Source organism: Roseomonas sp. CAU 1739, assembly GCF_039839775.1.
GTDB lineage: Bacteria > Pseudomonadota > Alphaproteobacteria > Acetobacterales > Acetobacteraceae > Neoroseomonas.
The window spans coordinates 162,603-217,617 of sequence record NZ_JBDOQQ010000007.1 but is presented as its reverse complement, the minus strand read 5'-3'; the positions used below and the strand labels follow the sequence as shown (position 1 = coordinate 217,617).

The 55,015-nt window shown below is 70.5% G+C and carries 56 protein-coding genes and 1 pseudogene (1 of these 57 running past the window's edge); 33 read left to right on the top strand and 24 right to left on the bottom strand.

Going from position 1 to position 55,015, the window contains the following annotated elements:
• The 3 genes from AAFN86_RS14050 to AAFN86_RS14040 form a co-directional block, all read right to left on the bottom strand.
• On the bottom strand, positions 1–506 hold the 5' portion of the coding sequence (locus tag AAFN86_RS14050; RefSeq protein ID WP_347543975.1) for an AAA family ATPase. The gene continues 3,583 nt to the left of window position 1, outside the view; the window shows 506 of its 4,089 coding nt (coding positions 1–506); it begins with the start codon at positions 504–506; its stop codon lies off the left edge, out of view.
• A 5-nt stretch (positions 507–511) separates the two neighbouring features.
• Positions 512–1,195, bottom strand: a complete 684-nt coding sequence (locus AAFN86_RS14045; protein ID WP_347543974.1) for a thioredoxin domain-containing protein — start codon at positions 1,193–1,195, stop codon at positions 512–514.
• A 71-nt stretch (positions 1,196–1,266) separates the two neighbouring features.
• Positions 1,267–1,671 carry a DUF721 domain-containing protein gene (locus tag AAFN86_RS14040; RefSeq protein ID WP_347543973.1) on the bottom strand — a complete coding sequence of 135 codons (405 nt, stop codon included), beginning with the start codon at positions 1,669–1,671 and terminating at the stop codon, positions 1,267–1,269.
• 53 nt (positions 1,672–1,724) lie between these two features.
• On the opposite strand from AAFN86_RS14040, the gene AAFN86_RS14035 reads away from it, so the two are divergent.
• The 3 genes and pseudogenes from AAFN86_RS14035 to AAFN86_RS14025 all read left to right on the top strand — a co-directional run bounded on the left by AAFN86_RS14035 (position 1,725) and on the right by AAFN86_RS14025 (position 3,932).
• Positions 1,725–2,774, top strand: a complete 1,050-nt coding sequence (locus tag AAFN86_RS14035) for an A/G-specific adenine glycosylase (protein WP_347543972.1) — start codon at positions 1,725–1,727, stop codon at positions 2,772–2,774.
• Positions 2,774–3,736 (top strand): annotated as a pseudogene (locus AAFN86_RS14030) (glycosyltransferase family 87 protein). Before AAFN86_RS14035 ends, AAFN86_RS14030 begins: the two are co-directional and overlap by 1 nt.
• Entirely contained in the window at positions 3,723–3,932 is a 210-nt protein-coding gene (locus AAFN86_RS14025) for a hypothetical protein (protein ID WP_347543971.1), read from the top strand. The pseudogene AAFN86_RS14030 and the gene AAFN86_RS14025 overlap by 14 nt, the downstream one beginning before the upstream one ends.
• A 255-nt stretch (positions 3,933–4,187) precedes the next feature.
• Here the strand turns inward: AAFN86_RS14025 and AAFN86_RS14020 are convergent, their stop codons facing one another.
• From AAFN86_RS14020 to AAFN86_RS14005, 4 genes are all read right to left on the bottom strand, one after another.
• Complete coding sequence (locus AAFN86_RS14020; RefSeq protein ID WP_347543969.1) at positions 4,188–4,979, bottom strand: class I SAM-dependent methyltransferase; 792 nt, start codon at positions 4,977–4,979, stop codon at positions 4,188–4,190.
• Positions 4,980–5,145: 166 nt separating this feature from the next.
• Entirely contained in the window at positions 5,146–5,721 is a 576-nt protein-coding gene (locus AAFN86_RS14015; RefSeq protein ID WP_347543968.1) for a hypothetical protein, read from the bottom strand.
• 82 nt (positions 5,722–5,803) lie between these two features.
• Positions 5,804–6,892, bottom strand: a complete 1,089-nt coding sequence (locus AAFN86_RS14010) for a site-specific DNA-methyltransferase (RefSeq protein ID WP_347543967.1) — start codon at positions 6,890–6,892, stop codon at positions 5,804–5,806.
• 57 nt (positions 6,893–6,949) lie between these two features.
• Entirely contained in the window at positions 6,950–7,588 is a 639-nt protein-coding gene (locus tag AAFN86_RS14005) for a ribonuclease HII (RefSeq protein ID WP_347543966.1), read from the bottom strand.
• Between the two features lie 49 nt (positions 7,589–7,637).
• On the opposite strand from AAFN86_RS14005, the gene AAFN86_RS14000 reads away from it, so the two are divergent.
• Positions 7,638–8,696, top strand: coding sequence for a nitronate monooxygenase (locus tag AAFN86_RS14000; protein ID WP_347543965.1), 1,059 nt, complete (start codon positions 7,638–7,640; stop codon positions 8,694–8,696).
• 71 nt (positions 8,697–8,767) lie between these two features.
• On the opposite strand, the gene AAFN86_RS13995 is transcribed toward AAFN86_RS14000, so the two are convergent.
• Positions 8,768–9,988: an MFS transporter gene (locus tag AAFN86_RS13995; RefSeq protein ID WP_347543963.1), complete on the bottom strand. Its 1,221-nt coding sequence runs from the start codon at positions 9,986–9,988 to the stop codon at positions 8,768–8,770.
• Positions 9,985–10,698, bottom strand: coding sequence for a helix-turn-helix transcriptional regulator (locus AAFN86_RS13990; RefSeq protein ID WP_347543962.1), 714 nt, complete (start codon positions 10,696–10,698; stop codon positions 9,985–9,987). The genes AAFN86_RS13995 and AAFN86_RS13990 overlap by 4 nt, the downstream gene beginning before the upstream one ends.
• A 254-nt stretch (positions 10,699–10,952) precedes the next feature.
• Here AAFN86_RS13990 and AAFN86_RS13985 point away from each other — a divergent pair, with 254 nt between their 5' ends.
• Genes AAFN86_RS13985 through AAFN86_RS13970 form a run of 4 tightly spaced genes read left to right on the top strand, consistent with a single transcriptional unit; the run spans position 10,953 to position 15,430 of the window.
• The gene (locus AAFN86_RS13985; protein WP_347543961.1) at positions 10,953–11,339 is read left to right on the top strand and encodes a DUF4280 domain-containing protein; all 387 of its coding nucleotides are present in this window, start codon (positions 10,953–10,955) and stop codon (positions 11,337–11,339) included.
• A gap of 18 nt (positions 11,340–11,357) precedes the next feature.
• A complete protein-coding gene (locus AAFN86_RS13980) occupies positions 11,358–14,432 on the top strand; it encodes a contractile injection system protein, VgrG/Pvc8 family (protein WP_347543960.1) in 3,075 nt (1,024 codons plus the stop codon).
• 24 nt (positions 14,433–14,456) lie between these two features.
• A complete protein-coding gene (locus tag AAFN86_RS13975) occupies positions 14,457–15,083 on the top strand; it encodes a hypothetical protein (RefSeq protein ID WP_347543959.1) in 627 nt (208 codons plus the stop codon).
• Positions 15,080–15,430, top strand: a complete 351-nt coding sequence (locus AAFN86_RS13970; RefSeq protein ID WP_347543958.1) for an antibiotic biosynthesis monooxygenase — start codon at positions 15,080–15,082, stop codon at positions 15,428–15,430. The genes AAFN86_RS13975 and AAFN86_RS13970 overlap by 4 nt, the downstream gene beginning before the upstream one ends.
• A 1-nt stretch (position 15,431) precedes the next feature.
• On the opposite strand, the gene AAFN86_RS13965 is transcribed toward AAFN86_RS13970, so the two are convergent.
• Together AAFN86_RS13965 and AAFN86_RS13960 are read right to left on the bottom strand one after the other, a co-directional pair.
• On the bottom strand, positions 15,432–16,595 hold the full coding sequence (locus AAFN86_RS13965; protein WP_347543957.1) for an aminotransferase class I/II-fold pyridoxal phosphate-dependent enzyme: 1,164 nt from the start codon (positions 16,593–16,595) through the stop codon (positions 15,432–15,434).
• Positions 16,592–17,974: a gamma-glutamyltransferase gene (locus tag AAFN86_RS13960; protein ID WP_347543956.1), complete on the bottom strand. Its 1,383-nt coding sequence runs from the start codon at positions 17,972–17,974 to the stop codon at positions 16,592–16,594. Before AAFN86_RS13960 ends, AAFN86_RS13965 begins: the two co-directional genes overlap by 4 nt.
• Before the next feature lie 305 nt (positions 17,975–18,279).
• Between AAFN86_RS13960 and AAFN86_RS13955 the strand changes: the two genes are divergently transcribed.
• The 6 genes from AAFN86_RS13955 to AAFN86_RS13930 all read left to right on the top strand — a co-directional run bounded on the left by AAFN86_RS13955 (position 18,280) and on the right by AAFN86_RS13930 (position 22,149).
• Complete coding sequence (locus tag AAFN86_RS13955; RefSeq protein ID WP_347543955.1) at positions 18,280–19,014, top strand: DsbA family protein; 735 nt, start codon at positions 18,280–18,282, stop codon at positions 19,012–19,014.
• Positions 19,011–19,835 carry an MBL fold metallo-hydrolase gene (locus AAFN86_RS13950; protein ID WP_347543954.1) on the top strand — a complete coding sequence of 275 codons (825 nt, stop codon included), beginning with the start codon at positions 19,011–19,013 and terminating at the stop codon, positions 19,833–19,835. The genes AAFN86_RS13955 and AAFN86_RS13950 overlap by 4 nt, the downstream gene beginning before the upstream one ends.
• Positions 19,836–19,966: 131 nt before the next feature.
• The gene (locus AAFN86_RS13945; RefSeq protein ID WP_347543953.1) at positions 19,967–20,599 is read left to right on the top strand and encodes a Hint domain-containing protein; all 633 of its coding nucleotides are present in this window, start codon (positions 19,967–19,969) and stop codon (positions 20,597–20,599) included.
• Positions 20,600–20,727: 128 nt separating this feature from the next.
• Positions 20,728–21,204, top strand: a complete 477-nt coding sequence (locus AAFN86_RS13940; protein ID WP_347543952.1) for a hypothetical protein — start codon at positions 20,728–20,730, stop codon at positions 21,202–21,204.
• 373 nt (positions 21,205–21,577) lie between these two features.
• Complete coding sequence (locus AAFN86_RS13935; RefSeq protein ID WP_347543951.1) at positions 21,578–21,913, top strand: hypothetical protein; 336 nt, start codon at positions 21,578–21,580, stop codon at positions 21,911–21,913.
• Complete coding sequence (locus AAFN86_RS13930; protein WP_347543950.1) at positions 21,898–22,149, top strand: hypothetical protein; 252 nt, start codon at positions 21,898–21,900, stop codon at positions 22,147–22,149. The genes AAFN86_RS13935 and AAFN86_RS13930 overlap by 16 nt, the downstream gene beginning before the upstream one ends.
• Here the strand turns inward: AAFN86_RS13930 and AAFN86_RS13925 are convergent.
• On the bottom strand, positions 22,136–22,543 hold the full coding sequence (locus AAFN86_RS13925) for a CDGSH iron-sulfur domain-containing protein (protein ID WP_347543949.1): 408 nt from the start codon (positions 22,541–22,543) through the stop codon (positions 22,136–22,138). The two genes, AAFN86_RS13930 and AAFN86_RS13925, sit on opposite strands and share 14 nt — an antisense overlap.
• A 144-nt stretch (positions 22,544–22,687) precedes the next feature.
• On the opposite strand from AAFN86_RS13925, the gene AAFN86_RS13920 reads away from it, so the two are divergent.
• The 3 genes from AAFN86_RS13920 (at position 22,688) to AAFN86_RS13910 (ending at position 25,518) form a co-directional block, all read left to right on the top strand.
• Entirely contained in the window at positions 22,688–23,674 is a 987-nt protein-coding gene (locus AAFN86_RS13920) for a succinylglutamate desuccinylase/aspartoacylase family protein (protein ID WP_347543948.1), read from the top strand.
• A gap of 307 nt (positions 23,675–23,981) precedes the next feature.
• Positions 23,982–24,872 (top strand): fumarylacetoacetate hydrolase family protein, encoded by an 891-nt coding sequence (locus AAFN86_RS13915; RefSeq protein WP_347543947.1) that lies wholly within the window; start codon positions 23,982–23,984, stop codon positions 24,870–24,872.
• Positions 24,865–25,518, top strand: coding sequence for a polysaccharide deacetylase family protein (locus AAFN86_RS13910; RefSeq protein WP_347543946.1), 654 nt, complete (start codon positions 24,865–24,867; stop codon positions 25,516–25,518). Before AAFN86_RS13915 ends, AAFN86_RS13910 begins: the two co-directional genes overlap by 8 nt.
• On the opposite strand, the gene dctP is transcribed toward AAFN86_RS13910, so the two are convergent.
• Entirely contained in the window at positions 25,506–26,471 is a 966-nt protein-coding gene (gene dctP / locus AAFN86_RS13905) for a TRAP transporter substrate-binding protein DctP (protein ID WP_347543945.1), read from the bottom strand. The two genes, AAFN86_RS13910 and dctP, sit on opposite strands and share 13 nt — an antisense overlap.
• A gap of 7 nt (positions 26,472–26,478) precedes the next feature.
• On the bottom strand, positions 26,479–27,120 hold the full coding sequence (locus tag AAFN86_RS13900; RefSeq protein WP_347543944.1) for a NeuD/PglB/VioB family sugar acetyltransferase: 642 nt from the start codon (positions 27,118–27,120) through the stop codon (positions 26,479–26,481).
• A gap of 90 nt (positions 27,121–27,210) precedes the next feature.
• Here AAFN86_RS13900 and AAFN86_RS13895 point away from each other — a divergent pair, with 90 nt between their 5' ends.
• Positions 27,211–27,831, top strand: a complete 621-nt coding sequence (locus AAFN86_RS13895) for a Tat pathway signal protein (protein WP_347543943.1) — start codon at positions 27,211–27,213, stop codon at positions 27,829–27,831.
• Positions 27,832–27,864: 33 nt separating this feature from the next.
• Here AAFN86_RS13895 and AAFN86_RS13890 read toward each other — a convergent pair whose 3' ends face one another.
• Complete coding sequence (locus AAFN86_RS13890; RefSeq protein WP_347543942.1) at positions 27,865–28,473, bottom strand: glutathione S-transferase family protein; 609 nt, start codon at positions 28,471–28,473, stop codon at positions 27,865–27,867.
• Between the two features lie 239 nt (positions 28,474–28,712).
• Between AAFN86_RS13890 and AAFN86_RS13885 the strand changes: the two genes are divergently transcribed.
• Positions 28,713–30,935, top strand: coding sequence for a zinc-dependent metalloprotease family protein (locus tag AAFN86_RS13885; protein WP_347543941.1), 2,223 nt, complete (start codon positions 28,713–28,715; stop codon positions 30,933–30,935).
• 98 nt (positions 30,936–31,033) lie between these two features.
• Here AAFN86_RS13885 and AAFN86_RS13880 read toward each other — a convergent pair whose 3' ends face one another.
• On the bottom strand, positions 31,034–31,204 hold the full coding sequence (locus AAFN86_RS13880; protein ID WP_347543940.1) for a hypothetical protein: 171 nt from the start codon (positions 31,202–31,204) through the stop codon (positions 31,034–31,036).
• A gap of 53 nt (positions 31,205–31,257) precedes the next feature.
• Positions 31,258–32,886, bottom strand: coding sequence for an electron transfer flavoprotein-ubiquinone oxidoreductase (locus AAFN86_RS13875; protein WP_347543939.1), 1,629 nt, complete (start codon positions 32,884–32,886; stop codon positions 31,258–31,260).
• Positions 32,887–33,062: 176 nt separating this feature from the next.
• On the opposite strand from AAFN86_RS13875, the gene AAFN86_RS13870 reads away from it, so the two are divergent.
• Entirely contained in the window at positions 33,063–33,893 is an 831-nt protein-coding gene (locus AAFN86_RS13870; protein WP_347543938.1) for a uracil-DNA glycosylase, read from the top strand.
• A 146-nt stretch (positions 33,894–34,039) separates the two neighbouring features.
• Positions 34,040–35,845 carry a transglycosylase SLT domain-containing protein gene (locus AAFN86_RS13865; RefSeq protein WP_347543937.1) on the top strand — a complete coding sequence of 602 codons (1,806 nt, stop codon included), beginning with the start codon at positions 34,040–34,042 and terminating at the stop codon, positions 35,843–35,845.
• A gap of 313 nt (positions 35,846–36,158) precedes the next feature.
• On the opposite strand, the gene AAFN86_RS13860 is transcribed toward AAFN86_RS13865, so the two are convergent.
• Positions 36,159–37,103 carry a sterol desaturase family protein gene (locus tag AAFN86_RS13860; RefSeq protein ID WP_347543936.1) on the bottom strand — a complete coding sequence of 315 codons (945 nt, stop codon included), beginning with the start codon at positions 37,101–37,103 and terminating at the stop codon, positions 36,159–36,161.
• Between the two features lie 36 nt (positions 37,104–37,139).
• Between AAFN86_RS13860 and AAFN86_RS13855 the strand changes: the two genes are divergently transcribed.
• Positions 37,140–37,952, top strand: coding sequence for a creatininase family protein (locus AAFN86_RS13855; RefSeq protein ID WP_347543935.1), 813 nt, complete (start codon positions 37,140–37,142; stop codon positions 37,950–37,952).
• 60 nt (positions 37,953–38,012) lie between these two features.
• The gene (moaB, locus tag AAFN86_RS13850) at positions 38,013–38,552 is read left to right on the top strand and encodes a molybdenum cofactor biosynthesis protein B (protein WP_347543934.1); all 540 of its coding nucleotides are present in this window, start codon (positions 38,013–38,015) and stop codon (positions 38,550–38,552) included.
• 117 nt (positions 38,553–38,669) lie between these two features.
• Here the strand turns inward: moaB and AAFN86_RS13845 are convergent, their stop codons facing one another.
• On the bottom strand, positions 38,670–39,326 hold the full coding sequence (locus AAFN86_RS13845; RefSeq protein WP_347543933.1) for a putative adhesin: 657 nt from the start codon (positions 39,324–39,326) through the stop codon (positions 38,670–38,672).
• Between the two features lie 130 nt (positions 39,327–39,456).
• Positions 39,457–40,602, bottom strand: coding sequence for a PA0069 family radical SAM protein (locus tag AAFN86_RS13840; RefSeq protein WP_347543932.1), 1,146 nt, complete (start codon positions 40,600–40,602; stop codon positions 39,457–39,459).
• Positions 40,603–40,742: 140 nt separating this feature from the next.
• Between AAFN86_RS13840 and AAFN86_RS13835 the strand changes: the two genes are divergently transcribed.
• Genes AAFN86_RS13835 through AAFN86_RS13825 form a run of 3 tightly spaced genes read left to right on the top strand, consistent with a single transcriptional unit; the run spans position 40,743 to position 42,545 of the window.
• Positions 40,743–41,432 (top strand): glycosyltransferase, encoded by a 690-nt coding sequence (locus tag AAFN86_RS13835; protein WP_347543931.1) that lies wholly within the window; start codon positions 40,743–40,745, stop codon positions 41,430–41,432.
• 19 nt (positions 41,433–41,451) lie between these two features.
• Positions 41,452–42,039: a TIGR04282 family arsenosugar biosynthesis glycosyltransferase gene (locus tag AAFN86_RS13830; protein ID WP_347543930.1), complete on the top strand. Its 588-nt coding sequence runs from the start codon at positions 41,452–41,454 to the stop codon at positions 42,037–42,039.
• Positions 42,036–42,545 carry an HPP family protein gene (locus AAFN86_RS13825; RefSeq protein WP_347543929.1) on the top strand — a complete coding sequence of 170 codons (510 nt, stop codon included), beginning with the start codon at positions 42,036–42,038 and terminating at the stop codon, positions 42,543–42,545. Before AAFN86_RS13830 ends, AAFN86_RS13825 begins: the two co-directional genes overlap by 4 nt.
• A 127-nt stretch (positions 42,546–42,672) precedes the next feature.
• On the opposite strand, the gene AAFN86_RS13820 is transcribed toward AAFN86_RS13825, so the two are convergent.
• The gene (locus tag AAFN86_RS13820) at positions 42,673–43,413 is read right to left on the bottom strand and encodes a metallophosphoesterase family protein (protein WP_347543928.1); all 741 of its coding nucleotides are present in this window, start codon (positions 43,411–43,413) and stop codon (positions 42,673–42,675) included.
• A gap of 80 nt (positions 43,414–43,493) precedes the next feature.
• On the opposite strand from AAFN86_RS13820, the gene AAFN86_RS13815 reads away from it, so the two are divergent.
• On the top strand, positions 43,494–44,180 hold the full coding sequence (locus AAFN86_RS13815; protein WP_347543927.1) for a DJ-1/PfpI family protein: 687 nt from the start codon (positions 43,494–43,496) through the stop codon (positions 44,178–44,180).
• Between the two features lies 1 nt (position 44,181).
• Here AAFN86_RS13815 and AAFN86_RS13810 read toward each other — a convergent pair whose 3' ends face one another.
• Positions 44,182–44,790 carry a pyridoxamine 5'-phosphate oxidase family protein gene (locus tag AAFN86_RS13810; RefSeq protein ID WP_347543926.1) on the bottom strand — a complete coding sequence of 203 codons (609 nt, stop codon included), beginning with the start codon at positions 44,788–44,790 and terminating at the stop codon, positions 44,182–44,184.
• Positions 44,791–44,920: 130 nt separating this feature from the next.
• On the opposite strand from AAFN86_RS13810, the gene AAFN86_RS13805 reads away from it, so the two are divergent.
• Positions 44,921–45,295: a hypothetical protein gene (locus tag AAFN86_RS13805; protein WP_347543925.1), complete on the top strand. Its 375-nt coding sequence runs from the start codon at positions 44,921–44,923 to the stop codon at positions 45,293–45,295.
• Between the two features lie 107 nt (positions 45,296–45,402).
• Positions 45,403–45,975, top strand: a complete 573-nt coding sequence (locus tag AAFN86_RS13800; RefSeq protein ID WP_347543924.1) for a lysozyme inhibitor LprI family protein — start codon at positions 45,403–45,405, stop codon at positions 45,973–45,975.
• Between the two features lie 6 nt (positions 45,976–45,981).
• Here AAFN86_RS13800 and AAFN86_RS13795 read toward each other — a convergent pair whose 3' ends face one another.
• Positions 45,982–46,896: a hypothetical protein gene (locus AAFN86_RS13795; protein ID WP_347543923.1), complete on the bottom strand. Its 915-nt coding sequence runs from the start codon at positions 46,894–46,896 to the stop codon at positions 45,982–45,984.
• 169 nt (positions 46,897–47,065) lie between these two features.
• On the bottom strand, positions 47,066–48,079 hold the full coding sequence (locus tag AAFN86_RS13790) for an aspartate-semialdehyde dehydrogenase (RefSeq protein WP_347543922.1): 1,014 nt from the start codon (positions 48,077–48,079) through the stop codon (positions 47,066–47,068).
• A gap of 442 nt (positions 48,080–48,521) precedes the next feature.
• Between AAFN86_RS13790 and AAFN86_RS13785 the strand changes: the two genes are divergently transcribed.
• From AAFN86_RS13785 to pgmG, 4 genes are all read left to right on the top strand, one after another.
• Positions 48,522–50,147: a lysine--tRNA ligase gene (locus AAFN86_RS13785; protein WP_408906603.1), complete on the top strand. Its 1,626-nt coding sequence runs from the start codon at positions 48,522–48,524 to the stop codon at positions 50,145–50,147.
• Complete coding sequence (locus AAFN86_RS13780; protein ID WP_347543920.1) at positions 50,144–52,102, top strand: phosphatidylglycerol lysyltransferase domain-containing protein; 1,959 nt, start codon at positions 50,144–50,146, stop codon at positions 52,100–52,102. The genes AAFN86_RS13785 and AAFN86_RS13780 overlap by 4 nt, the downstream gene beginning before the upstream one ends.
• Before the next feature lie 66 nt (positions 52,103–52,168).
• Complete coding sequence (locus AAFN86_RS13775; RefSeq protein WP_347543919.1) at positions 52,169–53,473, top strand: UDP-glucose/GDP-mannose dehydrogenase family protein; 1,305 nt, start codon at positions 52,169–52,171, stop codon at positions 53,471–53,473.
• Positions 53,474–53,484: 11 nt separating this feature from the next.
• Positions 53,485–54,897, top strand: coding sequence for a phosphoglucomutase/phosphomannomutase PgmG (gene pgmG, locus AAFN86_RS13770; protein WP_347543918.1), 1,413 nt, complete (start codon positions 53,485–53,487; stop codon positions 54,895–54,897).
• The last annotated feature ends 118 nt before the right edge of the window (positions 54,898–55,015 follow it).

Sequence of the window (55,015 nt, the reverse complement as noted above, 5' to 3'; positions counted from 1 at the left end):
CGCGCGCCGGAGCCGATATCGGCGAACATGGTCTGCACGTCGCGGGCGCGGATCTCCTTGCCGTTCACCCGGAAGGCCGATCCCTCGCCGCGGTTGATGCGGCGCATGATCTCGAGTTCCGGCTGGTCCTGGTTCGGCGGCGGCGCGAGGCCCTCGGCATCCTCCAGGGACAGGGTGACTTCCGCGAGGTTGCGCCCGGCCCGGGTCGCGGTGCCGGCGAAGATGACGTCGTCCATCTCCCCGCCGCGCATCGCCTTGGCCGAGGTCTCCCCCATCGCCCAGCGCAGCGCTTCCACCACGTTGGACTTGCCGCAGCCATTTGGGCCGACGATGCCGGTCAGGCCGGGGCGGACCTCGACGGTGGTGGCCTCGGCGAAGGATTTGAAGCCGGCGATGCGGATGCGGGCAAGCGTCGCGCGCACGGAAGCGAGGCGCTGGGCGTCGCTGCGCGGCGTGCCGTCATCCTCCTCCTCCGGCGCCGGGGGATTCGCCTGCCCGTCATCCATCCCGCTCAGCTCCGCGCCGCTTCCTGCGCGAAACGATCGAAGGGAATGGCACCCGACACCACGCGGGTGCCGAAGACGAAGGTGGGCGTCGCCTGGACGTTGTAAGTGCGTTCGCCCTGCTGGCGCAGCGCGAGGATGCCGCGGGCCGTATCGTCATCCGCCCAGGCGCTGTCGAAGGTCGACTGGGACATGCCGGCCAGCGTCGCGATCTTGCCGATCTCGGTCTTGTGGTCGATGCCGCGTGCGAAGGCCCAGCGGTCCTGCAGGGTGAACAGCGTCTCGATGAAGGGCTCATAGGCCTCGACCGGGAAGTACCGGGCGACAACGGCGGCCCGCAGCGCGATCTGGTCGAGCGGGAAGTCGCGCCACACGAAGCGGACCTTGCCGGTCTGCACCAGCTCCCGCTTCACCTGCGGCCACACCTCGCGCCCGAAGGCGCCGCAATGCGAACAGGTCAGGGAGAAGAATTCCTGCACCACCATCGGCGCCGAGGCCGCGCCCAGCGAACGTTCCGACAGGCGGGCATTCTCGGCCGGCGCGGCCGGGGGCGCCGGCGGCGCGGCATCGGTGGCGGCGGGCGGGGCCGCGCCAGCCGGCGGCGGCGTCTGCGCGACGGCGCGGCCCGGCAGGGCGGGCGCGGAGATCAGGGCGGCGGAACCGGTCAGGAGGACGCGGCGATCGAAGGGCATCGGTGCTTCCCGTCTTGGTGCGGGCCATCCGGCCGGGGCGGGCCCGGGGGGAGGCCTGTTGAGTCGGCAGATCAGCGGGTTCGATAGACGCCGCGGGCCAATCTTGCCAGCGCATCCCGCAATTCGGGGGAGGAGACGCCCTCCAACGCCGATTCGACCCTCCCGGGAAGGGGTTGCGGGGGCGATTCACGGGGTTTGCGCGGCGTGCCACCGGCCGGCGCCTGCTGCACGAATCGGAATCGTTCCACCGCCACCCGGCCCAGCGCGGCATTGATGCGGGACGCCAGTTGCGGGGCGAGGTGCTGCATCTCCATCGCCACCGGCCCCGAACAAGCCAGGGTCAGCGTCCCCTGGGTCAGCCGCAGCGGCTGCGTGACGGCCGCGATCGCCGGTCCGACCAGCGCCGGCCAATCCGCCATGATCTGCGCCCCGGCAGGGCTCTTGCGCTTGAAGGCCGGGCGTGTGAGCGCTGGCACCAGGGCGCCGACCGGCCTTGGTCCGCCCAGGAACCGCTTATCCTCCACATCCCGTGCCATACACGTTGCCCTCCGCCGCCGACCTGCTCGCCTGGTACGACCGGCACCGGCGTATCCTGCCTTGGCGTGCCGGCCCTGGTCAGGCGCGCGATCCTTACCGCATCTGGCTGTCGGAGGTGATGCTGCAGCAGACCACCGTTGCCGCGGTGGGGCCGCGCTATGCCCGCTTCCTTGCCCGATTCCCCAGCGTGCAGGCATTGGCGGCGGCGGATTGGGCCGAGGTCGCGGAGGAATGGGCGGGCCTCGGCTACTATGCCCGCGCGCGCAACCTGCATGCCTGTGCCAAGGCCGTCGCCGCGGCCGGCGACTTCCCCGACGACACCGTTGGGCTTGAGGCGCTGCCGGGCATCGGCCGGTACACCGCCTCGGCGGTCGCCGCCATCGCCTTCGATGCGCCGGTGGTGCCGGTGGACGGCAATGTCGAGCGCGTGGCCGCCCGCCTTGCCGCCATCGAGGACCCGCTGCCGGGCGCCAAGCCGCGCCTGACCGCGCTCGCCGCCGGCTTCATGGCCGACCCGGCGGCGCGCGCGCGGCCCGGGGACTTTGCCCAGGCGCTGTTCGACCTGGGTGCGACCATCTGCACCCCCCGCAACCCGGCCTGCGCGCTCTGCCCCTGGCAGGATCGCTGCACCGCCCGGCGCGCCGGCATCGCCGCCGAGTTGCCGCGCAAGTCGCCGAAGGCGGCCCGCCCGCTGCGCCACGGTGCGCATTTCCTGCTGACCGATGCGCGGGGCCGCATCTTGCTGCGCCGCCGGCCGGACAATGGCCTGCTCGGCGGCATGCTGGAGGTGCCCGGCACACCCTGGCGCACTGGCCCCTGGCCCGAAGCCGAGGCGCTGGCCCATGCGCCCGCCGAGGCCCCGTGGCGCCTGCTGCCGGGCCTCGCCCGCCACGGCTTCACCCATTTCGAACTGGAGATGGTTCTCTATACCGCCGCGCTGCCAGGCCGCGCCGTGCCGGAGGGCGAGTGGCAATCCGCCGATGCCGCCCGCGCCGCCCTGCCATCCGTCATGCGACGCCTGCTGGACCTGGCGGCGGCGTGATGGTGCGGGCGCTGCGCGACGGCAACTGGATGAATGCGGAACGCCTGCGCGCCTATGGGCTCGGCTATGTGCTGGCGGCGGTGGCCGCGATCGCCTCCGCGGCGCCCGGCATCTTCGGCTGGGAGGATACGCCGCCGATCGACATCGATTACCTCAGCTTCCACGCCGCCTCCGCCCTGGCCTGGGGCGGGCAGGCGGTGTCGGTCTGGAACCGCGACCTGCACGCCGCCGCGCAGACGGCGCTGCAAGGCTCGCCCGGGCGCTACTGCGCTTTCTTCTATCCGCCCACCTATCTGCTGGTGCTGCTGCCGCTGGCGCTGCTGCCTCTGCCGCTGGGCGCGCTGGCCTGGGTGTCGGCCACCGGGGCCGCCTGCTGGGCCGCGCTGCGCCGCTGGGGCGGTTTCGACCGGCCGATGGTCGCGCTGCTCGCCGCGCTGTCGCCGGCGGCGGTGCTCAACCTGCTGCATGGGCAGAACGGCTTCCTGACCACTGCGCTGCTCGCCGCCGCCGGTCTGTGGATGGATCGCCGGCCGGCGCTCGCGGGCTTCGCGTTGGCCTCGTTGGCCTTCAAGCCGCAACTCGGGCTGCTGGTGCTGCCGGTGCTGCTGGCGACCCGGCGCTGGGCGGTGTTGGGTTGGGCGACGGTGTCCGGCCTCGCCTGACTTGCGGCGACGGTGCTGGCCTTCGGACCCGGGGTCTGGACCTCATTCGCCGCCCGCCTGGCCGATGCCGGGGAGGCGATGGCCCCGGGCCTGTTGTGGAAGATGCAGAGCGTGCTGGCGATGGCGACGACGCTGGGCCTGCCGCGTGGCTTGGCCGGGCTGCTGCAGGCAGCGGTTGCGGTGGGCGTTGTCGCGGCCGCCGCCTGGGTGCTGCGGCGCCAGCCGGGCGGGCGGGCGGGCGGAAGTCGCGGCCATCGCCGCCGGCGCGCCGCTCGTTACGCCTTTCGTGCTGTCCTATGACCTGGTGATGCTGCTGGTGCCGATGGCCTGGTTGCTCACCGAGGCGAAGCGGGACGGCTTCCGGACCTGGGAGAAATCCGGCATCGCCCTGGCGTGGCTGCTGCCGTTGCTGTCCTTCGTCACCGGCACCGCGGCGCGCGTCAGCATCGCAGCCCTTGCCGCGGCGGTGCTGCTGGCGCTGGTGGCGCAGCGCTGAGCCCTGAAGGCGTTGGCGTCGCCGCTGGCCAGGCGTGTCGCGAGGTTGGCCGCCGCCGGCACCATGTGACGCATCGCTGGATCCGCCGACGGCAGGTGGCTGCCCACCAGGGTATCGCCGTCCCGCAATTCGGGAAGGGTGGCCTCCCGCCACGCGGCGTGGGCCTCCTGCGAACGGATGACCTGGGTCATCCGGCGGCCTGGTGGCGCGTGCATGCGGCGTCGGGACGGTTGAGGGGGATGGTCGTGCCGTTCCCTACGCTGCGGGCGTCGCGACCAGGCAGCGAAAGCGCGCGGCGATGCGGAAGCTGCCGTCAGCCTGGCGGAACGGCGCGAGGGCGGCGCGGTGGGCGGCGATGAAGGCATCCGCGCCCGAATGCTCAATGGCCCGAACGGCAACGCCGGCCGAGCCCAGCCCCCGCAACCCGGTTGCCTCGTCGGGATAGGACCAGTGCGTGTCCACGTCGAACACGGCGCCCGGCATCAGGCCGCCCGCCGCGGCGAAGGCGCGCAGCGCCGTCTCGTCGGACAGCGCGAAGGGGCCGGGCGCTCCGGGCGGCGGCGCCGGCAACAGCGGCTTCATCGCGCCGACGAGGGACGCCGCCTGCATCCCGGCCGGATCGCCCCAGGTCATGACGATGATCATGCCGCCGGGCCTCGTGACCCGCCCCGCTTCGCGCAACGCCTGCGCGGGATCGCCCGCGAACTGGAAGGCGTTGAAGCCGGTGACGAGGTCGAAGGAATTGTCAGCGAAGGGCAGCGCCTCGAGGTCGCCCTGGCGGAAGTCGCCCGCCTGCGTGCGTTCGCGCGCGATATCCAGCAGCGCTTCGGCGGCATCGATTCCGCTGACGGTTGCACCACGCGCCGCCGACAGCGCGGCAGCCATGCCCGCGCCGCAGCCGACATCCAGGTGGCGCGTGCCCGGGCCGGCCTCGGCGTGCGCCAGCACGGCATGATAGGCTGCGGCGCATTGCCCTTCCTGCACCTCGGCCCAGTCGCGCGCCCGTGCGCCCCACAGCCGCCCGTTCGCCTCGGATGTCCTCGTCATGGCTTCGGCTTCCCCCTTGGGGCGAGGCTGCAACGCAACCGAAGCCCGGTGACACATGGTTCACCATAGGCCTGTCGCGCTCACCACTGCGATCGAGGAAGTCCGGTGGGTTGGGTGCCGGTCATGGGTGCCGCGGGCGATGGAGCCTGCGGCGCATCGCCGTGTCCTACCCCCGCGTCCGCGCGAACACGAAGGCGGCGCCCACCAGCGCCACCAACACCCCGCCCCCGGCGACCAGCATCGCCGATTGCTGCAGCATCGCGACGGCCGGCACCGAGGTGCCGAGCACCGCGCCAACCGCGATGATCCGCCAGGATCCGGCATGGATGCCGGCAACCAGGGTGCCGAGGCCGAGCAGCAGCAGCAGGCCGATCTCGCTCGCATTGTCGTTCACCACGCCACGGACGGACGGCAGGAACAGCATCAGCATGGCGATGAGGAAGGCGGCCCAATGCGCCGCCTGGGTCCAGATCAGCCGCACACGCTGGCCTCGGCCGGCGGCCGCGTTCCAGCCGGCGGCGATGCAAAGCAGCCCGAAGACCGGTGCCAAAACCTGCCAGTAGAGCAGCGTGGGCGACCCGGCGCCCCCAGCGAAGGCAACGCCGGCGAAGCCGGCGATCAGCATGAGGAGGTAGGGCGCCTCGGCCAGGATGGCGCGGCCCCAGGACCGGCCGGCAGGCGTGGCGGGTGGGGGCAAGGCCGGCCCCGGGTCGATGGCGGCGGCGGCGATTCTGTCGCTCATGAGGGGGCCTTTTCGGCTAAGCCGCTGGGATGGATCGCGCCATGCGGTGCGGGTCGCATCGCGCGGCGCGGCGCATGGCGGGTCAAGGCGCGCTGCGCGCGATCGCCTCGCGCAGTTCGTCGATCACGCGCAATCGCCCGTCGCGACCTTCGACATGCCAGAACAGCCAGCCATTGCACGACGGCGCTTCCTGGACGGCAGCGCCGACCTTGTGGATCGACCCGGTGGCAAGGCCACAGCGCAGCGTGCCGTCCGCCCCGACCACGGCTTCCCAACGCTTCTGGCGGTCGAACAGCTTCGCACCGGGGGCCACCAGCCCGCGTTCGACCAGCGTGCCGAAGGGAATGCGCGGCTGTTCCTTCTTGGATGGCAGGGCCGCGGCGGCATCCTCGGGCGCCGGTTCGACCGCCGCGATCCGGGCGAGTGCGGCATCGGCGTAGCCCTGCTCGCGCTCGATGCCGATGAAGCGGCGGCCGAGCCGCTTGGCCACCGCCCCCGTGGTGCCCGATCCGAAGAAGGGATCGAGGATGACATCGCCCGGCGCGGTGCAGGACAGGATCACGCGATGCAGCAGCGCCTCGGGCTTCTGCGTCGGGTGCAACTTGGCACCGGCATCGTCGCGCAGGCGCTCGCCGCCGGTGCATAGCGGGATCAGCCAGTCGCTGCGCATCTGAAGGTCGTCGTTGAGCGACTTCATCGCCGCGTAGTTGAAGCGGTAGCGGGACTCCGGCCCGCGCGAGGCCCAGACCAGCGTCTCATGCGCGTTGGTGAAGCGACGGCCTCGGAAATTCGGCATCGGGTTCGACTTGCGCCAGATGACGTCGTTGAGGATCCAATAGCCGAGATCCTGCAGCGCCGAGCCGAGGCGGAAGACGTTGTGGTAGGCGCCCATCACCCAGATGGTGCCGTCCTTGCGCAGCACGCGGCGGCATTCGGTCAGCCATTCGCGCGTGAAGGCGTCATAGGCGCCGAGGTCGTCGAAGCGGTCCCAGGCATCGTCCACGCCATCGACCAGGCTGTCATCGGGCCGCCGCAGCGTGCCCTTCAGCTGAAGGTTGTATGGCGGGTCTGCGAAGATGGCGTGCACCGAGGCCGGCGGCAGATGCCGCAGCCACGCAATGCAGTCCCCGACCAGCACCTGGTCGAGCGGCGTGTCGATCTGCGTACCCACTGCGAAACCCCGTCCCCCGACGCGAAGGCCGCAGAATCGCTTGTGCGACTCGGCAGGTCAAGCAAACCGGAAGGCGGCCTGGTCGACGGGGCGGAAACCGCGACGGTGATGAGGGCTCGGCCCGAGGCTCTCGAGCGCGGCCAGGTGCGCCGCGGTGGGGTATCCGGCATGACGCGCGAAGCCGTAGCCGGGCCAGCGCGGGTCGAGCCGTGTCATTGCGCGGTCACGCACGACTTTCGCCAGGATGGAGGCGGCGGCGATTGACAGCGACAGCGCATCGCCGCCGATGACGCAGCGCACCCGGCAGGGCAGGCGCGGCGGCTGGTTGCCGTCCACCAGCGCGAGGTCGGGCAGCGTGCCCAGCCGCGCGACGGCGCGCGCCATGGCGATATGCGTCGCGCGCAGGATGTTGTGGGTGCCGATCTCGGCGGCGGAGGCGGCGCCGATGCCGAGATCCAGCAGGCCATCCCGCGCCGCTCCGCGAAGCGCAGCGAAGGCGGCGTCGCGGCGCGCCGCGGTCAGCTTCTTCGAATCGTCGATCAGCGAGGCGATCGCGCTGGGCGGGGCGCGCAGGAACACCACGGCCGCGGCCACCACCGGTCCGGCGAGTGGTCCGCGTCCGGCCTCATCCACCCCGGCGACACGGCCGGCGCCGGCTTCGAGGGCGAGGTCGGGACGCGGGGGCGGGGTGCGCATTGCGGGGCGGGGCTTCGTGCGGGAGAATCGCAGGACGGAGGATCAACGCATGACGAGTATCACGGCCAAGGGCCGCGCGGCGGCCTTTTGCGAGCGCTTCGGGCTGCGTCTGCCGATCCTGCTCGCCCCCATGGCGGGTTCGACGCCGGCGGCCTTGGCGAGCGCGGTCGCCAGTGCCGGGGGCATGGGCGCGCTGGGCGCACTCAACACCACGCCCGAGGGGATCGCCGACTGGGCGCGCGCCTTCCGCGCGACGTCGAACGGGTCGTTCCAGATCAATCTGTGGATCCCCGACCCGCCGCCGGTGCGCGACGCGGCGCGGGAGGAGGCGATGGTGGAGTACCTGTCGGGCCACGGCCCGCGCCCGTCGATCCCCGAAGGCCCGCTGCTGCCGGATTTCGCGGCGCAATGCGCGGCGATGCTGGCGGTCGGTCCGACGGTGATCTCCTCCATCATGGGCGTCTTCCCCGAGGATGTGGTCGCCGCGGCGAAGGCGCGCGGCATCGCCTGGTTCGCCACGGCGACGACGCTGGCCGAGGCGCGGGCGGCGGTCGCTGCCGGAGCGGATGCGATCCTCGCGCAGGGGGCCGAGGCGGGTGGGCATCGCGGTGCCTTCGACCATGCGGCGGCAGAGCATCAGCAGACCGGCGGCCTCGCCCTGATCCCGCGCTTCGCCGATGCGCTCGACGTGCCGGTGATCGCCACGGGCGGGATCGCCGATGCACGGGGCATCGCCGCGGCGCTGACGCTGGGCGCGAGTGCGGTGCAGATCGGCACTGGCTTCCTGCGCTGCCCGGAGGCAGCGATCCATCCGGCCTGGGCGGCAGCGATCGCGGCGGTCGAACCGGAAGGGACGACGCTGACGCGGGTGTTCTCCGGGCGGCTGGGGCGCGGCATCGCCAGCGCAGTGACCCGTGCCGCGCCGCCGGCGGCGGCCTACCCGATCCAGCGTGGCCTGTTCGCGCCGATCCGCGCGGCAGCGGAAAAGGCGAACAACCCCGAGGCGATGCAGATGTGGGCCGGCCAGGCAGCGCGGCTGGCATCCGCGGAACCCGCCGGAGACCTGACGACGCGCCTATGGGCGGAAACCCAGGCCCTGCTGCCATAGCGCTGCACGCCCCCGGCTCCAAAAGCCAAGAAACGGAGGGGGATTCGGGGGAGGTGTTCCTCCCCCGACCTTCACTTCGCCGCCCCGCGCGGCAGCAACACCCACCCCGCCATCCCGCCGGCCAGCGCCGTGCCCAGCAGCCCGAACCCGGCGCGATACGCTGCCTCCGGCCGTGCCCCGCCGACGTCCGGAAACAGCCCCACCACCGCCCCCATCGCCATCGGCAGCAATGCCGACCCCAGCACCTGCGCGAGGTTCACCGTCGTGGCTCCGCGCCCCACCAGGTGATCGGGGAACAGCGACCGGCCTTCCGCCACCACCAGCACCGGAAAGGCCGAGAACAACACCAGCAGCACCAGCAGGGCGACGGCGGCATCCAGCGGCGCGCCAGGCCACAGTGCCAGCGCGAACAGCGCCGCCGCGGCCAGCCCCGCCGCGACCGTCACGATGCCCCGCCGGCCGCCGACGCGCCGTTCCAGCGGACCGAGCGCCAGCAGCCCGGCCGGCATCGCGACCCCCATGGCCGCCAGCGCCCAACCGCGCCCGGCCGCGTCCAGACCGTGCACATCCGCCAGGTAAGGCCCTGCCCACAGCCCCAGCACCGTCGCCGCCGCCGCATAGCCGACCAAGTGCATCGACAGCACCCGCGCGAGCCCCGGTAGCCGCCAGATCGAGACTTGGCCGAGCAGCGCTTCCTTCAGTGTTTCAGGCTTGCGGTACACGGGTGGGCGGTCGGGCGGATCGTCCCGCACCAGCCGCCACCACAGCAGCAGGCAGCCGGCCGTCAGCAGCGCCGAGGCGCCGAGCGCCCCGCGCCACCCCAGCAGCCCCGACAGCGCGGCAAGCGGCGCGCCGGCCGCCAGGATGCCCATCTGCGACAGGGCGAAGACGCGCGACAGCGCCAGCGTCAGCGCGGCCCCGCGGTACCAACGCGCGCACAGCACGACCGCGGCCATGAAGGACGCGGCGCTGCCGAGCCCGATCAGGAACCGTGACGCCAGCAGCGTCGTCCCGGTGGTCGCCAGGGCCTGGAAGACGGAACCGGCCACCGCCAGGCCGGACAGCGCGCCCACCGTCCGCCGTGGCCCGGCGCGGTCCAGCGCGATGCCGACCGGCACCTGCGCCAGCAGCAGCGCGCCGAAGAACACGCCGTTGGCCGCGCCCAGCACGGCGGGGCTGAGCGCCAGTGCCGCGGTCAGGTCCGGCGCGATGACCCCCAGTGCCGCGCGATGGAACTGGCTCAGCCCCGTCATCGCCGCGAGTGCGACCAGCAGCCCGGTTGCCCCGGTCATGCGGCGGCGAGGCCGAGGCCCTCGCGCAGGCCGAGCAGGCCCGCTGGCGTGATCGCCACGCGGCGGCGCGCCAGCACGTCGCGGTCCCCGGTGCCGGGCAGCCGCCGCAGCCAGCCGCGGTCGAGCCAGGCGCTGGCGATTTCCCGGCCCAGGCCACCGGCCAGATGCGGGCGGCGTTCGGACCAGTCCATGCAGTCGCAGGCGAAGCGCGACGCCACCATGGCGCGGTCGAGATCGACCCCGGTGGCCGACAGCCTGGCCCGGCCTTCGTCGGAGGCCGCCCAGCCGCCGGAGATGGGCGTCAGCCAGCCGCTGCCGGTCAGCCGTTGATGCAGCGCGACGCCGAGCCGCCCGGCCAGATGGTTCCAGCACAGACGGGCCTCGCGCGCGGCTTCCCCGTGCTTCCACGGGCGCGGCGGGGCGAGGCGGGCGGCCAGGCCACCCAGCGTCTCGATCACCGCGGCGACTTCCTCGGAGGCAAGGCGATGATAGCGGTGGCGACCCTGGGCGTGGACGGCGATCAGGCCGCCTTCGGCGAGACGGGCGAGGTGGCCGCTCGCGGTCGCCGGCACCACGCCGGCAATGCGCGCAAGTTCACCGGCGGTCAGCGCATCGCCGCCCATCAGCGCGGCGAGCATGCGGGCGCGGGCGGGGTCGGCCATCAGGGCGGCGGTGGCGGCGAGCGGGCCGGGGGCGGTGGGGTCGGACATGCGGCGATCCTAGCCGCAATCCCATCGGGATGCTTCGGCCGGCGGCGAAGCAGGAACAACCATTGGTTGCCGATCGCGCGCGCTTGCCGGCCCGAGGCACGCCCGATCGCGCCGCGGCGTCGTGAATACGAGGTAATCCGGTGGCGCAACGGATGGCGGCATGCCTATCGTCCGCATATGGGTGGCGCAGGCCACGGTGTCGGCGCCACCAAGGCGGCCGGCTGCAAGGTCGGCCACACCAGGAGCAGCAGGCAATGCCGCGGCACGTTGTTGACGGCGCCATACTTCAATGCAGTTTCGGCACCACGCCATCGGTGATGGGCGTGCTGCCGCAGATGCGGGGCTGGAGCACCACGCCCGCCGCGACCATCCTCGACAATGTGCCCATGACGAACATTCGCCCGTTCGGCATGTGCATGAGCGTCGCCAACCCGCAGGTCGCGGCTGCCACCTCGGCCGCGCTGGGCGTGCTCACGCCGCAGCCCTGCATTCCCTGCACCGCGACGCCCTGGAAGCCGGGTGTGCCCAGCAATACCCTGGGCGGCACGCCGATCCTCAACGATACCTCGACGCTGCAATGCAACTGGGCGGGCGTGATCACCGTCACCGATGCGGGTCAGCAGACAGCGCAGGTTCCCTGACGGTTCCGGAGACGGCTCATGGCGCTGAAGCAGAAGGACCGTTTCCTGCGGTTCGAGACGGCCCTGACCAATCCCGACGGCGACGACGAGGATGACAACTTCGTCCTGATCCAGGCGCGCGGCGCGGAAGGCCTGTCCTTTCCCTACGCCTTCGACCTCGCGGCCATCGGACCGAAGACCAAGCGCCCCGACCCGGCACAGCTGATCGGCACGCGGGCGCGCTTCGGGATCAAGCACCTGATCAACGAGGGCAACGACGAGGATTTCGAATTCATCTTCCGGCACGGCCTGATCGAGACCTTCGCCGAGACCGGCCCGATGGGCGACTTCCGCTCCTATGCGATCCGCCTGGTGCCTGCCTTCAAGCTGACAGCCTACGAGACGCGCTTCCGTGTCTTCGAGGAGCGCACCCTTGAACAGATCCTGCGCGAGGTGCTGGCGCCCTATCCCGACGTCGAGCTCAACCTCAATCAATTGCGGGAGGAGGCGTCGGAGGTGATCCCGTACTGCGTGCAGTTCGGCGAGAGCACCTTCAACTTCGTCCACCGCCTGCTCGACCGCTTCGGCGCCTTCTACCGCTTCGAGCATGACCTCAATCCGCAGCGGGAAGTGATGGTGGTCGGCGGCCGCGGCGCGGTGCCGCCCACCCAGACCACGGTCGTGGACGTCGCCACCGGCGATCCGGGCGTGGGCGTGGTGACGGGCTTTCACCGCTCCTTCGTGGTCGCGACGCGCGCGGCCAAGGTCGGCAACTTCAATGAGATCAATCCTGCTACCCCCTTTCGGGGCCGGTCGGACATCGCGCCCGCCTACGACCTGATGTCCGACCACCCGATGCATGAGGCGGAGTCCTTCCCGGTGCCCGCTACCGTGTCGCCGGGCCCGCGCAACCATGCCGACCGCCGCATGCGCCAGAACGAAGGCGGCGTCTTCGGCATCGTCGGGCAGTCGCGGAATTCGCGCTTCCGCGCCGGCCACAAATTCATCGTCACGAAGGACGCCACCGCGGTCGAGGGTGCCGCGGACCAGGGTGCGGCCGGCAAGTCCTTCCTGCTCAAGACCTGTTCGATCTTCGCCTTCGACCATTCCGCGCTGGTCAGCACCGGGCAGAAGCTGTTCGACATGCTCAAGGGGCTGCTCGGCCTGGGGTCGGGCGACAAGGACGATGTGGCGACGGCGGCGGCCCAGTCGCTGCTCGACCAGATCAAGAAGGATGTCGACAGCGGCACAGAGATCTTCAACTGGCTGGACAAGCAGCCGGGCGCCAAGAACCCCTCCGGCCTGCCGGAATTCGTCGGCAATGCACTCGGCCTCGGCGGGTCGGCCGCGGCCGGCGCGATCCCGCTGCTGGTCGCCACCGCCAAGGGCGTGAAAGACCTGATCGAGAAATTCCTCACCGTGCCCGAAGGCATGTCGATCGCCTTCGAGGCGCTGCCGCTCGACGCGCCGCATCTGCGCGACGTGCTGCCGACACCGTCATCGACCAGGCCGGTCGCCTATGGGCCGCATCTGGCGATGGTGGTGGGGCCGGACGGCATCGACACGGCGCAGCGCGACATTTTCACCGATGCGCTGGGCCGCGTGCGCATCCGCTTCCCCTGGGACCCCGGGCCCGACAACCCCAACGACCCGATCGGGCAGGATGCAATCCTGACCGGACGCAACACCTGCTTCGTGCGTGTCTCCGACGGCTGGGCCGGGGAACGGCTCGGCCTGCAGTTCCTGCCTCGCATCGGGCAGGAGGTGGTGGTCGGCTTCATCGATGGCGACCCGGAGCGGCCGATGGTGGTCGGGCGCGCCTACAACGCCCGCGGGGGCACCAGCCACCTGCCGTTCCTGCCCGCCACGGCGCAGGGGAAGCAACTGTCGGTGCCGGCGGACCTCAAGGGGACGGAGACCGACCAGGCGACGCGGTCGGGCATCCGCACCAAGTCGACGCCGCGCAAGCCGGAAGGACAGTCGGGCTTCCATATGATGCGGCTGGACGACAAGCAGGGGGAGGAGCAGTTCCTCATCCGATCGGAGCGGAGGATGGACCAGACCGCCTTCGGGTCCCGCTTCGACAGCACGCGTGGCGACCTGCATGTCCTCGTCGGTGGCGCGCGGGAGGAAGGCAAGCCGCCGCCCGGCGGGTCGATCTTCACCACCGCGGGTGGCGAATACGACCTGCATGTCGGCAAGGACCAGTTCGAGAACATCGACAGCGCCATCAACATCACCGTCAAGACCGACAAGCTGCAGGATATCGGCGCCACCTGGGTGACCTATGCGAACACGATCGCCGCGATCAGCGCGGACGAGATCATCCTGCAGGCGAAGAAGAAGATCACGATCAAGGTCGGCGCATCGAGCGTCGTGGTCACCCCGTCCTCGGTCACCTGCGACGCGGCGATCTACAAGGAACAGCAAGGTGGTTCGCCCTCCGATGCGCCGAGTATCGAGCTGACTGACGCTGCCGACGCCGCGATGGCCGATCCGGGTGAGCCGCCGGACTTCCTCGCACGACTGCCCAAGGGCGGCGGCGGGCCGCGCCGCAAGCACAGCAAGGACCCCAAATTCGGCGCCTTCGTCACCCGCGGCTCCGACGGCACGCTGCTGGTTGGCGGCAAGCAGGATGGCGGCGACAGCGGGTTGCGGATCAAGACCGAGGACCCGGACTTCGCCGACCGCGTGATCAATGACCTCGACAAGCTGCACGACACCCCGGAAGGGCAGAAGAAGCTCAACGACGCCATCAACAGCGACAAGCCCACCATCATCAAGCAGCCCGACACGCCGACCGACCCGCCGAGCGCCAGCACCCAGGCGGACAACCCGGTCGATGCCGCGGCGGCCGGCTTCCCCACCGGCCAGAAGGGACCGGATGGCAAGCCGCTGCCCGGCACGGGAAAGGGGTCGGGCACGACCGTCACCTACGATCCGAAGGACTGGCCGCGGGAAGGCGATCCGGGCTCGCCCACCAGCGACGCCCAGCTCAGCGACATGCTCGACGACGCGGCCCGCAACCGCGACGGGCGGGCAGGGACCGTGCCGGGTGACACCTCGCCGAGCCCGCTGCCGCCTCCTCCACCGCCGCCGTTGGGCGGCCCCTGACGGCCGCGGGGTGGAGAACCGGCGATGGACAGCGGCACCATGAGCGGCGCGTTGCACCTCGTCTGCCGGCCGAACAAGGTCGCCGACGCCTTCACCTTCGCCTACCGGGCCGAGAACCAGGGGGCCGTGCCGCTGTATGTCATGGACGCGATGCCGAGCGTCGACCCGAAGACACGCGCCACGCGCGCCAATCCGCAGGCCGCGGTGGTGGTGCTGCGGGATGACGGGATCGCCGTGCTCGGCAAGTTCATCGCGCCCCTGCCGCAGGACCGCGTGCTGGTGGCGCCGGACCTGCCGCTGTGCACGCGCGTCGATCCCGGCCAGGCGATCGAGCGCGAACTGCGCGTACCGCTGCCCTTCGCCGAGGCGAGCCCGTATTTCGCCGACCTCCGGCTGCGCGAATACGAGGTGGCGGAGGTAACGGGCATCGTCTTCGCCATCGGCTTCTTCACCGTCGATACGCCAGGCCTCTATGCCGCGCCTCCTGCCTATGCGCCGCAGTATTACGTGCTTTCGGCGACGGTGGCGCCGGTGATGGCGGACCTCGCCTGGCAGATGCTGCCGGTGAAGAAGCTGGAGATCCTGAAGCGGACCGATGCCTTCCCGCGCGAACTGAAATCCCACCGTATGGCTGCTGAGAGGCCGGAATGATCGCCGTGATCTTCGAGGTCGAACCAGCGGCGGGGCGCGAGGACGATTACCTCGCCATCGCCGCGACGATGCGCGCGGCGCTGGAGCAGCAGCCGGGGTTCATCGCGGTCGAGCGGTTCCGCAGCATCACCAATCCCGGGAAACTGCTGTCGCTGTCGTTCTGGGAGGATGAGGCGGCGGTGCGCAGCTGGCGCTGCCATGCCGGGCATCGCGGCGCGCAGGCGGCGGGGCGCGGCGGTGTCTTCGCCGGGTTTCGGCTGCGCGTGGGTGGCGTGATCCGCGACTACGGGATGAATGAGCGGCGGGACGAGGCGCCGGCTGACAGCAATGCGGCGTGGGGGTTGTAGGTCAGCGCTCCAGCCAGCCCGCCAGCCGGCCCGGCGTTGCCGCCATGTCACTCTCCGCCCCGCAATAGGAGAAGCGCAGGAAGCGTGCCCCGCGGTCGCGATCGAAATCCAGCCCCGTGGTCGCGGCGATACCGGCCTTCTCCAGCATCTCCGCGCAGAAGGCCGCACTGTCATTGGTCAGGTGCCCGACATCGCACCACAGGTAGAAGGCGCCATCGGCCGCCGCGATGCTGGTGAATCCGGCCTTGGGCAGCCCTGCCAGCAACGCCGCACGGCTGCGGGCATAGGCCGCCTTGTTGGCCTCCAGTTCCTCGACGCAGTCCATCGCGGCCTCGGCCGCCACCTGCGCGATGTGCGGGGCGGAGATGAACATGTTCTGCGCCAGGCATTCCACCGGACGGACCAGGTCCTCGGGCAGCAGCAGCCAGCCGATGCGCCAGCCGGTCATGGACCAGTATTTCGAGAAGGAATTCACCACCACCGCGCTGTCGCTGAACGCCGCCGCGGTGCTCTCGGCGACGGTGCCCCAGGTCAGCCCGTGGTAGATCTCGTCGCTGATCAGCCGCACGTCATGGTCATGGCACCAGCGGGCGATGGCCTGCAATTCGGCCGGCGACAGCATGGTGCCCGCAGGGTTGCACGGGCTCGCCACGATCAGACCCTGCGGGCGCGGGTCCATCCTTTCCAGCATCGCGATGGTCGGCTGGAAGCGCGTGGACGCATCACAGGGCAGCAGCACCGGCTGCATGCCGAGTGCGGTCAGGATATTCGCGTAGGGCGGGTAGAAGGGCGCGGCCATGGCCACGCGGTCGCCAGGGTCGAAGGCGGCGAGGAAGGCCAGCGGGAAGGCCCCCGAGGCGCCGACGGTGACGGCGATGCGCGCCTCGCTCACGGTCGCACCGTAGTGATCGCGGTAGTGCCGCGCGATGCGGCTGCGCAGGGATCGCAGGCCGAAGGCCTCCGTGTAGCCCATCGGGCTGCCGGCCTGCAGGGCGCGGATCGCCGCTTCGGCCGCGCCGCGCGGGACGCCGGTGCCGGGCTGGCCGACCTCCATGCGGATGATCCCCGGTGCGCCCGGCGGCAGCGACGCGGCGCGCGCATTGGCCGCCGCGATCACGTCCATCACCAGGAAGGGCGGGGCATCGCCCGCCCGGCCGACCTTCATGGGGCGAAGGACCCGGTGGCGACGCCGCCGCCGCGCGGATCGGCCGCGGCAACGCAACTCGCATTGCCGCCGGGGATATAGGCCGGGCAGGACAGCGCCAGGCCGCGCCCGGGTTCCGGGATCGCGGCGAAGCCGCTTTCGAAGGGCTGGCGGCGCAGCGCGGTAGACAGCATGGTCGCCGCGGCGATGCCGGCCGCCTGCTGGCCGGTGCCCGCCGTGGCCATGCGGAAGCCACGCAATTCGCGGTTCGTCACCAGCGTCACGGCGAGCGGCGCCGGCGGCACCGTTCCCATCCCCGGTGCGGCGGCAAGCAGGATGCCGGTGCCCTCCGCGATGCGCCCCGTGCCGAACAGGTTGTTCATCGAAAAGGCGCAGGCGACCGCATTGCCGGCCGGGTCCATCGTCAGCAGCCCGGCGCTCGCGCCAGACATGCCGCCGCCGCCGAGCGGCGGATTGCCACCCTGGATCGCCTGGAAAGCAGCGGCCGTCCCAGCCGCGCCATCACCCGAGGCCGGCAGGAAGAAGGCGACGTCGTTGCCGACCGGCACGCGCACCGCATCCTGCACCTCGGCCCGGGCCTCACGCAGTTCGGGCGCGGTCAGGCCGCCGCCGGCGGTCACCGAGGCATCCTCGAGCCGTTGCGACAAACCGCCCTGGTACAATTCGCCGACGCCGCCGGAACGCATCTGAGCAAGCGTCGCACCGAGGTCGAGCTGGGTCAGGCGCTCCCCTCCGCGCAGCGGCCCGCCGCCACGCGCGCCGAAGACGCGACGCGCCTGCGGGTCGTTCAGCAGCGGGGCGGCGACGACCGCGAGGTCCTCGGCCAGGGCGGCGGAGACCTCGGTGCCGAAGCGGGCGAGGTCCTCGGCCGGACGGATCAGCTGTTCGAAGCGCAACTGCCCGCCGCGGGTGTGCAGCAGGAACAACCCGCGCGCCATCAAGGGCAGCGCCGCCGGCCGGTCCGTGCCGGGCGGCAACGCGGCGCGCGACCCGGCGGGGAAGGAAACCGCGATGACCTCCCGCAGCCTCACATTGTAGGCGAGGCAGGCACCACCACCGCCGATGCCGGCGCGCGACGGCAGCGTGACGCCCATGGCAAAGGCGCCGGCGATGGCAGCATCGACGGCGGTGCCGCCAGCCGACAGGATTTCGCGCGCGACCAACGCGGCGCGGGGTTCGTCGGCGACCGCCCCGCCCAGGAAGCCGGTGACGTAGCCCGGTGTCCCGATCGGCACGGTGGGCGTCCGGCTCCCGCCGAACCAGGACGAACAGCCCGACAGCAGCGCGGCGGCCGCCAGCAGCCCCGCGGCGCGGCGCACTGGCCGCCTGGCGGTGCGGCCGGCACGGTCGATGGCGCTGCTCGGTATGCTGGTGTTCATGCCCCTGACGCTCACTTCCCCTGCCGAGCGGCCCGCCGGGGCGGCGCCGGACTGAATCGGACGAAACCTTATCGGACGAACGCTTTCAAGCGCCGGGCCATAGACGCCTTCGCCACCAGCGGCAACCGCATGTTCATCCGCACCCGGTTCGATCGGCCGGCGGGCACCGGGCAGCCGGGCGGTTGAGCCGCCGCGCCCGGTCGCGCATTCTGCCCCGTGCGCCGGGCTGGGGCCCGCACTGGCGGGCCGGGCGGCGCGCGCCATATCGGGTGGGACTTGGGCCGCGCCGGCGCCGGGAGAAGAGCATGAGACGGACCTTCCTGCTGGCCGCGGCCGGTACACTCCTGGGCGGCCGCGCCATGGCGCAGGCCTTCTCCGATGCGCAGCGCGGCGAGATCGTCGAGATCCTGCGCGACGCCCTGCGACGCGACCCGTCCATTCTGCGCGAGGCCTTCGGCGCCTTGCAGGCGGCCGAGGAGCGCGACCGCGAGACCGCCCTGCGCGGGGCGATCGTGGAGAATCGCGAGGCCATCTTCGGCGTCGCCGGCGATCCGGTGCGTGGCAATCCGCGCGGCAACGTGACCATCGTCGAATTCTTCGACGCCCGCTGCCCGTACTGCAAGCGCCTGCATGCCGAGATGGGGCCGCTGCTGCGGCGCGATGGCAATATCCGCGTGGTGATGAAGGACCTGCCGATCCTCGGGCCGCAATCCGTGGTGGCGTCACGCGCGCTGCTCGCCGCGCAGCGCCAGGGCAAGTACCCCGAATTGTATGATGCGCTGATGTCGCTGCGCGGCGAACCGACCGATGCGGTGATCCGCAGCGAGGCCGAGCGGATCGGCATCGACTACGCGCGCATGCGGCGCGATATGGAGGATCCATCGATCCAGCAGCGGCTTGACAGCAATGTCGCGTTGGCGCGCACGCTGCGCATCGAGGGCACGCCCGCACTGATCATTGGCGACACGCTGGTGCCCGGCGCCATCCCGGTCGCCCAGATCGAACAGATGATCGCCGCCGAGCGGCAGCGCCGCCGATGACCGGCATGACCGCCTTCATCTGCGCCACCTGTGGGACGCAGCACGCGCCTTCCGCCGCGCCGCCTGCGTCCTGCGCGATCTGCGATGACCCGCGCCAATGGGTGCCCGCCGCCGGCCAGCCATGGACCACGATGGAGGCGCTGTCCCGCCGCCACGCGATCGGCTGGCGGGAGGTCGCGCCGGACCTGCTCGGCTGCGGCATGTTCCCCGATTTCGGCATCGCCCAGCGCGCCCTGCTGATCCGCACCCCGGCAGGGAATGTGCTGTGGGACTGCGTGGCACTGCTCGACCCGGCGACGGTGGCGATCATCAAGGCCATGGGCGGGCTCGCCGCGATCGCGATCAGCCATCCGCACTACTATGCGACCATGGTGGACTGGGCCCGGGCCTTCGACTGCCCGGTGCTGCTGCACGGCGCGGACCGGCGCTGGGTGATGCGGCCCGACCCGGCCATCCGCTTCTGGGAGGGCGATCGCCACGTCGTGCTGCCCGGCGTCACGCTGCACCGGCTCGGCGGGCATTTCGCCGGGGGGACCATCCTGCACTGGGCCGCCGGCCGGGGCGCGATCCTGACCGGCGATATCGCCTCGGTCACGCCGGACCGCCGGCACGTGTCCTTCATGTGGTCCTTTCCCAATTGGGTGCCGCTGCCCGCCGCCGAGGTGACGCGAATGGGCGTGGTGCTTGAGGCGCTCGATTTCGATGCGGTCCTGGGCGCCTGGTGGGACCGCGTGATCCCGACAGGGGGCAAGGCGGCGGTGCGGACCAGTGTCGCCCGCTATGTCGCGGCGGTGACCGGACCGGGGCCGCTCGGCGCCTGAATGCCGCAGTTTCCATCTTGGCGTCGCGCCAGAAACTGCTACGACAGCGCAGCGCCAGTCACATTTCATGAAAAATGAGACGATTCCACGGTGTCTGAAACCCATCGCCAGCGCGACCAGGGAGAACCCGGATGAGCGGCGATGCTTCCGACAACGTGGTGTGCTTCGCCGAGGGCACCCTGATCATGACCCCTGCGGGCGAGGTGCCGGTCGAGCGCCTGCGCGCCGGCGACATGGTTGTGACGCCGGGGGCGTCCGCCCCTTTCGCGCCGCTGCTGTGGGTGGGAAGCCTGCACATCGACCTGGCCCGCCAGTGCGAACCGACACGGGTGGCACCGGTGATGATCAAGGCCGGCGCCCTGGCCGAGGGCGTGCCCTTCCGCAACCTGCATGTCAGCCCCGACCACGGGCTGCTGATCGACGGGGTGCTGGTCCCGGCGCGGTTGCTGCTCAACGGCATCACGGTCGTGCAGCAGAACTGGCTGCGGGAAGTGACCTATCATCATCTGGAACTGGCGCGGCATGAGGTGGTGGTCAGCGAGGGCGCGCTGACCGAAAGCTACCTTGATGACCGCAACCGGCACCTGTTCGGCAATCCTGCCATTGTTGTGCTGGGCCTGGAGCTGGCGACCGGGCGTGCCGCGGGGCGCCAGCCCGATACCTGCGCGCCGGTCGTGGCCGAAGGCGATGCGGCGCTGGCGGCGATCCGGCGGCGCATCGGCGCGCGGGCGGGGTATCTGCAGGTTCGCCGCAATCGCGCGTGACTGGCCGCGCCGGTGCGGGATGGACGCGGTGGCCGGCCGGTGTAGCGTCGGCCGTGACGCGGGCAATGGGGCAAGCCGGTGATGAGGGCCGCTGGACCGGAGCGTGAACCAGGCCCGCAGGGCGCACCGTGACCATCGCGGCCGCGCGCTTTGCCGTCCGCCAGGTCGATGGGCGGCACCTGGCGATGGGCCTGGCGCTGCCCTACCTTGCGGCCCGGCAGCCTTTCGCGGCGTTCCAGGCCGGCGAACTGACGCGCACCGTCGCGGGGCAGATCCTGCGCGGACATTACCTGATGGCGTTCGAGGGCGCGCGGCTGGTCGGCTATCTCGGCTGGGCCTGCTACAGCCCCGCCGACGCGGCCGCCTACGCCGCCAGCCTGGAGGCGCCGCCCGACAGCCGCGCCAACGGCCAGGGTGTCGTCTGGCTGCTGATGGCGGCCGCCACCATGCCCGAGGCGCTGGACACGATGCTGCGCGACGGGCGCCGTCGCTATGCGGGATGGCGGGCGATGGGCGTGCGCCACCGGCGCAACGGCCGTGTCGTGGTATTCGACCAGCCGATCCGCCTGCGCGACGCCAACGCCCAGGTCAGGCCCGAAAACTAGACGAAGCCAACGATATTGGTGTTGTCCGATGTATGCGGATCCGAGCCATCATGAATTGTTTCGCAATCACCTGTCGCCGCGCGGCGCAAGGTCGCGAGACATGTCTGCCGCCGCCGGGCGGTGTCCGGACGCGGATCGATGACTGAGGCCCGGCGGCCGGTCGGGACGCAACCGTGCATCGGGGGCCGCAGATGGCATTGTTCAACGGTGACGACGTCAACAACACGCTGTCCGGTGGCGCCTTGATTCCCTGTTCGGCGGCACAGGGGCCGACACGCTCGACGGCTGCGACAGCGTCGAAGGCGGCGCGGGTGCCGACAGCCTGCTCGGCGGCAGCGAGGACTTTCTCTCCTACGCCTCCGACACCGCGGGAGTGACGATCGACCTCGCTGCCCGCACCACCGCCGGCGGCGACGCGGCGGGCGACACCTACAGCGCGGCCTTCGACAGCGTCATCGGCGGCTCAGGCCGCGATGTCCTGCGCGGCGACGCGGATGCCGACAACCTCATCGGCGGGGATGGCGACGACCTCATCGAGGGCCGCATCAATGCGGTCGGCATCAACGATAACCTGAGCGACTGGGCGGGGCGGGGGCGGACCAGTTCCGTCTGGGCGCCGTGTCGGACAGCACGCCCGGGCAGCGGGATGTGGTGCTGGACTTCACCTTCGATGCGACGAACGGCTTCGACCGCGTGGACCTGCGGCTGATCGACACGGACCCGGTCGCACCGCTGGACCAGGGTTTCACCTATATCGGCGGCGCTGCCTTCGGTGCGACCGGTGTGGCGCAACCTCGTGTGACGGCGATCAAGGCAGGCGTGCAACTGGCCGAGGGCGATGTGAATGGCGACGGCACGACGGACCTCGCGGTCGAGATCCACACAGCAGCCGCACCCGTCGCGGGGTGGTTCCTTATTGTGACGTGGCGGCCTATGGCGCGATGAAGCCCGCGCGGCGGTGGGTGCCGTCGCAATAGGGCTGCTTGGCCGATTTGCCGCAGCGGCAGAGGAAGACCTGCATCGTGCGGTCGGTGACTTCGCCGGCCTCGTTCAGCATGACCAGCGGGCCGGTCACCTTTACCGGCCCGTTCGGCTGGGGTGCCAGGTCGATCGCGGCCGGCGCATCGGGCAGCGCCACGCCGTCGCGGTGCGGCCCATCCCCGGTCAGGCTGCAAGCTGCCGTGTTGTGACTTTCATCACACCACGGCTTGGTCTTCGAATGGCCGCAGCGGCACAGCCAGGCTTCCGCGCCGACTGCCGACCCCGCCAGATGCAGGTCGCCGCGCAGTTCCAGCGGGCCATCCTTGTGCAGGCGCGCTGTCGCGTGTTCCGTCGCCATGGCCCTTCCTCTCCGCCTCGCCACGGATGGACGAGTGTGCTGGCCTGTATACACTGTTGCCGTGCATTCCTTGTCGTTTCGCCGCAGCCACATGCAGCATCGCGTCGTGTTCCTGCAGGCGACCGGTGCAGGTGATCGTGCGCCATGAGCGATGAAGCGACGGTGCAGAACTGGGCCACGACGCCGCCGGTTGTACCAGTGAACATTCCGGCACCGGATCTGCGACCTTGGCTGGCGGGCAATACGGGCATCGCCGGCGCGTGGTCCTTCGTGGCGGAACGCCCTGGCCCGCACCTCGCCTTGACCGCCATCGTCCATGGCAACGAGATCGCCGGGGCCACGGTGCTCGACCGCTGGCTGCGCGAGGGCATCCGCCCGGCGCGAGGCAGGCTGAGCATGGTCTTCGTGAATCTCGCCGCCTTCGGGCGCTTCGACCCGGACGATCCGACCGCGTCGCGCTACCTCGATGAGGATATGAATCGCCTGTGGGACCGCGCGACGCTCGACGGCCCCCGGCGTTCGGCGGAATTGCGCCGCGCGCGCGACCTGCGTCCGCTGATCGACACGGTGGACCTGCTGGGCGACCTGCATTCCATGTTGTGGAAGTCCGACCCGCTGATCCTGACCGGAGAAACGGAGAAGGCCGCGCGGCTTGGCATGGCGATCGGCGTGCCGCCGACGGTGGTGTCCGACAGCGGCCATGCCGGCGGGCGGCGCGTCATCGACTATGATCGCTTCGCCGATCCGGCCACCGAACCGACGGCCGTGCTGATCGAAGCCGGCGAGCATTGGGAACCGGCCACCGTCGCGCGCATGGAACGTGCCGCCGCCCGCCTGCTGCGCCATGCGGGCATGGCGCAGCCCGGCCAGGCGCTGGCCACCGAGACCATGCCGCCCAGGCCCCGCCGCGCGCGGGTGACGCGTACCGTGACGGTGCGCAGCCGCGCCTTCACCTTCCTGCGCGAATTCCGCGGCGGCGAGGTGATCCCTGCCCGCAACACGCTGATCGCGCTGGATGGGGAGGACGAGATCCGCACCCCTCATGATGATTGCCTGCTGGTGATGCCGACGCCGATCGTCCATCGCGGCCATACGGCGGTACGGCTGGCGCAGTTCATCGACGATCGCTGAAAGCGATCGTCGAGAGTGTTTGTTTGATCCCTCAGACGGCGGGCGGCGGGCATCCGCCCGCCTTGCCTTCGCGCCCTTCGCTGACGCGCCCGGAGGGGCAGGCGGTCTGGGCGCGGTCGCGCTTCGCGCTCGCGGATCGAGGCAGGGCCTCGATCCGTTTTGCATGTCCCTCAGACGGCGGGCGCGGCGTGTCGGGGCCTGAATTGCGGGGGCGGGGCTTCGCTCCAGTGCTGCAGAAGGGGGGCTTGTGCGGCGGGCCGGGCCGCGCTTGCTTGGCGCCCAGCCAGATCCTTTGGGGGGAATAGCCATGGCCGGCCCGAAACTGATCACCTTCGCCGATGCCGCGGGCAGCCGCGCGGGGGTCCTGCTCGATGGCGGGCGCGTGCTTGATCTTGCCGCGGCCATGCCGCCGGCGCGCGACATGCTCGGCCTGATCGAAGCCGGTCCGGCGATGCTTGCGGCCGTGCGGGTGCTGGCGGCGAACCCGCCTGCCGCCGCGGTGCTGCCGCTCGACAAGGTCGCGCTGCAGGCGCCGATCCCGCGCCCGCGCCGCAATGTCTTCTGCGTCGGGCGCAACTACATGGACCATGTCGCCGAGGGCGACCGCACCCGCGGCATCACCAATTCCGAGGTGCCGAAATTCCCGCAATTCTTCACCAAGGCGCCGGACACCGTCATCGCGCCCGGCGCGCTGGTGCCAAGCCATACCGGCGTCACCGAATGGCTGGACTACGAGGTCGAACTGGTCGCCGTGATCGGCACGGCCGGGCGCGACATTCCGAAGGACAAGGCGCTCGACCACGTCTTCGGCTGGACCATCGGCAATGACGTGACGGGGCGCGAATTGCAGCGCCGCCATGGGCAGTGGTTCAAGGGCAAGTCGCTCGACCGCTCCTGCCCGATGGGGCCGGTGATCGTGCCGCGCGCGGATCTTGATGCCTCGGACCTCGCCATTGGGCTGAAGCTGAATGGCGAGCAGCGTCAGTCGTCGCGCACCTCGAAGATGATCTTCGACGTGAAGGAGATCATCCATCAGCTGTCGGCCGGCTTCACCCTGCTGCCGGGTGACGTGATCATGACCGGCACGCCCGAAGGCGTGGGCTACGCCATGCAGCCGCCGCAGACGATGAAGACCGGCGACGTGATGGAACTGACCATCGAGGGCATCGGCACGCTGACCAACGCCATCGGTGCCTGAACCGGTGCCGGAGGTCTGCCTGACCTTCGACAACGGACCCGAGCCTGAGGTCACGCCCGGTGTGCTGGCGGTGCTCGCGCGCCGCCGCATCCGGGCGATCTTCTTCCTGGTCGGGCAGAAGCTGCGCGACCCAGTCGCGCGCGCCTGCGCCGAGCGCGCGAAGGCCGAAGGCCACGCCATCGGCAACCATACGCTGACGCATGGCGCGCCGCTCGGCACCCGCAGCGCGGCCGAGGCGGTTGCCGAGATCGCCGAAACCGACGCGCTGCTTGGCGTGCTGCACGGGCCTGACAGGCTGTTCCGCCCGAATGGCGGCGGTGGCCGGCTCGGGCCGCATCTGCTGAACCGGGCGGCGGCGGACCACCTGGTCGCGAATCGCCATACGGTGCTGCTGTGGAATGCCGTGCCGGGGGATTTTCGCGACCCGGATGGCTGGGCGGCCACGGCGCACGGGATGCTGCGCGCGACGGCCGAAACCGTGGTGCTGGTGCTGCACGACCAGGCGAATGGCGCGATGCGCCATCTCGACCGGTTCCTGGGCGAGGCCGTCCAGGCTGGCGCGCGTTTCGGCGCGACGCCGCCGGACACCTGCGTACCGATGCGGCGCGGCGTGCCCGGCGCCGACCTGGCGCGTTACGTCACATAGGCGGTCAGGATCGCCGCGCCCGCTTCCCCGACTGCCGCGCGCCACTGCCCGATCGCCCCGCCCGCCGCGCCGCGCAGGGCTGCGCGCAGCGCTGCATCCGGGTCGTGGATGGCAACCCGATTGTCCCGCATGACGCGGCGATTGGCGTCCAGCCGGCCGACGATGGCCTGCCATTGCCGGGCCTCGGTCTCGGCCCCCGCCTGGGTCACCGCGTCGCGCTGCGCTGGTGTCAATTCGGCCAGACGAGCATTCGACGCGAAGCCCAGCGACAACGGCCAGGCGTAGTTCAACTCGGTGAAATTCGGCAGCCAGCGCCACAACTGCCGGCCCGCGCCGCCATCGCCCGAGGACAGCACCGCATCCAGCGTGCCGGCCTCAAGCCGCGCATTGACCTCGGCGAAGGACAGCACCTCGGCGGTGGCGCCTGCGGCGCGCAGCACCTCGGTGCCGGTCGCGTCATAGGTGCGCACGCGCAGCCCGCGCAGATCCTCGGGGCCGGGCACCTTGTTGCGTGTCCACAGGCCCGATGGCGGCCATGGCGTGGTCCACAGCAGCGTCGCGCCATGTTTCGCCAGGGCCGCGACGTAGTGCGGCCGGGCGAGGTCGCGCAGCCGCGCCGCATCGGCGTGGGACGCGGTCAGGAAGGGCAGGGAGGAGAGCAGGAACAGCGGATCGACGGCATTCATCGACCCCGCGAAGGAATCGACCGCGGCGAAGCGCCCTTCGGCAAGCGCGGTCAGCGCGGCGGCGGACCGATAGCCACCCGGCCCATCGGTGGCCGCCGTGACTGGCACGCCGCGCGCCGTGGCGGCGGCGGCGAAATGGGTCACCCCTTCGCCGGGGATCGAGGTGGCCGGGTATTCGGTCGCGACCGTCCAGCCCGGCGACTGCGCCCGCGCGGTGCCGATGACGAGCGCCGGTGCGGCAAGGATCAGGCGGCGGGCGAGGGGCATGGCAGGGCTACTCCGGATGCAGGGGCCTGGCGGGGATGCCGGCGACCGTGACCCCCGCGGGGACATCGGCCAGCACGGCCGCCCCCGCGCCGATGATGGCCCCCGCGCCGATGATCACGCCAGGGCGGATCACCGCGCCGGCGCCGACCATCGCACCGGCGCCGATGTGCACGCCGCCCGCCAGCACGGCGCCAGGCGCGACATGGGCGGCGTCCTCCAGGATGCAATCGTGTTCGACGATGGCGCCCGTGTTCACCAGGACCAGGCGGCCGATCCGCGCATCCGGCCCGATGACGGCGCGCGCCAGGACCGCCGTGCCTTCGCCAAGCATGGCGCCGTGCCCGAGGATGGCGCCCGGATGCACCAGCGCCGGCAGGGTGAAGCCGGCTGCGCGCAGCCGCTGGGCCGCGGCGCTGCGCTGGGTATTGCTGCCGATCGCCGGGTGGGCGTGGGCGATGCCCGATCGCGCCAGCGACGGCAGCACCGTTTCATCGCCGAGCACGGGGATGCCGAGCAGCGAAGCGACCTTCGGCGCCGCATCGACCACGCCGGCCACCTGCCAGCCGCCATGCGCCAGCACCAGGTCGAGCACCGCCTTGCCGTGCCCGCCCGCCCCCAGCACCAGGATCGCCGGCTTCCCATCACCCATCGCCACACCCTACACGGAAGCCATGCGCGCCATCACCTTGCCGCGCGAAGGACACTAGACTGGGCCGGCTTGCCCGACCGGAGGAGACGGATGCGCATCCTGGCTGTCCTTGTCGCACTCGTGGCGCTGCTGGCGGGCGCTGCGCCGGCCCAGGCGCAGAACCGATTCTGGCTGCAGAACAACACCGGCCAGACGATCGTGGCGGCCAATGTCTCGCCATCGCGCGTGCAGGAATGGGGGCCGAACATCCTGGCGCAGGGGCCGGTGCGGCCGGGGATGCAGGTCTGGGTCGAACCGACCTTCCCCGACTGCTACCTGGACATCAAGGTGCGCTTCGCCGACGGGACCGAGGATGGGCAACTGGGTGTGCATGCCTGCACCCTGTCGCGCATCACCTTCGGTCAGGATGTGCCGTTCGCGCCCACGCCGCCTCCGCCGGTCGAACGCGTGATCAACAATCCGTCCTTCACCTTCGTCAACCGGACGGGGGAGACGATTCGAGAGATCTACGTCTCGCTGACCAGCACGCGGAGTTGGGGCCAGGATCGGCTGGGGCCGCGCCAGATCCTGCCGCCCGGGGCGTCGATGCCGATCAGCCTGCCGCGCGGGGAGGTCTGCACGGCGGATATGCGGGTGGTGTTCATGGACGGGCGCATCATGGAACAGCGCAACGTCGAAACCTGCCGCATCCGCGAATTCGTCTGGCGGTAGGGCGGGAGGGGCCAGGCCCCTCCCGTGTCGGTCTCAGCCCTCGCGCTGCTTGCGCGCGCGCAGCGCCGCCGGGCGCGTCAGGCAGGTGTCGAGCCACGCCTTCACCTTGGGGAAGGGCGCGAGATCATACTTGTTCGCCCAGGGCGCATACAGCACGCAGGCGAGGTTCAGGTCGGCCACCGTGAAATCCTTGCCCAGCAGGAAGGGCCGGTCCGCCAGCACGCTCTCCAGCACGGCCAGGCGCAGGTCCAGCGCCTCCTTCCCCGCCGCCGCTTCGGACGCGACGCGCTCGGCTTCCGGCTTGAGGTAGGTGTTGTAGCCCCAGCGCATGACGTGGGCCTCGACCTCGGTCCCGGTCCACAGCGACCACTGCATGACGCGCGACGCATCGTTGCCCGCGGGCATCAGCGGCGCGCCGGCCTTGGATGCGATGTGCAGGTTGATCGCCAGGCTCTCGAACAGCACGAGGTCGCCGTCTTCCAGCGCCGGGATCTTGTTGTTCGGATTGATCGCCAGCGGGCGTTCCAGCTTGAAGCCGGGGGCGAAACCGAGCGGGACGACCTCATAGGGCAGGCCCGATTCCTCCGCCGCCCAGATGCAGCGGAAGGCGCGGGAGCGCGGAACGCCGTGGATTTTCAGCATGGATTGGTTTCCGTTTCCTGGGTAATCCGACCGCATCTACCGCAGCGTCCGAGTCCGGCCCAGGGGCCTCCAAGCGCGAGGGCCGCTGCCCAGATTTCGGGAAATTCATCACGATAACGGATTGGTGTGTGGATTCGACACACTCCGAACTTTTCGACCCAGCTAAATTAGCGCTCACTTGTCCTTGAGCCGGACTCCGCGCTAGTCCCTGCAGCCGTTGGTTGCAGGGGGGAGTTCTGATGCGGCCGTTGCGTGTAGGATTGCCTGGTGAGGCGGGCCTGAATTCTGTTGACCTGCCCGATCTTGCCGACGTCTCTCCGCCGCCCGGCGCAGGCCGCGTCGAAGAGGTGCTGGTCCACACCGCTCGGGATGCCGTGCTCGGCGGACCGGCGGGGCAGGTGGCGCCGGTGTTCCAGGCCCTGCTGCCGGACGGCATGCCGGGCGCCCAGGCTCTGCAGCCCCAGGCGATCACCTTCGATCCCGGTTTCGTGCTGACGACGGTTCCCACCGACGGTGTCGGTGTATCCCTTGGCGACACGTTCCGCCTGCACAGCAATCCGACGTCGACCTACAAGGTCTATCTCGACTTTGACGGCCACACGACGACGGGCACCCAGTGGAACTCCTACTGGGGCACCAGCAGCTTCTATTCCGCCGCCTTCTCGACCGATGGGTCGGAGTCCTTCAACACCACCGAGCTGACGAGCATCCAGCAGGTCTGGCAGAAGGTCGCGGAGTACTTCGCGCCCTTCAACATCGATGTGACGACCGAGGACCCCGGCGCCGCCGGCCTGACCCGGTCGGGCACCGGCGACAATGCCTTCGGCATCCGCGTCGTCATCACCGACACGGCGCGCGACGGCTCCGGCGGGGTCGCCTGGATCGGCTCCTTCGACTGGAGCACGGGCGAGGCGGCTTTCGTCTATGCCAACAACCTCGGCCCCGACAGCGCACGCTACATCGCCGACGCCGCGGCACATGAGGCGGGGCACTCGCTCGGCCTGTCGCATGACGGCCAGACGGGCACCGAATACTACTACGGCCATGGGAGCGGGACGACGAGCTGGGCGCCGGTGATGGGCGCGGGCTACAGCGCCAACGTCGTCCAATGGAGCAAGGGGCAGTATTACGGCGCGACGCAGACCCAGGACGACCTCAGCATCATCACGACGCAGAATTTCGGCGTCGGCTATGCCGCTGACACGGCGGGAGGCACCCTCGCCACCGCCGCGACGCTCAGCGGGACCAATACGGGCGGCACCACGACAGTCGCGACCTGGGGCGTGATCTCGGGCTCGGGCGCGACCAACGATGTGGACATGTTCCGCTTCGACGTCTCGGCGGGCGGCAGCGTCAACCTGACCATCGATGCCGTCACGCGCGTCTATGTCACCGGCAGCACGACGCCGATCTACGACCAGTCCTCCTTCTCCATGCTCGACCTCTCGGCGACGCTCTACAACGCCGCCGGCGGGGTCGTCACCGCGTCGAACGACCCGTCGCGGCTCGATGCGGTGATCAGCGTCTCGGGCCTCGCGGCGGGGTCCTACTACCTCGCGCTCGATGGTGTAGGCGTGGGCGACCCGATGTCGTCGTCGCCGACCGGCTATACCGAATACGGCTCGCTCGGGCAGTACATGATCCGTGGGACCTACTCGACTGGCACCACGGCTCCGCCGCCTGCCGGCGTGCTCAGCGTGGACCGCAGCGCGGTCACCACGGGGGAGGGCGGCAGCGCGGCGACCTTCCGCGTCTTCCTGGCCAACACCGATGCATCGACGCCCGACAGCGTCACCGTGCAGATCGGCGGCCTCGACGCGACTGAAGGCAAGCTCGGCGCCGCCAGCGTGGTGCTGACGCGTGCCACCGGCTTCGTGGCCGATGTCGCCCTGACCGGCGTGAACGACCGCGACGATGACGGCAGCGGCGCCTATGGCCTCAGCCTCACCACCGACGCCTTCGGCAGCGCGTCGGTCGGCGTGACCAATCTCGACAATGATTTCGCGACGGCGAGCGCCGGCGCGCGCGGCACCAGCCTGGGCACCTGGAAGAAGGCGCCGACGGCGGCGAGCGCGACCCTAGCCTCGCTCGCGAAGGATGACGGCGCGTCGATGACGCTCACCGAAGGCACCGTCGGCCAGAATGCGCGGCTGGAATGGCAGTGGCAGTTCACCGGCCTGACGGCGGGCGGCAAGGTGGTCCATCTGGACGCCACGGCGGCGGCGGAGGCCATGACCTTCCAGTACTCGACCAATGGGACGAACTGGCAGAACATCGATGGCGGCTCTACCGCGCACACCTCGTGGAAGGGCGACTACGACGTGACCGCGACCGGCAGCACGCTGTGGGTCCGCGTGATCGATTCTATCGCCACGGGGGATGCGTCGCGCAGCACCGTGTCGATCGACGTGCTGACGATCGAGGATGCCGGTTCGGTCACGCCGCCGACCTGGTTCATCTGATACCGGAGCCGTCTCCGCTCGCCCTTGCAGGCGGCAACAGCTCCCGCCCGATCAGGTGATCACACCTGGTCGGGATCGGCCCCAGGCGGCATGATGCGTCAGTCGCGTGGAGCCTGATCCCGCGCGAGCCCGTGTGCCAGCGCCTCCACTGCGCCGTGGAAGCGCCGCAGCAGCAGCACCCAGATCACCAGCAGCGGCACGGCCCAGAGCGCACCGAAGGCGCCCCCGGCCAGCGCCGCGCAGGCGACCCAGCCGAGGCCCATCAGCATGCCTGACCGCAACACCCCGATGAGGGGATGCGCAGTGCTGGCCTGCGGCGTCGTCACATGCCGCCGATGTAGTTCGGGCCGCCGCTGCCCTCAGGCGTGCACCAGTCGATGTTCTGCGTCGGGTCCTTGATGTCGCAGGTTTTGCAGTGGACGCAGTTCTGCGCGTTGATCTGCAGCCGCGGCTGCCCTTCCTCGACGCCGACGGCCTCATAGACGCCGGCGGGGCAATACCGGCTTTCCGGGCTGCCGAAGGTGTCCCAGTTCACGCCCTTCCAGCGCGATGGGTCCTTCAGCTTCAGATGCGCGGGCTGGTCTTCCTCATGGTTGGTGTTCGACAGGAACACCGAGGAGAGACGGTCGAAGGAGATCACGCCATCGGGCTTCGGATAGGCGATCTTCGGCGCGTCCGATCCCTTCTTCAGCTGCGAATGATCGTCGTGATGCGCCAGCGTCCAGGGCGACTTGCCACGGAACACATAGGTTTCGAGCGCGGCATTCACCATCCCGCCCCACAGGCCGAACTTGGCGAAGCCGGGACGGATGTTGCGCACGCCTTCCAACTCGCTCCAGACCCAGGAGGCGCGCAGATTGGCCGGATAGGCTTCGAGCACGGGAGCGCGCTCCTCGGCCTTCAGCGCCTCGGCGATCGCTTCCGCGGCGACCATGCCGGACTTCATGGATGTATGCGTGCCCTTGATCTTCGGCACGTTCAGGAAGCCGGCGGAATCACCGATGATGGCGCCGCCGGGGAAGACCAGCTTCGGGATGGACTGGAAGCCGCCTTCGTTCAGCGCGCGCGCGCCATAGGCGATGCGCTTGCCGCCCTCCAGCATCGCCTTGACGGCGGGGTGGTGCTTGAAGCGCTGGAACTCGTCGAAGGGCGACAGCCACGGGTTGGTGTAGTCCAGCCCGACGACGAAGCCGATGCTCACCAGGTTCTCGCCGAGCATGTACAGCCAGGACCCGCCATAGGTGTCGGACTTCACCGGCCAGCCCACCGAATGCCAGATCAGGCCGGGCGTGTGCTTCTCCTTCGGGATCTCCCACAGCTCCTTCATGCCAAGGCCGAAGGTCTGCGGCTGCACGCCCTCGCGGAGGTTGTAGGTCTCGAACAGCTTCTTGGTCAGCGAGCCGCGGCAGCCCTCGGCGAACAGCGTGTAGGTGGCGCGCAGTTCCATGCCCGGCTGGTAGTTCGGGCCTTCCTCGCCGTCCTTCGTGATCCCCATGACGCCGGCGACGACGCCCTTCACCTGGCCATCCTCGATCAGCGTCTCCGACGCCGCGAAGCCCGGATAGATCTCCACGCCCAGCGCCTCGGCCTTGGCTCCCAGCCAGCGGCACACATTGCCCAGGCTGACGATGTAGTTGCCATGGTTGTTCATCTGCGGCGGCGTCGGCAGCTTGAAGGCCTTCGTCTCCGTCAGGAACATGAAGCGGTCGTCCTTGGCGGGGGTCGCCAGGGCGGGCGGGTCGTCGCGCCAATCGGGGATCAGCTCATCCAATGCGCGCGGTTCGAGCACGGCGCCCGACAGGATATGCGCGCCGATCTCGCTGCCCTTCTCGACCAGGCAGACCGTGGCGTCCGGGCTGAGCTGCTTGAGGCGGATCGCGGCGGCGAGCCCGGCCGGGCCACCCCCCACGATCAGCACGTCGAATTCCATCGCCTCGCGCTCTACGGACATGTCCCCGTCGTCTCCTGCCAAGAGCAGATCCCGTCCCGGTGGAAGCACCCGGACGGGCGAAGATGCTCGCTCAAACAAAAACCTGGGCGGTCCCAGCCAGGGGAACCGCTCTCGTGGCGTCCATCTAGCCGCAGCCCGGGTTGCACGGAACCCCGCGCGGGGCCGATATGGAAAGGATGGAGCATGATCGGGCGGCGCTTCTCGCCGCACTTGCGCTGCAACTGGACTGGGGGGCGGAGGAGGCGCTGGCCGAGGCGCCGCCGGATCGCAGCGCGGTCACGCGCGCTGCGGCCGCCAGCGTGCCCGCGCGGCCCATGCCGGTCGCCGGCCCCGCCGCGGAAGCCCCGCGCCAGGCTGCCACCCCGCGGGCCGTCGTCACCCTGCCGCCCATGGCCGCCCCGCCGGCTGCCGGCCGCGCTGCCGAGGCCGCCGCGGCTGCGACGAGCCTTGAAGCCCTGCGCGAGGCGATCCGCGCCTTCGACGGGTCCCCGCTGCGGGAGACCGCGACCAACCTGGTCTTCGCCGATGGCGACCCCGGTGCCGGCCTGATGCTGATCGGCGAGGCGCCGGGCGGCGAGGAGGACCGGATCGGCCGGCCCTTCGTCGGGCCGTCGGGGCAGTTGCTCGACCGCATGTTCGCCTCGATCGGGCTGAAGCGCGACGAGGGCGGCTTCTACATCGTCAACATCCTGCCCTGGCGCCCGCCGGGCAACCGCACGCCGACCGATGCCGAGATATCGCTGTTCGTTCCCTTCGTGCTGCGCCACATCGCCCTGGTGAAGCCGCGTCACCTGGTGCTGCTCGGCGGCACCTCGGCCAAGGCGCTGCTGCGGGTGAAGGAGGGCATCACCCGGCTGCGCGGCAAATGGCACCAGGTCGCGGTCGAGGGGCTCGGCGAGGTGCCCGCCCTGGCCACGCTGCATCCGGCGTATCTGCTGCGCACCCCGGCCGCCAAGCGCGATGCCTGGTCCGATCTGCTTTTGTTGCACCGCAGCATCACGTCTTGATCGCGAGACGACAGGTGCAGGACCCAGGCCAACCCCCTGAGAGGGTTCAGTGCGGTCTCGAAATGCGCGAATCGTCCCGATCATCGGAGTTGCGTCGTTTGCGCAACGCTCGTTAGTCGCGACTCGCCATGCGCGCGATCTGCCCCATGGCCCGCCATGTACCGGCGGCCCTCGCGGCTGTCGTCGGTACTCCGCTACTGCTCGGAACCCCCCTTCCGGCCGTGGCGCAGCGGGCCGCCCAGACCGCCTCGGCCGCTCCCGAACTACCCATTGCGGGCGGCGGGGCGGCAGGGCTGCCGCATCCGCTCGCCCCCGCCGATGCCACGCGCATCGCCCGTATCTTCCTGTTGCAGGTCCAGGGCCAGCAGGCCGCGGCACTTCGCGAGCATGAGGCGCTGAGCGATCACCGCCTTGATGGGCCGATCCTGGCCGATCGCTGGCTTGGCCCGCAGGCCGCCGCGCCGCGCCCGGAGGACCTTCGAGCCTGGCTCGCCCGCCATGCCGATGAACCGGATGCGCCGCGTATCCACGCCCTGTTGGCGCGGATCTCGCCCCAGGGCGCTGCCCTGCCGCCGGCCCCCGAGGAAGCCGCCCTGCCCGAGGATGGCGAGGCGGTGCCCGAGGAGCGCGAGCCGGCCGCGCGGGGCTTCGTGCGCAACCCCGCGCTGGACCGGACGGTGCGCGAGCGCGCCGTCGCCGGGGACACCCGTGGCGCGCTGGACCAGATCCGTCGCACGCGTGGCATGACCGTGCCCTATGCCGCGGCGCTGCGCGCCGACATTGCCCTCGCTCTGTTCCGCCGCGGGGAGGACACCGCCGCCTTCCGCATGGCGAGCGAGGTGGCCCGTGGCGGGCATGAGAAGACCGGCCGCGCCGCCTTCGCCGCCGGCCTCGCGGCCTGGGGCCTCGGGCGGTTCGATGTGGCACTGCCCTATTTCGAGACGGCGGCACGGGCCGAGGGCGGTTCGGCCGCCGCGCGGGCCTCGGCAGCGTTCTGGACCGCGCGGGCGGCGGTGCGCGCCCGCCGGCCGGCGCAATACGTGCCATGGATGCTGCAGGCGGCGCAGGAACCGCGCACCTTCCACGGCCTGCTGGCGCGGCGCGCCCTGGGCCTGGCGCCAGGCTTCGCCTGGCATGGCACCGCGACGGAGGCGGGGGCGGCGGCGCTGGCTGAATCGGCTGGCGGCTGGCGGGCGCTGGCGCTGCTCCAGGTCGGCCAGACCGTGCGCGCCGAGGCGGAACTGCGCGCGCTGTGGCCGGCGGCGCGCGGCAATGCGGCGCTGGCGGGCGCCATGTTGGCCGTCGCCTCGCGCGCGGGGATGACTAACCTGGGCGCCCAGCTCGCCGGCCTGGCACAGGGGGCGGATGGGCGGCCGCGCGACCTGCAACGCTTTCCGCTGCCGCGGCTGGAACCAGCCCAGGGATTCCGGATCGACCCGGCGCTGATCTACGCCCTGGCGCGGCAGGAATCGAATTTCGATCCGGAGGCGATCTCCCGCGCCGGGGCGCGCGGCATCCTGCAGGTGATGCCGGCGACCGCGGCCTATGTCGCGAATGACCCGAGCTTCCGTGCCGAGGGCGCGGCTCGACTGCACGACCCCGCCCTGTCGCTGGAGATCGGGCAACGCTATTTGCTGCAGCTGGCCCGGCAGGAGGCTGTGGGCGGCGACCTGATCCGGCTGCTGGCGGCGTATAACGCCGGGCCGGGCAACCTTGCGCGCTGGCTGCCCGCGGCGCGCCACCGCGACGATCCCTTCCTGTTCATCGAGGCCATCCCGATCGAGGAGACGCGGCTGCATGTGCAGCGCGTGCTGGCCTATTCGTGGATCTATGCCTCCCGCCTCGGCCTGCCGGCGCCGAGCCTGGAGGCGCTGGTGCGCGGCGCCTTCCCGGTGTTCAGCGCGGGGGATGGCGGTCCCGGCGATGGCGGGCGGCGCGTGGCGCTGAATTAGAGCATGATTGGTTCACATTCGTTCACCCATCACGCTCTACCCTATTGTTTGATCGCGTGATTCAGACCTCCGGTGCATTCGCACCTGCGGCCATCACGCTCTGAGCAGGATCCGTTCGCTTCCGCTCACGCTTCCTGCTCGATGCCTTTGTTTGATCGTGTGATTCACGCCTCCGGTGAGTCCACCTGCGGCGATCACGCTTCAGGGGATTTTTGTTTGCCCCGGACGGCGGGCGCCGCGCGGCTCGCCTTCGCGCCATGCATGCGTGCGTTGGGGGCGGCGGCCGCGCCGTGCGCCATCGGGCCGGAGGGCCTCAGGGCAGGGCGTGCGGGCTTGCCTGCGGAGGGGCGGGGGCTGGCGCCGGCGCCGGGTCGTCCACGCCGAAGCGGAACCGCTCGCCCTTCTTCGGCAGGTACAGCGTGCCGAACATCCAGTCCCACAGTGCAAAGACCGTGGCAAAGTTGGTGTCGTGCTGGGCGACGTCCGCGGAATGATGTGCCTGATGCATATGCGGGCTGACGAAGACATGGGACAGCCAGCGCGGAAACCTCAAGGCGACATGGCTGTGGCGCAGATGCGAAAAGGCGAGGTTCCACACCACCGTGAAGGCGTTGACGCCCAGCAGCGTCAGCGGATCGACCTTCGCACCGAAGGAGGTGGCCACGATGCCGAGCCCGAAGCCGCCCATGAAGGCACCGCAGCCGATATGCACGACCTGTTCCTGCGGCCAAAATCGGAAGGCGGTCAGGGGCGTCAGCATCGGCGGTTCATGATGCAGCCGATGCGCGCGCCACAGCAGCTCATAGCGATGGAAGATCCGATGCGTCCAATAGAGCGAGAGATCCGTGGTCGCGAAGGGGATCAGCGCGGCACAGGCCATGGCGAGCGGATGATTGAGCGTTGCGCCGGCCTGCGGCAGCCCCAGGATCGGCGAGAACAGGGCCACGCTGATCGCCGCCCCCGAGGCGCTGAACAGGAAGAAGGCCGGGGCCAACAGGAAGGGCAGCGCGGAATTCACGATGAACAGGCCGAAATCCACTGCGGTCTGCTGCAGGAAGGCCCGCCCGGCGAGCGGCATCGCCTGGGCCCGCATCTCCCGCAGCGAGGCGTGCGTGACCAGCCCGATCACGACGAAGGCAAGCACGGCAACGCACAGCGTTGGCCACCAGAAGGGCGAACCGGGTTCGGTCAGCAGTCCCGCCAGGCTGTGGAGCCAGTTCCAGGCCGCGGTCAGGGGGTCGTAATCGGGCCACGTCATCGCTGCATAGAATCTCATATTGCGCGCGCCGATGGAATGTCCTTCCGCCGCGGCCTGCTGCGCATGGCGATGCTGGCCGGATTCGCGCTGCCGGGAGCGGCCCGGGCGCAGCGGTTGCCCGAAAGCCTGGACATCGCGGACATGACCTGGATCGAAGTGCGCGACGCCGTGGCCGCCGGCCGCCGCACCGCCATCGTGCCGAGCGGCGGGATCGAGCAGAACGGCCCGCACATGATCCTCGGCAAGCATGACCACATCGTTCGGGTGGCGGCGCGACGCATCGCGGCTGAACTGGGCGACGCGCTGGTGGTGCCGGTGCTGTCCTTCTCGCCCCAGGGGCGGTTCGATCCGCCGGAGGGCAATCTGCGCTTCCCCGGCACCATCGGCGTCACCGACGAAGCCTTCGCCGCCATGCTCGATGGCATCGCCCGCAGCCTGCGCGCCACCGGGTTCCGCACCATCTGCTTCCTGGCCGATAACGGGCCGAGCCAGCGGCCGCAGGAACGCCTCGCCGCGCGCCTGTCCGCCGAATGGCGGCGGGAGGGGGTGCGCGTCATCGCCGTCGATCGCTACTACGCCGCCATAGCGCAGCAGGATGACTGGCTCCGCGCGCAGGGCGAGACGGAGGCGACGATCGGCACCCATGCCGGGATCGGCGACACCTCGGAGCTGATGTCCGTGCATCCGCCGGGGGTGGATCTGCAGCGCCTGCCGCCGCGCCCCGATGCGTTGCCGGCATTGGGTGCGTCGGGCGACCCGTCCCGCGCTTCCGCCGCGCGGGGGGAGACGATGCTGGCGATGCGCATTGCCGCTGCCGTGGCGCAGATCCGCGCGGCGCAGGCGCGCTGACCCCCCGTTGCAGCAGCCCCCGCCGATGCCCATGGTGAAGGCCGATGCGCGGAGGACGCCATGCCGATCGACGAAACGCTCCCCTTCCTGCCCGTGAACATCGCCGTGTTGACGGTGAGCGACACGCGCGACATGGCGACGGACCGGTCCGGCCAGACGCTGCAGGACCGCATCGAAGCCGCTGGTCATCGCTGCGCGGCGCGGGAGATCGTGAAGGACGAGGCCGACATCATCGAGGCGCTGCTGCGCCGCTGGATTGCTGACCCTGCGATCGACTGCGTCATCACCACGGGCGGGACCGGCATCACTGGCCGCGACGTCACGCCGGAAGCCTTCAAGCGGGTGCTGGAGAAGGAGATCGAGGGCTTCGGCGAACTGTTCCGCATGCTGAGCTACGCGAAGATCGGCACGTCCACGATGCAGTCGCGCGCGCTGGGCGGCGTGGCGGATGGCACCTACCTGTTCGCGCTGCCGGGTTCGACCGGCGCCTGCAAGGACGCCTGGGACGACATCCTGAAATTCCAGCTCGACAGCCGCTGGCGCCCCTGCAACTTGGTGGAGCTGATGCCGCGACTGAAGGAACACCTGAAGGCGGCGTGAGGCCGGCAGCCAACCCCGGCCGGCCCGGCAACACCGCGGGGCCGTCGCAATCCGCAACGCCTCCCGGCATCGCGGATCATTGCCCGATCATGTGACGGCACCTGATCGGGAACAAACCTACGACGCGACGCCGGTGCGCGCGTTCCAGTCCGAACCCGTCGAATTGTCGTCCACGCGGCAGAACAGCGCGTTGAAGGTCTTGATGCCGCTCACCGCGCCCTGGACGTCGTGAATGACGTTCTTGAGTGACACGCCGGCGTGAAACCAGCGGTTGCGGATCAGGATCATGACGACGCCGAGCTCGCCGCAAACCTCCTGCGCGCCCTCGTAGGTCATCTTCCAGCCATCGACCTGATCGTCGGTGAAGTTACCGAGGTGATGGCCCTGATCCTTCGACAGAATGTAGTTCGTGCACTGGTCGCCGGCCGAATAGACAAGGTCGGTCGCACCGGGCTCGCTCATCGGCTGCCCGCCCGTCAGGCGCAATGCGTTGGTGCTGAAGGACAGGGTTGAGCCGTGCTTCTGGTAGAAGCGCACGGTCGTGCCGGTTGGAACCTTGAAGGTATCGTTGTCGAAGTAGTAATTGTCGGAATCCGCACCACCATGCGCGCTGATGAAGCACTCGGTCGCATTGTTCGTGTCGCCGATGATGTATATCGAGGAGAGCGTCTTGACCGGCGTATCGCCGCCCTTGAACGCATAGCTTGCCGATCCGTGGACCTGGCCGAGATGCGCGATCCAGCGATTGTAGACGATGCCAAGCGTAGCCGCCATCTGTGCGTCCTCTTGGATGCCCGCGCTGCTGGATGTGCCCGTCCGGCGGGCGGGTCGCTTGCCCTTGCAGCAAGCCTATCCGGGGTCTCGTCGGATCACAATGCTGACGTGGAACGAATTGGTGGTCTCGTCAGAACAGCGCGAGCTGCTTGGCCCGCGGCGCCTCGCCGGGCACCTCCGGCACTTGGAACTGCCCGCAATCCAGCGCGCCCACCCCGCCACCGCGCCGTTCCAGCCCCAGTCGTTTGACCGCCAAGGCAAAGCGCTGCGCCAGCAGGTCGGCATAGGCACCGGTGCCCTTCTGGCGCACGCCGAAGCGGCTGTCATACATCGCGCCTCCGCGCGTCTGGCGGATCAGCGAGAGCACCCGCGCCGCGCGATCCGGCATGTGTCGTTCCAGCCATTCCTCGAACAGTTGCTTGATCTCCAGCGGCAGGCGCAGCAGCACATAGCCCGCGCTGGTCGCCCCGGCCGCGGCGGCGCGTTCGAGGATCGTCTCCAACTCGGCATCGTTCACGGCCGGTATCATCGGGGCGGCCAGCACCGCGGCCGGGATGCCGGCGCCGGCCAGCGCCCGCACCGCGGCCAGACGCCGTTCGGGCGAGGCTGCGCGCGGCTCCATGATGCGCGCCAACCGCGCATCGAGCGTGGTGATCGACAGGCAGACCCGCACCAGGTTGCGACTGGCCATTTTGGACAAGATATCGAGATCGCGCAGCACGCCGGCGGATTTCGTCACGATGGTGACCGGGTGGTTGAAGCGTTCCAGCACCTCCAGCACCGCTCGCGTCAGCTTCAGCGTGCGTTCGATCGGCTGGTAGGGGTCGGTGTTCGACCCCAGCGCGATCGGCTTCGGGTCATAGCCGGGCTTGCGGAGTTCCTTCTCCAGCAGGGCGGCGACCTCAGGCTTGAACAGCAGCCGCGTTTCGAAATCCAACCCCGGCGACAGGCCGAGATAGGCGTGGGAGGGGCGCGCATAGCAATAGACGCAACCATGCTCGCAGCCGCGATAGGGATTGATCGCGCGATCGAAGCCGATATCGGGACTGTCATTCCAGGCCAGGGCGGATTTGGCATTGTCCCTGGTCAGGGTGGTGGGCAGCGGCGGCAGGTCGGCAAAGGTGGCTTCCAGCGTACCCCAGCCATCGTCGAATGCCTCACGCGCCGTGCGTTCGAAGCGCACGGCGGGATTGAGGCCGGCGCCACGGCCCTTGCGCGCCAGCGGCGGCAGGGCCTGGCCGTAGTCTGGCGGGAGATGGGTGCTGCCGTCCGGCATGGCGCGGGTCCTGCCTGTGCTGGGGGAAGGAGGATCAAGTTCTCATTTCGTTCCGGCACACCTTGCGCAAGACGGCGCCGAAGATCAAGAACAAAAAAGGAACAAATGATTAATGCCGCGCAAACGCCAGGATGAGCGATATGGGAACGTTGAAGGAACTCACAGCCGTCCTGCCGACCCTGAATGCGGCCGCCGTCCTGGCGCGGACGCTCGCGGCGCTGCGTGGCGAGGTCGCTGACCTCGTCGTCGCCGACGGCGGCAGCGCCGACGCCACCGCGGCCATTGCCGCCGCGGCCGGCGCGCGGCTGGTTGAGGCCCAGCGCGGGCGCGGCAGCCAGCTCGCCGCCGGCGCTGCGGCGGTGGCCACGCCATGGATCCTGGTGCTGCATGCCGATACGCAGCCCGGGCCGGGTTGGCGTGCCGCCGCCGAGGCCTTCATGGCCGATCCGGCGAATGCGCGGCGGGCCGCCTATTTCCGCTTCGCCCTCGATGATGCATCGCCGCAGGCGCGGCGGCTGGAACGGGCGGTGGCGTGGCGCTGTCGCCGGCTCGGGCTGCCCTATGGCGACCAGGGGCTGTTGATCGCGCGCGACTTCCTCGTCGCGCTCGGCGGCTACCACCCCATGCCGATCATGGAGGATGTGGATCTGGTTCGGCGTATCGGCCGGGCCAGGCTGGTCGGGCTGGATGTCGCCTTCACCACCTCGGCGGCGCGCTGGCGGCAGGATGGATGGCTGGCACGATCCGCGCGCAACCTGGGCTGCCTTGGCCTGTGGTTCCTCGGCGTGCCGCCGGCGCGCATCGCGCGGCTCTATGCAGGGCGGCGCTGATCGGCTTGGCTTGCGGGCGATGGACCGGGCCACTGTCATTCTCTTCGCTCGGGCGCCGCGCCTCGGCACCGTGAAAAGCCGGCTGGCCAGGGGCATCGGGGCGCGTGCGGCGTTGCGCTTCCACTGCGCGACCTTCGCCGCCACGGCGCGGCCGATCGCGCGCGACCGGCGCTGGCGGACCGTGCTGGCCACCACGCCACGCGGGGCCAGGGCGGATTGGGCCCGCTTCGTGCCGCGCGGGACGAAACGCATCCATCAGCCGCATGGCGACCTGGGCGCGCGCATGGCCGGCTGCATGCGGCCCTGGTCGCGGGCGGTGCTGGCCGGCAGCGACATTCCCGACCTGCGACCCGCCGACATCGCCGCGGCCATCCGCGCGTTGGGTCGCGCCGATGCCGTGTTCGGGCCGGCGACGGATGGCGGCTACTGGCTGGTCGGGCTGGGGCCGCGGCGGCCGGCGCGGCCCTTCGCTGGCGTGCGCTGGTCGAGCGAGCACGCGCTGTCGGACACCATGGCGAATTTCCGCGGCCGGCGCGTCGCCCTGCTGCGCTGCCTGCAGGATGTCGATACGGCGGAGGACCTGGCGCAAATGCGGGTCCGGTCGTGAAGCCGCCGCCGCCGCGCCGCATCCTGGTGCAGATCATCGGCACGGCGGGCGCGCTGCTGCTGGCCAATGCCGCGCTGTCCTTCACCCGGCATCCCTGGCTGCTGCCATCCTTCGGCGGGTCCTGCGTCATCCTGTTCGGCATGCCGCGCGGCATCATGGCGCAGCCGCGATCCTTCATCGGTGGGCACCTGCTTTCGACCGTCGTCGGCATCGTGTTCCATGAAGCCTACGGTTGGCTGGGCGGGCCGGTCGGCGTCTGGCTGGCGTTTGCCGTCGGCACGGCGCTGGCGGCCATGGCGGCGACGCGGACCATCCATTCGCCGGCCGGGGCCAATCCGGTCGTCGTCTTCGTCGAGGATGCCGGCTGGAATTTCCTCGCCGCGCCGCTGCTGCCGGGACTCGCGATGCTGTTCCTGGTGGCCTATGCGGCGAACAACCTGCGCGGCCCGTGGGGTGCGGGACCATGGCCGCGATTCACGCGGTGGGGGATCAGGGCGGAACGGTGAGAGCGGCGCGCCCGCCCGGGGCATGGGAGTGTGGACGGGGCCCTGCCTGTTCGGGCCGCCCCGCCAAGGCCCGGCAGGACGTTGGGAATGCTTGCCGGGCGCCAGGCATGACGGCCAGGGCCGGCCGTCAGCCGATGCTGCCGGTCGCCATCGCGGCGGCCCAATCGGGCTGGCCGTTGGCCAGCGCACGCTGCGCCGCCGCGTACCAGTCATAGTCGAGCGCCAGCAGCTCCGCCCCCCAGCGCCCGCGCCGCAGGGTCAGGATGGCGTAGCGCGCATGCGGCGACCGATGCTCCACCCCCGCCGCCGCCGGGTGGTCCGCGAAGACCGGGCAGCCGACGCTGCCGGGGTTGAGGATGATGCAACCATTCGGCCCCTGCACCAGCGCCTGGCGGTGGCTGTGCCCGCACAGCACCACCCCGCCCGGCCGCGCCGTACCGCCCAGCCGCGCGGCCACCGTCGCGCGTGGCGCGGGTGCGAGCAGGCCGTTGGCCGCTTCCTCCAGCAGGTAGGTGCTGTCATCGGTCGGCGTGCCGTGGACGGCGAGGATGTCCGGGGTGACCTCCAGCGTCGGCGGCAAGGCGTGCAGCCTGGTGCGCTGCGCCTCTGTCAGGACGTTGCGCGCGTAGCGCCCGGCGGGGGAGAGATCGGCCTCGGATTTCTCGACGATCCAGCGGTCGTGGTTGCCGCGCACCGTCGGCAGGTCGAGCGTGGTCAGGCGCTCGAAGGTCTCGCGCGGCCAGAGCGGGCTGGTGACGCAGTCGCCGAGATTGACGGTGGCATCGACACCGCGTTCGGCGATGTCGGCGAGCACCGCTTCGAGGGCGAGCAGGTTGCCGTGGATGTCGGAGATCACCGCGAGGCGCATGGGGCCGGCTCCTTCACATGGGCTGATACTGGCGGGGCTGGGGCGCGCATGCGAGCCTTGGAACAGGGAGGACCACCGCCATGACCGCACCGCTCCGCTTCGGCCTGCTGCTGTTCCCGCGCCTGACGCAGCTCGACATGACCGGACCCTTCGAGGTGCTGTCGCGCGTGCCCGGCGCGACGGTCCACCTGGTCTGGAAGACGCTGGAACCGGTGCGCGCCGATACCGGGCTGACCATGATGCCCGATACCGACTTCGCCGGTTGCCCGCAGCTGGATGTCATCTGCGTGCCGGGCGGACCCGGCGTGGCGGCGCTGATGGAGGATGAGGAGGTGCTCGCCTTCCTGCGGCGGCAGGCGGCGGAGGCGCGATTCGTCACATCGGTCTGCACCGGGGCGCTGGTCCTGGGAGCGGCGGGGCTGCTGAAGGGGGTTCGCGCCACCACGCATTGGGCGAGCCATGATTTCCTAGGGGCGCTTGGCGCGGTGCCGCAGCAGGGGCGCTGGGTCCGCGACGGGCGCGTCGTGACGGGTGGCGGCGTGACGGCCGGGATCGACTTCGCGCTGGCGCTGGTGGCGGAGATGGTCTCACCGGAGGTCGCGCAGGCGATCCAGCTGCAGATCGAGTACGCGCCGTCGCCGCCCTTCGATGCGGGGTCGCCGGCGACGGCGCCGGCGGCGGTGCTGGCCACGGCCAAGGCTCGCGGCGCCGGGATGCGGGCGGAGCGGGAGGCGCTGGTCGCCCGCGTCGCCGCGCGGCTCGGCTGACTCACCACATCGTCTTGGCGGCGCGGGCGGGCCATTCGCGATCATAGGCCTCGCCGCCCGTCTCGCCCCGGCTCATCACCGCGAGGATCTGTCCCGGTGTCGGCAGGCTGGCGGGCGGGGCGTGGCGGGCTGCATCCCACAGCCCGGCGCGGACCACGGCGCGGGCGCATTGGAAGAAGATCTCCTCCACCGCGATCACCACCACCGAGCGCGGTTCGGCGCCCTCCACGGCGAAGGAGGCGAGCAGGTCCGGCGCGATGGACAGATGCGCGCGGCCATTGACCCGCAACGTGGTGCCGGAACCGGGGATCAGGAACAGCAGGCCGATGCGCGGGTCGCGCACGATGTTGCGCAGGCTGTCCACGCGGTTGTTGCCGCGCCGGTCGGGCAGCAGCAGCGTGCGGTCATCCGCGATGCGCACCAGCCCGTGGGCATCGCCGCGCGGCGAGGCATCGAGGCCTTCCGGCCCGACCGTGGCGAGCACCATGAACGGCGATGCCTCGATCAGCCGGCGATAGTCCGGCGTGACGTGGTCCGCGACCTTGGCGGTCGAGGCGAGGTTGGGCGTGCCGTAGAGCGCTTCCAGCGCGTCCATCGTCTCGATCCGCATGGCGACCCCTGAACTGGCTGATGTCGGGATACGCCCGGGCCGTGGGCGACGGTAGCCGGAGGACCGCGTCGCCCCTCCGTTCACCGTGGCTTCATCACAGGAGTGTCACGATGACCGCCGGAGGCCGTCCATGGACAGCAACAACCACGCCATCGGCGAGGCGGAGCGCGACGCCCGGACGCGCATCACCCGCCACCTGCAGGACCTGCACCGGCTGCACCTGGCGCTGGCCGAGGAGAGCCGCGCCCTCAAGCGCTTCACCACCGAGGGGCAGGCAGGGGTCGAGATCGCTCTCGCGACCGAGATGCTGGAGCAATATCTCGGCGCCAGCGGTGGCTTTGTCGAGAACATGCGCGGGCGCTTCGAGGCCAGGCTGGCCTTGCTGCGGCGCGGCGAACCGGCCTTCGGCGGCAGGCCCGGGCAGGCGCCGGAGCATGGCGGCTTCTGGCTGGCCTTCTCGCGGCTGTGCGCGGTCCTGCGACGCTGTGGCGGCGGGGCGGTGTAGGACCTCCCGCCTCGCCGCATCATCGCGCTGGGTCGATCCTGGTGATTTGCGCCAGGATGCAACCTGGCGCGCCGCCGGCGGGAGCGGCCTCGCCACGGGGAGGGTCCATGGCGCGTGGCAGCAGCGTGGCGGTCCGCTGGGCCTTGGCGGCGATGATGGTGGCCATGCCGGCCGTGGCACAGCGGGCGAACGATCCGGCGCGGCCCCAGCCGGCTGAACGCGCATGGCTGGAAGCCTGCGTGCTGACCGCGCTGGCACATCCGCCGCGAGCGGCCTTCGGTCGCTGCGCCTGGCGCATCGCCGCTGTCTGCCAGGGACAGCCGGGCGAGGGCCTGTTGATCGCGCGGCTGCCGGTGCTGCCCGGGCGGCCGCAATCTTCCGCCATCTGCGCCCAGGTCGAGATCGCGCTGTGGCAGCAGCAGATGGAACGTTGGGCGCGTGAGGTCGGGCTGCTTGCGGCTTCCGCCCAGCAGGACCCGCTGCGCCGGCTGCAACGGGCCTTCATCGCCTATCGCGATGCGGCCTGCGCGATGGACGGCGCGCTTTCGGCGCCCGGGGAGGCGGACGCGAACACGGCATCCTGCCGGTTGGAGCAGACGGCGTTGCGGGCGCTGGAGCTTAAGCGGCTGCGCGACGAAATGTGGCTCGCCATCGGTGCGGCCTCGCTCGAGGTCCCGTGAGGCAGGTCAGGTCGGGCGGCGATAGCCGGCGTTGGCGCGGTAGACGACGCAGTCGCGTGCCGGGAAGGCGGGCGCGAGGACGGGCAGGTCAACGGCCTGCATCACCGCGCCGACCGTGTCGACATCACGTGCTTGCCGGCCGAGCGCGGCAAGGATCATCGGCGCGGCGATCGGTTGGGCGATGCCCTCGCGGACCGGGGGGGCGCGGCGCGCGGCCACGACGCCGCGCGGCGAGCCGAGGCGCGGGGCGGGGATCTCGTCCTCCCCGGTCCGGGCCCAGTGGTCGAGGCGGCGCTGCACCACCACGCCGCGCACCCGCCCGTCAGGCCCGAGGATGGGGGCGCCCGATGCTCCCGGCTCGATGCCGCGGCTGCCGGTGACCTGCACGTCGATGAGCGCATCGGTCGGTTGGGAGGGATCGGGTTGGAGGCCGGGCGCGGCGCGGAACAGGGCCTCGGCCGCGGGGGTGGCGAAATGCGCGATGCGCAGCAATGCCTGGTCGGTCCAGGACGGGTCGAGGGCCTCGATCGGGTTCCAGGGTTCGGCGGTGGTCTCGATGGCGGCGACGCCGATCGGCGTGCCGTCGGCCCGGGCAACCAGGATGACGGCCCGGTCCGGTTCCTCGAGCGCGCGGGACACGACATGCACGGCGGTCAGGATGCGGTTCGTGCCCTCGGCGGGGGCGCTGCCGTGCAGGATGAAGCCGGTGCCATGCATGGATCGGCCGTCGCCCTGGGTGTGGACCGAGATGCGCAGCACCGAGGATGCCGCATCGGCGGACAGCCCCGCGGCGTCGGTCCGGAGACAGCCGGACGGCGGCGAATGGACCTCTCGGGCGCCGCCGGCGCATCCGGCCAGGGCGAGGGCGAGCAGCAGGACGGGGAGAGGATTGCGCCGGTTGATCGCCGGGCGGTGTCGCATGCGGGGGGCATGCGGCACAGGATGGTCGGCGCTGGCTAAGACTTGATCACCGCGGGCCCCGCGCGACGACGACACGGCGGGTCCGCCGGGGGGATGCCCCGCCGGACCGCCGCATGGCCGGCACCCGGTGGGCGGGTGCCGGTACGGGGCGCTGCGGCCCCGCGGTGCGTCAGGCCGCCTTGCGCGCGACGGCCGGCAGGCGTTCGGCGATCTGCACTGCGTTCAGGGCGGCGCCCTTCAGCAGTTGGTCGCCGCAGAGGAAGAAGTCGAGGCCGCAATCCCCGAACACCGGGTTGGCACGGATGCGGCCGGCCTCGACATCATCCTGGCCGGTCGCGTTGATCGGCATCGGGTAGAGGCCGTGCTCGGGGTCATCCACGACCTTCACCCCGGCGGCGGCACGCAGCACGGCGCGGGCCGCCTCAGGCGTGACGGGGCGTTCCGTCTCGATGGTGACGGCCTCGGCATGCACCCGCATGGTCGGGATGCGCACCGCGGTGCAGGAGATCGGAAGATCTGGCATGCCCATGATCTTCCGGCTCTCCCACACGACCTTCATCTCCTCCTTCGTGTAGCCATTCGGCTGGAAGGCATCGATCTGCGGGATGACGTTGAAGGCGAGCGGCCAGCGGAACACGTCGTGCTCAGGCTTCAGGCCCTCGACGAGGACGCGGCGGGATTCGCGTTCGAGTTCCGCCATGCCTTCCGCACCCGCGCCCGACGCCGCCTGGTAGGTGGAGACGATGACGCGCTTCAGGCCGAAGGCCTGGCGCAGCGGTTCGAGCGCCACCACCAGGATCGCCGTGGTGCAGTTCGGGTTGGCGATCAGCCGTGCGCCGCCGATTGCGCGCGGATTGACTTCCGGCACCACCAGCGGGACGTCGTCGACCAGCCGGAAGGCGGAGGAATTGTCGACCACCGTGACGCCGGCCTCGACCATCTTCGGGGCGTGCGCCTTGGCGAATTCGCCGGACACCGCCAGCAAAGCGAGGTCGAGGTCGCGCACGGCGGCGTCGGAGAATTCCTCGATCGTCACGTCGCCGAAGGGCGTTTTCGTTTTCGTGCCGGCGCTGCGGGCGGAGGCGAACAGCCTCAGCGTGGAAACCGGGAAGGCCCGGCGTCCCAGAACGTCCACAAGCTCGCGACCCACCGCACCGGTGGCGCCGACAATACCGACACGCATGACCTTCGGTGTCCTTTCGACGGTTGAAGGGGCGTGATGCTTAGCGCAAAGCCGTGGGCGGACCAATGGTTCAGTGCCGTTCCGGCCCGGATGCCACGGCAGGGCGGCCCCCGGCCTGGGACATGGCGCGGCGGGTCGGGGCGATGCCCTGATCCGGTAGCGCAAAGCGCGACCGCGCCCAATCCGACCGCCAATCCGCGGCCTGGCCCGGACGGCGGCCCGGCGGATCGAGGCGCTGCCTCGATCCGGGAGCGCAGAGCGCGACCGCGCCCAGACTGCCAGCCGTCCCCGGTGCGCCAGCGCATGGCGCGAAGCCAAGCGGCCCGGATGGGCCGCGCCCGCCGTCTGAGGGCATTACAAAGACTCCGCTGGGGTCGCGCCGCGACCCCAGCCCACCTATAACGCCCGTCCCGTTTGTCGAATGAGTTTCGCCCCCGTGACGATTTCACCCCCCGCCGATCTGTCCACCGTGAAGGCCTGGCCCTTCGAGGAAGCGCGCAAGGTCGCCGCCCGGCTGGCGAAATCGGATAAGGGGTCGGCGCTGTTCGAGACCGGCTACGGCCCCTCCGGCCTGCCGCATATCGGCACCTTCGGGGAGGTGGCGCGCACATCCTGGGTGCGGCGCGCCTTCACCCTGCTGACCGGGCTGCCGTCGCGGCTGATCGCCTTCAGCGACGACATGGACGGCCTGCGCAAGGTACCCGACAACGTGCCGAACAAAGAGATGCTGGCACAGCATCTCGGCCGGTCGGTGACCGCCATACCCGACCCGTTCGGGACGCATGAGAGCTTCGGACACCACAACAACGCCCGGCTGCGGGCGTTCCTGGATGCCTTCGGCTTCGACTACGAATTCGCGTCGTCGTCCGACTACTACCGGTCCGGCCGCTTCGACGACGCGCTGATCCGCATGGCCGAACGGCATGAGGAGGTGCGCGGCGTCATCCTGCCGACCCTCGGCCCGGACCGCCGCGCCACCTATTCACCCTTCCTGCCGATCCATCCCAAGACCGGCGTGGTCATGCAGGTGCCGATGGAGGAGGTGCGCCCGTCCGAGGATCTGCTGATCTGGCGCGATCCGGACACCGGCGACCGTCACGCCACGCGCATCACCGGCGGCCATTGCAAGGCGCAGTGGAAGGCCGATTGGGCGCTGCGCTGGTACGCGCTCGGCGTGGACTACGAGATGTCGGGCAAGGATCTGATCGATTCCGTGCGGCTGTCCTCGGCGATCTGCCGGGTGATGGGGGGCGAGCCGCCCGAGGCCTTCACCTACGAGCATTTCCTGGATGAGCAGGGCCAGAAGATCAGCAAGTCCAAGGGCAATGGGCTGACCATCGACGAATGGCTGCGCTACGCGCCGGCCGAAAGCCTGTCACAATACATGTACAACCAGCCGCAGCGCGCCAAGCGGCTGTTCTTCGACCAGATCCCCCGCGCCGTGGATGAATATCTCCAGCACCGCGCCCGGCTGCGCGTTGCGCCGGACGCGGCCAATCCGGCCTGGCACATCCATGGCGGTGCCGCGCCAAACGACCCGGAGCCGCCGGTCTCCTTCACCATGCTGCTGAACCTGGCGTCCGTGGTGAATGCGGACGATCCGGCCATCCTGTGGGGCTTTCTCGCGCGCTATGCCCCTGGGGCGACGCCGGCGACGCAACCGATGCTCGGCAAGCTCGTTGAACACGCCGTGCACTATTATCGGGACTTCGTCGCGCCCACCAAGCGCTTCCGCATGCCGTCGGAGGCCGAGCGCGAGGCGCTGACCGTGCTGATGGCGGCGCTGCGCGACCGCGCCGTGGACCTTGAGGCGATGCCCGCCGAGGACCGTGCCAAGGCGATCCAGGACCTGGTCTACGATGCCGGCCGGCGCGAGCCCTTCCTGCAACCCAACAAGGACGGGTCGGTGGGCGTGTCGCGCGCCTGGTTCAACGCGCTGTACCAGGTCCTGCTGGGGCAGGAGGAAGGCCCGCGCTTCGGCGGCTTCGTGGCACTCTACGGGATCCCCGGGACGATCGGGTTGATCGAGACGGCGCTGGCGCGGCAGCAGGAGGCCCCGGCCGCGTGACCATCGGCGCGCGCGCCCTCGGACTGGTCAAGCGGCACGGCGCGACCGTCTTCGGCCTGCTGCTGCTCGGTGGCGCGCTGTATGTCGTGCAGCGCGAATTCCGCACCCTGTCCTGGGCGGACATCAAGGGCGCGCTGGACGGCACGCCGCCGGAAGCGCTGTGGGCGGCGGCGGGGTTCACGCTGGCCGCCTATATCGTGCTGACGGCCTATGATCGGCTGGGCTCGGTCTATGCCGGGTATCCCGTGTCCTATGCGCGGACCTCGCTTGCCTCCTTCGTCGCCTATTCGCTGGCCAACAACCTCGGCTTCGCGACGGTATCGGGGGCGGCGATCCGCTACCGCTTCTATGCCGCCTGGGGGCTGCCGCCGCTTGCCATTGCCAAGGTGGTCGCCTTCACCTCGCTGACCTTCGGGCTGGGCGGCTTTGCGCTGGGCGGGCTGGTGCTGGTGGCCGAGCCGGAAATCCTGTCCTTCGTCGCCGAGGGCGCGCCGCGCTGGGCGAAGCAGGCAGCCGGGCTGGTGATGTGGGCGATCGTGGCGTCCTACATCATGCTGGCGCGCTTCGTGCCGCATTTCCGCCTGTTCGGTCACCAGATCGACCTGCCGGGTTTCCGCATGGCGGTGGGTCAGACAGCGTTGGCTTCCGCCGATGTGGCGGTGACGGCGCTGGTGTTCTGGACGCTGCTGCCGCACGCCGATGGCCTGACCTTCCTGCATTTCCTCGGCATCTATGTGCTGGCGCTGTCGGCGGGGATCATCGCCAACGTGCCGGGCGGCATCGGCGTGTTCGACGGGGCGATCCTGCTCGGGCTGTCGAACCACCTGCCGGCGCCGGTGGTGATCGGGGCGCTGCTGCTGTTCCGGCTGTACTACTACATCGTGCCGCTGTTCATCGCCGGGCTGATGTTCGCGGGCTTCGAGATCAGCCAGCGGCGCCATCTGATGGATCGCATCGCGCCCGAACGCGGCGTCGCCATTTCCTTCGAAGTGCCGGCGATGGCGGCGCTGACGGCCCTCGCGGCCATGACGATGATCCTCATTGGCGCGCTGCCGCCCAAGCCCAATGGGCTCGATGGCGTCTTCGACATGCTGGACGACGCGGCGAGCCATTTCGCCGCCTCGGTGGTCGGCTGCCTGTTGCTGGTGGCGGCCTATGGGCTGATGCGCCGGCTCGCCATTGCCTGGTGGGGCGCGCTGGTGCTGCTGGTCAACGGCGCCCTGGTGGTCTGGCTGCGCGGGGAACCCTGGTGGCTGACCGGTGGGTTCCTGCTGCTGGCGGTGCTGCTGCTGACCGTGCGTCCCGCTTTCTATCGCCTTGCGAGGCTGAATGCCGAACCGCTCTCGGCCGAGAACGTCGCCATCCTCGCCGCATTGTCGCTGAGCGCGCTGACCCTGGCGGGCATCGGCTATGCCGGTCCCTACGCCGACCTGTCCTGGTGGGGCGTCGTGCTGTCGGCGGAGGCGCCGAATTCGCTGCGTTTCGCAGTCGGCCTCGCCGGCGTGTTCCTGCTGGTGGCGGCGGTCCGATTGCTGCGGCCGGCCCGCACGGGGCCGGTGCCCTACGACGATGCGACGCGCCTGCGGCTTGCGGCACTGGGTGCGGTGGCGCCCGCGCCGGGCGGGGCGGATGGCGCAATCTTCGGCGAGGCGGATCGCGCCGGCTTCGCCTTCGTCAAACGGGAAGGGATCTGGCTCGCCCTCGGTGACCCGGCAGGGGAGGAGCGGGATCGGATCTCCGCCATCTGGCGATTCCGTGATGTCTGCGAGCGCGCCGGCGTCGATCCGGCATTTTGGCGTGCCGGGCCGGAGCTGCTGCGCGTCTATGCCGATATCGGGTTGACGCCGTTTCCGCTGCAAGCCGGTCCGAACGGCCCGCTGCACCTGCTCTGCCGGCCCGAGCGCGATATCGAGGCCCTGCTGCCCCTGATGCCGAAGATGGACGATGCCGCCTGATCGGCTTGCCAGACGTGCCGCGACACGTCATTCCACCGCCGCCCGGCCCAGCCACGAGGGATTGCCATGCGTATCGCCATGATCGGCGCAGGTTATGTCGGCCTTGTCTCCGGCGCGTGCTTCGCCGAATTCGGCGTCGATGTGACGGTGATGGATGTCGACCCGGACAAGATCGCCGGCCTGCATGCCGGCCGCATGCCGATCTACGAGCCCGGCCTCGACAAGCTGGTCGAGGAGAATGTGCGCGACGGCCGGCTGACCTTCACCACGGATCTGTCGGTCGCGGTGAAGGGTGCCGATGCGGTGTTCCTCGCGGTCGGCACGCCGACGCGGCGGGGCGATGGGCATGCCGACCTGACCTATGTCTATGCCGCGGCCGAGCAGGTGGCGAAGGCGGCCGACGGGCCGCTGGTGATCGTGACGAAATCGACCGTGCCGGTCGGCACGGGGCGGGAGGTGCAGGAGATCGTCCGGCGGGTCCGCCCCGGGGCGCAGATCTCCGTCGCCTCCAACCCGGAATTCCTGCGCGAGGGCAGCGCCATCGGCGACTTCATGCGGCCCGACCGCGTGGTGATCGGCGTCGATGATGACCTGGCGCTGACCGTGCTGAAGCGGCTGTACCGCCCGCTGTATCTGATCGAGACACCGGTGCTCGCGGTGTCGATCGAGAGCGCGGAGCTGATCAAATACGCCGCCAACGCCTTCCTCGCGACCAAGATCACCTTCATCAACGAAATCGCCGACCTGTGCGAGAAGGTTGGTGCCGACGTGCACGACGTCGCGCGCGGCATGGGCCTTGATGGGCGCATCGGACGGAAGTTCCTCCATCCCGGCCCGGGCTATGGCGGGTCCTGCTTCCCCAAGGACACGCTGGCCCTGGCGCGCACCGCGCAGGATGCCGGCACGCCGATCCGCCTGGTCGAGGCGACGATCGCGGTGAATGAGGGGCGCAAGGCGCAGATGGCCGAGCGCATCCTCGCGGCCTTGGGGGCCGATCCGAAGGGCAAGCGCGTCGGCGTGCTCGGCGTGACCTTCAAGCCCGAGACTGACGACATGCGCGATGCGCCGTCGCTGGTGATCCTGCCGGCGTTGGTCGCCGCGGGGGTCGAGGTGCGCGCCTATGACCCGCAGCCGGCCCATGCGCGGCAGTCGCTGCCGGCGGCGATCGGCTTCGCCAGCACCGCGCTGGACGCGGCCAAGGGGGCCGATGCGGTGGTGGTGCTGACGGAATGGAATGAATTCCGCGCCCTGTCGCCGGATCGCCTCAAGGCGGCGATGAAGGGCGAGGTCATTCTCGACCTGCGCAATGTCTGGGATCCGGTGGCGATGCGCGCGGCCGGCTTCACCTATTCGTCCATCGGCCGCCCGTAAACGGAGTGACCATGCCCGCTTTCCATCACCGCTTCGATTCCACCGTTCTGCGCGAATACGACATTCGCGGCATCGTCGGGAAAACCCTGAAGCCCGAGGACGCCTTCGCGATCGGCCGCTGCTTCGGGTCCATCGTGTCGCGGGCGGGCGGCAAGCGCGTTGCCGTCGGGTATGATGGGCGGCTGCATTCACCGGAACTGGAAGCCCAGCTGGTGGCCGGGTTGCGCACCTGCGGGCTGGAGGTGGTGCGCATCGGGCTGTGCGCGACGCCGATGCTGTATTTCGCGGCCTACGACCAGGAAGCCGCTGGCGCGGTGATGGTGACCGGCAGCCACAATCCGCCGGACTACAACGGCTTCAAGATGATGATCGGCAAGAAGCCGTTCTACGGTGCGCAGATCCAGGAGATCGGGCGCATGGCCGCGGAAGGCGATGTGGTGCCCGAGAGTGTCGGCAGCGACCGGTCCGTGGACATCGCCGGCCGCTACGCCGATCGCGTGCTGTCCGACTGGGATGGCGGGGACCGCAAGCTGAAGGTGGTGTGGGATCCGGGCAATGGCTCGGCCGGGCCGATCGTGAAGGCGTTGGCCGCGAGGCTGCCGGGCACGCATTACGTCATCAATGGCGATGTAGACGGCAACTTCCCGAACCATCATCCCGATCCGACGGTGGCCAAGAACCTCGAGCAGATCATCACTGAGGTGGCGCGCGAGAAGGCCGATCTCGGCATCGCCTTCGACGGCGATGGTGATCGCATCGGCGTGGTCGATGGTGACGGTCACATCCTGTTCGGCGACCAGCTGCTGATCGTGCTGGCGCGGGACGTGCTGAAATCGAAGCCGGGCGGGACGATCATCGCCGACGTCAAGGCATCCCAGGTGCTGTTCGACGAGGTGGCGAAGGCCGGCGGCAATCCGTTGATGTGGAAGACCGGGCATTCGCTGATCAAGGCGAAGATGGCCGAGACCGGCAGCCCGCTCGCCGGCGAGATGTCGGGGCACATCTTCTTCGCCGACAAATGGTACGGCTTCGACGACGCGCCGTATTCGGCGGTCCGGCTGCTCGGCATCGTCGCGCGGATGACGCAGTCGCTGTCCGAGGTCCGCGCCGCCCTGCCGCAGGTGATCAACACGCCGGAACTGCGCTTCAACTGCGAGGAAGCGCGCAAGTTCGTCGTGGTGCAGGAAGTGAAGGACCGCCTGGCCGCCGAAGGGGCCAAGGTGCAGGACGTCGATGGCGTCCGCGTGCTGACGGATGACGGCTGGTGGCTGCTGCGGGCGTCCAACACCCAGGCGGTGCTGGTGGCACGCTGCGAGGCGACGACGGAGGCGGGGCTGGAGCGGTTGAAGGCGCAGCTGGTGAAGCAACTGGTGGCGAGCGGGCTCGAAGCGCCGGACTTCTCCGCGGAGAATGCCGGGCACTGAGTCCGGACAAGCTTCACCCAGCCGGAAGTATGGCGCGCGAAGGGGACTATCGGAGTGGCAACAGCGCCGCGCGATATCGCTGTTCCGACGCGGTCATCCCGATCCAGTAGCGCCGTGC

Bases quoted from the DNA above. Each gene is read 5' to 3' on its own strand.
- AAFN86_RS13990 (WP_347543962.1), bottom strand. From the start codon at position 10,698: ATGTCCGACCCCACCGCCCCCGGCCCGCTCGCCGCCACCGCCGCCCTG.
- AAFN86_RS13840 (WP_347543932.1), bottom strand. From the start codon at position 40,602: ATGCCGGACGGCAGCACCCATCTCCCGCCAGACTACGGCCAGGCCCTG.
- AAFN86_RS13980 (WP_347543960.1), top strand. From the start codon at position 11,358: ATGGCGCTGAAGCAGAAGGACCGTTTCCTGCGGTTCGAGACGGCCCTG.
- AAFN86_RS13970 (WP_347543958.1), top strand. From the start codon at position 15,080: ATGATCGCCGTGATCTTCGAGGTCGAACCAGCGGCGGGGCGCGAGGAC.
- AAFN86_RS13870 (WP_347543938.1), top strand. From the start codon at position 33,063: ATGGAGCATGATCGGGCGGCGCTTCTCGCCGCACTTGCGCTGCAACTG.
- AAFN86_RS13925 (WP_347543949.1), bottom strand. From the start codon at position 22,543: ATGGCGACGGAACACGCGACAGCGCGCCTGCACAAGGATGGCCCGCTG.
- AAFN86_RS14045 (WP_347543974.1), bottom strand. From the start codon at position 1,195: ATGCCCTTCGATCGCCGCGTCCTCCTGACCGGTTCCGCCGCCCTGATC.
- AAFN86_RS13775 (WP_347543919.1), top strand. From the start codon at position 52,169: ATGCGTATCGCCATGATCGGCGCAGGTTATGTCGGCCTTGTCTCCGGC.
- AAFN86_RS13845 (WP_347543933.1), bottom strand. From the start codon at position 39,326: ATGGCGGCTACGCTTGGCATCGTCTACAATCGCTGGATCGCGCATCTC.
- AAFN86_RS13920 (WP_347543948.1), top strand. From the start codon at position 22,688: ATGAGCGATGAAGCGACGGTGCAGAACTGGGCCACGACGCCGCCGGTT.
- AAFN86_RS13915 (WP_347543947.1), top strand. From the start codon at position 23,982: ATGGCCGGCCCGAAACTGATCACCTTCGCCGATGCCGCGGGCAGCCGC.
- AAFN86_RS14005 (WP_347543966.1), bottom strand. From the start codon at position 7,588: ATGCGCACCCCGCCCCCGCGTCCCGACCTCGCCCTCGAAGCCGGCGCC.
- AAFN86_RS13880 (WP_347543940.1), bottom strand. From the start codon at position 31,204: ATGCTGATGGGCCTCGGCTGGGTCGCCTGCGCGGCGCTGGCCGGGGGC.
- AAFN86_RS13950 (WP_347543954.1), top strand. From the start codon at position 19,011: ATGACCGGCATGACCGCCTTCATCTGCGCCACCTGTGGGACGCAGCAC.
- AAFN86_RS13955 (WP_347543955.1), top strand. From the start codon at position 18,280: ATGAGACGGACCTTCCTGCTGGCCGCGGCCGGTACACTCCTGGGCGGC.
- AAFN86_RS14000 (WP_347543965.1), top strand. From the start codon at position 7,638: ATGACGAGTATCACGGCCAAGGGCCGCGCGGCGGCCTTTTGCGAGCGC.
- AAFN86_RS13865 (WP_347543937.1), top strand. From the start codon at position 34,040: ATGGCCCGCCATGTACCGGCGGCCCTCGCGGCTGTCGTCGGTACTCCG.
- AAFN86_RS13875 (WP_347543939.1), bottom strand. From the start codon at position 32,886: ATGTCCGTAGAGCGCGAGGCGATGGAATTCGACGTGCTGATCGTGGGG.
- AAFN86_RS13890 (WP_347543942.1), bottom strand. From the start codon at position 28,473: ATGCTGAAAATCCACGGCGTTCCGCGCTCCCGCGCCTTCCGCTGCATC.
- AAFN86_RS13810 (WP_347543926.1), bottom strand. From the start codon at position 44,790: ATGCGGATCGAGACGATGGACGCGCTGGAAGCGCTCTACGGCACGCCC.
- AAFN86_RS13945 (WP_347543953.1), top strand. From the start codon at position 19,967: ATGAGCGGCGATGCTTCCGACAACGTGGTGTGCTTCGCCGAGGGCACC.
- AAFN86_RS13965 (WP_347543957.1), bottom strand. From the start codon at position 16,595: ATGAAGGTCGGCCGGGCGGGCGATGCCCCGCCCTTCCTGGTGATGGAC.
- AAFN86_RS13805 (WP_347543925.1), top strand. From the start codon at position 44,921: ATGGACAGCAACAACCACGCCATCGGCGAGGCGGAGCGCGACGCCCGG.
- AAFN86_RS13815 (WP_347543927.1), top strand. From the start codon at position 43,494: ATGACCGCACCGCTCCGCTTCGGCCTGCTGCTGTTCCCGCGCCTGACG.
- moaB (WP_347543934.1), top strand. From the start codon at position 38,013: ATGCCGATCGACGAAACGCTCCCCTTCCTGCCCGTGAACATCGCCGTG.
- AAFN86_RS13885 (WP_347543941.1), top strand. From the start codon at position 28,713: ATGCGGCCGTTGCGTGTAGGATTGCCTGGTGAGGCGGGCCTGAATTCT.
- AAFN86_RS14015 (WP_347543968.1), bottom strand. From the start codon at position 5,721: ATGAGCGACAGAATCGCCGCCGCCGCCATCGACCCGGGGCCGGCCTTG.
- AAFN86_RS13820 (WP_347543928.1), bottom strand. From the start codon at position 43,413: ATGCGCCTCGCGGTGATCTCCGACATCCACGGCAACCTGCTCGCCCTC.
- pgmG (WP_347543918.1), top strand. From the start codon at position 53,485: ATGCCCGCTTTCCATCACCGCTTCGATTCCACCGTTCTGCGCGAATAC.
- AAFN86_RS13800 (WP_347543924.1), top strand. From the start codon at position 45,403: ATGGCGCGTGGCAGCAGCGTGGCGGTCCGCTGGGCCTTGGCGGCGATG.
- AAFN86_RS13900 (WP_347543944.1), bottom strand. From the start codon at position 27,120: ATGGGTGATGGGAAGCCGGCGATCCTGGTGCTGGGGGCGGGCGGGCAC.
- AAFN86_RS13895 (WP_347543943.1), top strand. From the start codon at position 27,211: ATGCGCATCCTGGCTGTCCTTGTCGCACTCGTGGCGCTGCTGGCGGGC.
- AAFN86_RS13860 (WP_347543936.1), bottom strand. From the start codon at position 37,103: ATGACGTGGCCCGATTACGACCCCCTGACCGCGGCCTGGAACTGGCTC.
- AAFN86_RS13790 (WP_347543922.1), bottom strand. From the start codon at position 48,079: ATGCGTGTCGGTATTGTCGGCGCCACCGGTGCGGTGGGTCGCGAGCTT.
- AAFN86_RS13795 (WP_347543923.1), bottom strand. From the start codon at position 46,896: ATGCGACACCGCCCGGCGATCAACCGGCGCAATCCTCTCCCCGTCCTG.
- AAFN86_RS13995 (WP_347543963.1), bottom strand. From the start codon at position 9,988: ATGACCGGGGCAACCGGGCTGCTGGTCGCACTCGCGGCGATGACGGGG.
- dctP (WP_347543945.1), bottom strand. From the start codon at position 26,471: ATGCCCCTCGCCCGCCGCCTGATCCTTGCCGCACCGGCGCTCGTCATC.
- AAFN86_RS13960 (WP_347543956.1), bottom strand. From the start codon at position 17,974: ATGAACACCAGCATACCGAGCAGCGCCATCGACCGTGCCGGCCGCACC.
- AAFN86_RS13855 (WP_347543935.1), top strand. From the start codon at position 37,140: ATGTCCTTCCGCCGCGGCCTGCTGCGCATGGCGATGCTGGCCGGATTC.
- AAFN86_RS13985 (WP_347543961.1), top strand. From the start codon at position 10,953: ATGCCGCGGCACGTTGTTGACGGCGCCATACTTCAATGCAGTTTCGGC.
- AAFN86_RS13975 (WP_347543959.1), top strand. From the start codon at position 14,457: ATGGACAGCGGCACCATGAGCGGCGCGTTGCACCTCGTCTGCCGGCCG.
- AAFN86_RS13830 (WP_347543930.1), top strand. From the start codon at position 41,452: ATGGACCGGGCCACTGTCATTCTCTTCGCTCGGGCGCCGCGCCTCGGC.
- AAFN86_RS14020 (WP_347543969.1), bottom strand. From the start codon at position 4,979: ATGACGAGGACATCCGAGGCGAACGGGCGGCTGTGGGGCGCACGGGCG.
- AAFN86_RS13835 (WP_347543931.1), top strand. From the start codon at position 40,743: ATGGGAACGTTGAAGGAACTCACAGCCGTCCTGCCGACCCTGAATGCG.